Origin of the sequence: Akkermansia sp. RCC_12PD (genome assembly GCF_036417355.1) — a bacterium.
Taxonomy (GTDB): Bacteria; Verrucomicrobiota; Verrucomicrobiia; order Verrucomicrobiales; family Akkermansiaceae; genus Akkermansia.
On record NZ_CP143889.1, the window covers coordinates 1,151,569 to 1,208,454 of the forward strand.

Here is a 56,886-nt window from a genome sequence, read left to right on the forward strand (position 1 = left end):
GGTCACGGTTGTGTTCCAGCACATCCCGGTGGGTGAAACGAATCAGATGTTTGCGGGTGGGGGTGCCGTCCGGTTTCCGGGTACGCTGTTCCTGGGCTCCGACGACGAGAAACCCGGCTTCTTCCATCTGGTCGAGCAGGGAGTCGGAGGAGACGAAGCGGTATTTCTCCGAGCGGCTCTCGTCCTCGCGGTCGGCGAAGACGGAGGGTGCGACACGTCGGATCTGGACTCTGTCCAGCGGGCTGTTGTCGCGGTTGCGATAGAGTTCGCGTGTGGATGTATGAGTATTCATGTTCATTGATGGTTGGTTTGTTGCAACAAAAAGCCCGCCTCCCGGAACAAAGCCGGGAGGCGGGCACTGGCAGGAAGCAGAGAATCTACTTCCTCATGGATATATGACGCGGGGAGAGAGGGTTTTTCAGATGAGTGTATTCAAAAATGGATACTTATTTTATTGTGCAATAACGGCGTAATGCATCAAAATAACCGTTAAGTGCCCTTAACGAGGTGATCGTTCCATTAGACTGAGTTCTGGATGTCGATGTTTTGCAGGGTTTGAGAACTCTATCCATGAACTGCTGGCTTTAAGTAGCTTGTATCGGAAGACAGGTTCAATCGGTTTTTCCTGATTTTTCCAAGCATCGATCCACTCTGGCAGCATGGCTTTGAGTCTTTTTCTGCAGGGTGGGTCCATGGCAAACAAGAGTTTTTTTGAGAATTTTGGGCTCTCTTGTTTTCAGAAAATAATTTCTGCTGCGTTTCTCTTTGACGGGCTTTTCTTTTGTCGTGGAGAGAGCTCTGATAATTGTCTTAGTGACTTATGCTAGCCCTTGTCTCCCGCTAATGCTCGTCATTTTTGAACGACATGCTATTGATTTTATTTAACCCACTCAGAAGACAAGGCTTCTGCCTGCTGAAGTACCGTTTGTACCGCAGAATCCTGAAGGTCGGGAGGATAACCATATTTGCGTAATATTCGCCTGACCAAGACACGCATGCGAGCGCGAGCCGATTCACGGTGCGCCCAATCCACTGACACGTTTTCACGTAGACTCGTTAACAATTCTTGAGCGATTAGGCACAGCTTCTCGTCGCCCATCATTTGCACGGCGCTTTCGTTTTGGGCAAGCGCATCGTAAAAGGCGATTTCTTCATCAGACAAACCGGATTCCTCACCTCGCTGACGAGCTTCGCGAATGTCTTTGGCCAATTGGATCAGTTCTTTTAGCACCTCTGCGGTAGTGATCGCGTTGGCATGATAGCGCGCCACAGCGTCTTCCAAACGTTCTGAGAAAGCCTTGGTTTGAACTACGTTGGTCTTGCTGCGAGAGCGAATGCCGTCATTGAGCAATTTGCGTAAAGCTTCCAGCGCAAGGTTCTTTTTCTCCATTTGCTGCACTTCGGCCAGGAATTCGTCAGAGAGGATGGAAATATCCGGACTCTGTATACCAGCTGCAGCCAGAATATCGACAATCTCGGTTGAGACTACTGCTCGGCTGACAATTTGCTGGATGGCCAGCTCGCGCTCTTGATGGCTTATTCCGGAACTGGTGCTGCTCTTGACCAGTGCGGCGCGGATAGCCTGGAAAAAACCGACTTCCTCACGGATTTTCCGGGCTTCATCAGATGCGGATGCCAGGGCGAATGCCTTGGAAAGAGCCAACACGGCATCTTGATACCGACGATGCGCGTTCTTCTTGCCTTCCTCGGTATTTTCCCGTGCGGCCAGTTTTTGTTGCAGGTTTAGTATCCACTCAATAGCTCCAGCCATCATGACTAGTCGCTCCTGAGGGGTTCCATAAAGCGTCGAGAGGTAATCGAAGCCATGATACATATCCCGCAAAATTTCGTACTTCTCCATCATCACTGTGACGGCTTCCGCTTCGTCAACGCCAGTGTTTTCCTGGTCGTTTTTCGAATATTGCTGTAGTGCCGATTTCAGGCTCTGCGCAATGCCGATATAGTCCACAATCAGACCGGCGGGCTTGTCCTTAAACACCCGGTTTACGCGGGCAATGGCTTGCATTAGTCCGTGTCCTTTCATGGGTTTATCCACATACATGGTGTGCATGCTAGGAGCATCAAAGCCGGTAAGCCACATGTCCCGAACAATTACCAGCTTGAGCGGGTCGTTTGGGTCGCGGGCACGTTTGGCTAGGAGGTCACGTCGTGCCTTATTGCCAATGTGCTGTTGCCAGTCCTGCGGGTCACTTGCCGCGCCGGTCATCACAATTTTGACCGAACCTTTTTCATTATCAAGGCTATGCCAGTCGGGACGAAGCTTGATGATTTCCCTATACAGATTCACGCAAATACGGCGACTCATGCAGACCACCATGGCCTTGCCTTCCAAGGCAGCTACACGGTCTTCAAAGTGGGTGACCATATCTTTTGCCACCAGGGCAAGACGTTTGTCGCTACCCACCAACGCTTCTACCGTTGACCATTTCCTTTTCAGCCGTTCTTGCTCAAGTTCTGGGGAATTCTCTGTGAGTTCTTCAACTTCGGCATCGATTTTTGGCCTTTCATCTTCGTCAAGTTCGATCCGCGCCAACCGCGATTCATAATAAATCGGCACGGTAGCACCGTCCTCGACTGCGCGGCTAATGTCGTACACATCGATATAATCACCAAAGACCGCCGGGGTATTCACGTCGTCTTTCTCAATGGGCGTGCCGGTAAAGCCAATAAAGGATGCGTAGGGCAATGCATCTCGCATGTACTTGGCAAAGCCATATACTATTTTGCCGGTCTTCGCGTCTACTTTAGCCTTGAAACCGTACTGGCTGCGATGCGCCTCATCTGCGATGACCACGACGTTATCTCTTGTAGTGAGCGGTTCCGGAATTTCGCCAAATTTCTGCAAGGTCGTAAAAATCACCCCGCCCGATGCCCGATTCAAAAGCTGTTGCAAATTTTCCCGGCTGTCAGCCTGCACGGGCGTTTGCCGGATCAGGTCACGGCACATGCAGAATGTCGAGAAGAGCTGATCGTCCAGATCGTTACGGTCGGTGAGCACAACCAGGGTGGGGTTGGTCATGGCCGGATGTTTGATCAGTTGCCCGGCGTAAAAAGCCATAAGCAAGCTTTTTCCTGAGCCCTGAGTGTGCCAGATCACCCCGACGCGCTTATCGCCTTCTGGCGCGGTAGCCGCCACCGTGCTGTTAATGGCATGTCTTACTGCGTGAAACTGGTGGTAACCCGCAATAATTTTGACCAACCCTGAACCGGTCTCACCAAAAACCGTGAAGTTGCACAGCAGATCAAGGAGGCGTCCTTGCTCAAACACGCCTTCAATCAATGTAGGGAGCTCCGGTACGCCTTTGGGTGTTATGGATTGACCGTCAGTGGTGCGCCAGGGCATGAAGCGTTCAAGGTTGGCGGACAATGACCCCACCCGAGCGGCGGTGCCGTCCGAGATTACCAGTAGAGCGTTGGTGCTAAAGAGCGCCGGGATCTGCTGCTTGTAGGTTTGGAGCTGATTAAAGGCCCCGGCAAGGGTTGCATTGAGGCTGCCCGGCCCTTTCAACTCAATGACGCCGAGGGGAAGACCATTAACGAACACAACAACATCGGGTCGTCGGTTGCACTCTCCGCTGATGACGACAAATTGACTTACAGCCAGCCAGTCGTTTTGTTCCGGGTGTTCAAAGTCAAGAAGCTTAACATTCCCTGAAGTCAGGGTGCCATCCTCCGCGTAGTATTCAACATCCACACCTTCAGTCATCAGTTTGTGAATGCGTCGGTTCTCTTCAAGCAGGGATGGCCGTTCAGATTGGATCACCTTCTTTACAGCATCATAACGGGCCTCTTCGGGCACACCGGGGTTTAGACGGGCAACAGCCTCTTCAAAGCGTTTCTTGAGAATAGTCTCATCATGGCTCTCGCGCTCAGGACTCCTTCCATCAGGGCCGATATTTTCTTCCCTCTCGATACAATATCCTAGGGATTGTAACTGCTCCAACAACACGTGCTCCAATTCAGCTTCCGATAAAAACGTCATTATTCGTCTCCTTTCTCTTGTTCAAACTCCACGTCTACAGGCTTCGCTCCACGTGCGGCATTCAACGCTTCGACATAGGCTTCACGATCCAGTTGGTAAAGCAAGCGGCTTGCCTCAATGTTTAAAGTTATAATATCTGTGGAAGGCAGCATTACTCTTACGATAAGACTTCCTTCCTCGTCAATCTCGCATCCCAATGAAACATGTGAATCAACATGCGCATGCAAATGTTCAAAGCGCTCGTAGGGTTCGCGAGTCCGCACTAAGTCCAATTCAGCTTCCAAATACGCCTGATGCAAAAAGGTGACGATAGCATCAGCGGACAATACAGCCGAGCGACGGTGGTGCACAGACAACCGATTCAGAAAGCCATCGCGTCCATGACTGACTGGGCCAGCTGCATTGCGAAGATCACCAAGAGCAGTAGTCAGTTTGTAGTGCTGCGAAACCAGCTTAAGGAATTTGGTATTCTGGCTCTCGCCAATCTTTAAAACGCGTACCGCTGAAGCCACCCATTCGCCAAAGTCTAAACATGCACCTTTGGGTTTTACAGGATTGAGTGGTGAATCTAATTCATCAATTATGACTCGACAAATCACCTCAACGATAGCCTTGGCACAATCAATAGAGGCATCGTTATTCTCCTCCAAAGAGAGCTCCAGAGCCTCAAAAGTTTGCTGTAACATCGGTGCATCACGCCAATGCGCACAAGCTTCGCGAATACCAGGGCACCAGTCCTGAGTCATAATTCACCTCCCAATATACGTTCGACATCTTTGATGCGCAACTCACCGGAGATTAGCTTAGGCAATAACGTGTCACGGAGCTGGGCGAGAGTGCGGGTTTGGCGTTCGTTGGCTACAAGTTGTCTGTAAAGCGAATTTGCTAATTTTTCAAAACTCACTAGGACAGGACCAGAAGGAACGATAACAGGAATTGGTCGGAAATTGCTTTTACTGATTTCTTGGAATGTCGAACCGTTCGCATTGCCAATAATCGCATCCATATTTTCGCGACACCATAGAAGCACGAAAACATTAGACAGGATAGCATCGCATTTCATAGCAATAAACCCTTGATTGATTGCCGTTGGAACTTCAGTAATTGCTAAATAGCCAATTGGGGCGCGAGAAGAAAGCAACACTGTTCCTATTGGGAGCACTCCTGAGCTTATTTTTGCAAGGCCAGCATCCGTAATCATTCGGTCTGTATCCAGCAAAACCGGAAATTTCAAACTAGACAGGTCTTTAGGTGTAGCCCAGTGATGATGCCCCCCCTTCCAAAAATCAGGTTCCTTTGTGCTAGGTGTTGAACCACCACAAACAGACACTTCTGCACCGATCGTCGAATGATTCCACCCCTCTGGAACTCTCCCCAACTCCGAGTCGACCAAGCGATCGGGGAATAGATCGTAAAGGTGTGCGGGCAGGCCGGGCAGCGATTGGCCACGTTGCCAGCGGCCGTCCAGCTTGGCGCGCACCGGCTCAAAGTCCACAAACCAGGCCTTGAACAAAGCACGAGCCATTGCTTCCAGCGTTTCGTTCATGCGGCGGTTACATTCGATCTTGTCGTCCAGCGTTCCAAGGATATGGGCGATAGCGCGTTGTTCCGGAAACTCAGGAAATGTAATCGTTAGACGCTCTAACATTTCATTGTTAAGACTTGCTCGCGTGGACATAGTCGACATTGAATTGACCTCTGTACGAAATTTCGGGCTACGAAAGAAGTAACGAGCAAATTCTGGCACAATCTGTTTTCCTTTAGGTCGCAACCTCTTAGTAAAACCATTGAATGTCGCATCAGGAACATCCTCAAGGGCGACGCTACTCATAGCTAGCTCATCCAAAGTTTCACTTGTTCGAGTCAGAAAAACATCACCTCGCTCGACGGAACAGCGTAGCCGCTCCTGTTCCGTCGATTGAACAAGCTCAGTAAGCTGCTTTGGTACAGCTGAATTATAAAAAACATCCTTAAACGATAAAAAAGGAAATCCTGAGCCAAACTCAGACCGTGGCTTTGATAAGCCTGAGCAAAAGTCGTAAACCTCTGCTAACTTAAATGTTTGCCACTCACTCCCCATAGCCAAGCTCCTTCAAATTATCCTCTATGACCGCATCCAGCCGGGTTGCCTCTGCCCGCTGCTCCCGCCATAGCGTTGAGAGCCGCAGCATCTTTTCCTCGAAGGGCTCGCGGTCTTCTTCTTGTGCCGCCGCACCCACGTAACGTCCCGGCGTTAGCACATAGCCATGCTTGCGGATATCGTCTAGTGAGGCTGATTTGCAAAAACCCGGCACATCGGCGTATGCATCTGCTTCTTTTTCTCCTCGCCAGGCATGGTAGGTTTCAGCGATTTTTCCAATTTCGACGTCGGTCAGTTCACGCCGGGTGCGGTCAACTAATACGCCCATGTTGCGGGCATCGATAAACAACACTTCGCCGCGCCTGTCGCGCAAGGTGCGGTCGCGGCGTTTGCCGTTGGATTTGTCGCGAGCCAGGAACCACAGGCAGGCAGGAATTTGTGTGGAGTAAAAGAGTTGCCCCGGCAACGCCACCATGCAGTCCAGCACGTCAGCTTCAAGCATGGCTTTGCGGATGTCTCCCTCTCCGGACTGGTTGGAGCTCATGGAGCCATTGGCGAGCACAACGCCTGCCGTGCCAAAGGGCGCAAGATGGTGCACGATGTGCTGAAGCCAGGCGTAGTTGGCGTTACCTACGGGAGGCACGCCAAATTTCCAACGAACGTCTTCGCGTAGGCGTTCACCGCCCCAGTCAGAGATATTGAATGGGGGATTGGCCAGGATGAAGTCCGCCTTAAGGTCACGTAGTTCGTCCTTGTGGAAGCTGCCTTCGTTGTTCCAGCGAATGTCCGAGTCAATGCCGCGTACGGCCAAATTCATCTTTGCCAGTCGCCAGGTCGTGTAGTTGGACTCTTGCCCATAAATGGCAATGTCGCCGATGCGCCCGCCGTGCTCCTGCACGAACTTCTCCGACTGCACGAACATCCCGCCGGAGCCACAGCAGGGATCGTAGACGCGTCCTGAATACGGTTCGAGCATTTCGACCAGCACACGCACCACGGAACGCGGGGTGTAAAACTCGCCGCCACGCTTTCCTTCGGCCCCGGCAAACTGGCTCAGAAAATATTCATACACGCGCCCCAGAATATCTTTGGAACGACCGCTTTCCTCTTGCAACGCTATTCCGGAAATCAAATCAATCAGCTCCCCCAGCATTACCTTGTTCAAAGCGGGGCGGGCGTAGTCTTTGGGGAGTACGCCTTTAAGGGACTCGTTGTCCTTTTCAATAGCTCGCATGGCATCGTCAATGAGCGTGCCAATGGCGGGAAGTTTTGCGCTGGCTCGCAGGTGTGACCAGCGGGCTTCCTTCGGCACCCAGAATATGTTTTCCGCAAGATATTCGTCCTTATCTTCGGCAGCCAGGATATCTTCAGCTAGCAGGGATTTATGCTTGGCTTCGAAGGCATCAGATATGTACTTCAGGAAAATGAGCCCGAGGGCTACATGCTTGTAATCGCTTGGCTCCATGTTGCCGCGCAGTTTATCCGCCGCTTTAAAGAGCTCGGCTTCAAAACCAAGCTGTGCTTCATTTTTTTTGCTATCAAATTTTGCTTTTGCCATGCTTGAATGCGATTCTTGCTAGTTATGCTGGACTGTCTCCCCAAAGAAGTACCAGTTTATGAGTTACTGGTTTGGTGATTATTAATGTTGAGGGTTAATTTTGTCCAGCATAAAGGCTGGGAGGGTTGTTGCCACAGGAGGCGTGAGGTCGCTCTTCGTTGTGTTCCCGTCGCCATTGTTCCAGTCTTGTTTGCAAATGCTCCATGTTGTCAAAGATTTCACGATCCAGCAGTTCTCTACCAAGGCTGGCGTTGAGGTTTTCCACATAGCCGTTTTTCCGCAGTGGCCCATCCAGGCACAACGGATTATAACTGTGAATCGGATCATTCTCGTCAAAATACGGCCAATCTTCTTCCAACGTATCGCCGTTGCGCGTAACGATATTGTCCGGCAAAATGCCGCGCATGACGAGGTTCATGCGGGTAAGGTTGTACGTGTTTTCCTTGAGCTCCTGCATGGGAATAACCTTGATGAGATAGATCAGGTCTCGAATGGTCTTGGCACGCGCGCCGGAAGTGTTCCCCTGCTTGGATAGACCAGTCTCCAGCGTGGTAAAAAGCCCGAGAATATGTTTTTATGTGAAGGGTTGATCAAGCGGTTAAAGGCCAAAAGCGCAGTCATTACATGATCCGCTGAAAAGTCGCTGGCTTTGGCAATCCAGGTAGAGAACAGATGATCATAGGGGATGAAGTAGCCAATATTCTTCCGGACACTCTCGACTGTTTCACTATCCTCTTCCTTCAGATCGGAAAGATATTCATCTGTCCAATCGTTCTCCTTGAGGTGCTTGACCTCCTTGTCTGACAGTAACTTATAGAAGATGAATCCGAGTATGTAATCCTTGTATTCGTTGGCCTCGATCTTGGATTGCCTCTTATTGACGGACTCCCAATTTTTGCAGCGAGTTATTGCTTGTTCATAACGTGTTCCTGATGGATAGGGATACTCCCCATGTTGCTTGATAGCTTTCGATATCGATAGATTATTGCCGACTCAATGTTCGTTGATACGGTGCTGGTTTGCTACCCCCAGATACGACGATCATGAGGGAGCTAAGCCTTCGAATTAGTAGCGTAGACAGGTCATATTATCGAGAACAAAACCCGGAGTCTTCTCTGCAAAACCTCGACCGCATCCGTGACGGTGAGGAGGAAATAAAAGGGATTGCCCGGACAGAGAAGGATGGTAATCTATGACAATTCCTGTTATGAGCCGCCTTCTTGATTCTGTTTATTTACTTCTGCAAAAATCTGTATCTCCCATGCGTCCTAAAGAACTTGCCGCTGCACTCATCCAACGGGGAATGTGGCAATCTCAAGGAAAGACTCCCGACGCTACAGTCGGAGCGCGTATCTATGAGGATATCAAAAAGCATGGAAATCAATCCCGGTTCATCAAGGCCGCAGAAGGGCTCTTTAGTCTTAATCCGAACGTGAAAGTCGAATTGCCGGACCCAGGGGAAAAGGCAGGAAAGGCGGTTAAAAGGAAGCAGCCAGAGAAGTCAGCAGGTTCCTATTCTTTTTCGGACTGTGCGGAAAAAATCCTTCTTCACTTTTCCGGGAATGCGCCCATGCACTACAGAGATATTACCAGCAAAGCCCTGGAGTTGGGGTGGCTCAAGACGGAAGGGCTGACTCCCGAGGCCAGCATGTACGCGCAAATCCTGACAGAAATCCAGCGAAGAGAAAAACAGGGGAAGATCCCCCGCTTCGAAAAGTTGGGCAATGGAATGGTTGGGTTGACCATCTGGAAATCAACCGGCTTGGAACGTCACATTGATTCGTTCAATGATAAACAAAGAAAAGTCCTGATGGAACGGATGATGCAATTAACCCCGCAGGATTTTGAGGAATTGATTACTACTCTGTTGAGTAAAATGGGATTTTCCGAAGTGAGCAGGACTCCCTATGGCGGAGACGGGGGCGTTGATGTGCGAGGCATTATGACGGTACATGATGTCATTCATATCAAGCTGGCCGTACAGGCCAAACGATGGAAAGCCAATGTGCAGTCTCCTGTCGTCCAGCAACTTCGCGGCAGCTTGGGGACGGACGAACGCGGCCTGATTGTGACGACTTCCAATTTTTCCAGAGGCGCCAGGAATGAAGCGAGGCGCACGTCCTCCCATACCCCCATCGATTTGATTGACGGCGACCAATTGGTTTCTCTTCTTGTGGAATACAATCTGGGAGTCAGAAAGAATCGTTACCAGCTTCTGGAACTGACTCCTTCCTTCTTCTCTGATGAGGAAGAAATATAGATGTGACAGCTAAAAAGAAGCCAGCCACACCTGTTGGCAGGCTTCTGAATCGACAGCATCTCCATCCCTTTACTGCCTGCACCACCCGGAACATTCCTTCCTGTACTGGCACCAGGAGCATTGCATCCCGGGCTGGGGATGGAAACGTTCAGTAGTGATGCCTTCACAGGCAATCCTGTACAAGTCGGCGATGCGTTGCTTGCGCTGTTCGTTGGCTGGGTGAATCTTGACCCGGATCACCTGGGGCATCTTCGTCTTGGCCAGGTAGATCAGATCCAGCGACGGAGGCGTGTCTCCCGTGGCTTCTTCGATCATCATCTGGTAAGTGACCAGTTGAAGCTCGTGATCAAAGGCGGCGTGCCCGGCATCAGGTTTGGCGGCAGCGGATTTGTAGTCCACTGCCGTCAGGTCGTGCTGGACGAGGTCGATGACGCCTCGTACGGGAACCGACAGGCCGGGGATGGTAGCCGATAGGCCGACTTCCACTCCCAGGGGCATCTGTGAAGCAACCTCGTCGGAGGCCATGTAGGCCTTGACGGTGTTCCATGCACAGGAACGTATCTTCTTTCTCGTTTCTTCGTCGGCGTAGTCCACCGGGCCTTCCGTCTTCTCCAGCTCCAGAAAGTGGGCGGAGAAGGCTTCTTCCATGGCCGTCTCACTGCTGTCCTCTCCCCGCCACCGGGCGAGGTTGAAGGACTGAAGTGTTGCATGGATGGACTTGCCGACATGCAGGGCGACCGTCGTCGGTTTCTGTATCTGCGCCACCCTCTCGAAGAAAAAGCGCAGGGAACACGACAGGTACGATTTGACCGAGGAGGGAGACAGGTAGTTCGGGCGTACGGCAGAGGGAGAAGGAGTCTCCGGAGGAAACTTCTTCACCACTGCGATAGCCGGGTGCAGGGAGGATGAACGTATGGGACAGGTTACGGGGGCGATCATGGTCAGTACGGGTTGGAGTTGCCGGCATAGGCCGTGGCGGGACGGCGGGTGTAGTTGTTCCTGCCTGATGCCGAGCGTTTGGATGTCGCACCGGAGCGGTTCATCAGCTCGTCGATCAGCCCGGAAGCTTCCATGCGGTTGAGCATGGCAACGACCTTGTTGAATCTCCGGAAAGCCAGTTCGTTCAGGGCAGTGTCATCCAACCCGGCCTTTTCGGCCAGTTCCAGGATGAGAGACTGTTGCTTTTCCGAGCATTTCCATGCGGGAACGGTTGCGATAGAGGTCTCGGGAGCGCTTGCAGGCGGCGTTTGTCTCACGGATGATGTGGATGTCGTCTGTGAGCAGGAATCCCCGAAAACCGGTTTTTGAGCATGTTGTGAGCCGTAATGTTCATCGGGGACGAATCCTACCTGTTGGATCTGGGCATCGACGGCGGACTGAAGGGAGCCGTAGAGGCGTTCTGTTTCCGCAGCCAGTTCGGATGTGTGGGTGATTTCGGTTTCGATGGATACCTCGAACTGGTGGGAGGAATACCCGGGCAGTCCGAGGCGTTTGCTGTAGTTGGCGATGAGTTTGATAGCCATGATGGTGGTTCTTTCGTTGTTGATGGGTGGATATAGTAAAGCCGCCATGCCCCGGTATGGGAACATGGCGACTTTGTGAAGGATGACAGGCAGGTAAGAGCCTGTGTCTGGTATATATGACGGTGAGGGAGGTGTTATTTCATTGCTACTCTTTGGCCCCGGCTTCCCGTAGCAATTTCTCGCATTTCGTACAGTTATATCTGGTAGCCAGCATGAGAGCCGTGTTCCCTTCCTTATCTTCCATATTCACATTTACCCCGGCCGCTAACAACTCTTTCATGCATTCTCCACGGTCATGGCCAGAATAAGGACCAATCGCATACATGAGAGCCGTACGCCCGTCATTATCTTTAACATTCACGTTTGCTCCCGCTCCCAGCAATGCTTTCACACTGTTTGTAAGCTCATTATAAGTAGCCCTCATTAAAGCCGTTTTTCCATCTTTATCCTTCACGTTTACGTCCGCACCAGCTTCTAGTAATGTTTTCACACAGTCCGGATACTTATCCTCAGTAGCCCACATGAGAGCTGTTCTCCCATCCTTATCCTGGGCATCCACATTTGCTCCTGCTTCCAGCAATGCTTTCACACTGTCTGTACGTCCATTATAGGCAGCTTCCGTGAGAGGCATTTCTCCTTTTTTATTCTTTCCGTTTACATCTGCCCCGGCTTTCAGCAATACTTTTACACAATCTGTATATCCTCTATTAGCAGCCAATATGAGCGCCGTATCCCCATTCTTAGCCTCCATGTTGAGGTCTGCCCCAGCGTCTATCAATGCTTTCACGCATTCCGTATGCCTACTATCAACAGCCCATATTAGAGCTGTATCCCCATCTTCTCCCTTCGCATCTACACGCGCTCCGTCCTTGATCAATTCCGTTACCCAATCGATATTCCCCTCTTTGACAGCTTTCATGAGAACCGTATTTCCTTTCGAATCTCTTTTATTGGCTTCGGGATTATCGGTTTTTCCACATGAGGAAAGGAGTAAGGTGGGAATCAACGCAAGAACGGCAACGCGACCGATTCGATATATTTTTGTATTCATATGTTTATGTGTTAGAATCTTTTCTTTCTGGTTACCACTTCATAGGAAAAGGAGACGTTTCGTTATACTTTCTATGATAGTAAACCGGGTTTGCCAGCCACCATATGCCTTGAATGAGAGCAAGGATGAATTCGGAAATCCATAAAATCCCAAGCGCCGGATTAGGATTAATGAATGCAGCAACAATGATCACAATATATATGATCCCCCATCCCCAGCTTCCATTGTAGAATTTATGAGCGCCAACGGGCCACAGGAAAATAGCCAGCAAACCTGCAATGATACTGCTTTTATGTCGCCCATGAGCATGGACGGACCGAACGGGTGCAGCCTGTGTTTCTCCTCCTTTCGCTCTGGAATGCTTCCGGAACGATCCAAAGCTTTTGAATATAAAAACCGCACCTATTAACATCAAAGGACCCAAGAATTTCGCTTTGGGCCATAAGTTGATGCAGATCACGCAAATCACCATTAAACCGGCTCCTATTGCCATATGTAACCATGCATCCTGAAGGAAGGGAGAGGTTTTCCTTTCCTGACCATTGTTTAGTGCAATGGGCAACGGAGGAGGCGTTGCTGTTGGTGGGGGAGAAGGGGGGGCCGCACACCAGGAGAACGCATCTTCGCAAGCTTTCCATGTTGCCCAGCCGGGAGTCCATACCAAGGAATTCGGCGGAAGCTTCCTATCCTGATATAGTTTCTTCAATTCTTCTTCCGAGAACGGTCCTTCCTGCGTGCCATCGGGACGTGTTATATGATAATCGTTCATGATTTTGTCAGAGTTTACCAGCCGCTTCCCTGATAAGTGCCGTCATTGAAACGTCCCGAATTCCGGGATCGTGGTACTTCACCAGCTCCGCCACATTGCGGGCAAGGCATGCGGTATTGATTTGATTCCGTTCGATTCCAGAGAGCCCTTCCGCTGCCCGGCGTTACAACTCCGCTTCCTCCGCATTTTTTGCAGATCTCCATGGCATTGTTTTCGTAAAAGTTATTGGCCGCACGAATCATTTGTTGCAACTGATAGTCCGAATTGTCGCCCCCACCCATACTGTTCTGTATCCACGCATTTGATTCATACTGGGGAACAGCGGGCTTCTTCGCACCAACCGAAAGGATGATGATCACCAGCATCAGTCCAATAACACAGACAGTATAATGGTTTATTCCGTACGTTTGCCCTTTTACCTGTAATGCCCGCAATCCCCATCGATGGATCTGATTCAGAATTTCATGGTTCTGCATCCAATCTGACAAGGACCTGTATTCCTTTGCCGTCGATGCCTTCATTTCATCTGGAGAAAAGGATTTCTCATGTTGTTCCGCATGAGCAGACGATGTGTTCGAATGGGATGCCGTACCTTCTGAACCGGGATGTGGAGGAAGAGGCGGCAGCTTGGCGCTGGAAATAAACCATTCAAAGGCGTCTTCACAGGGGTGCCATTGATCCCATCCTTCTGTCCAGACGTAAGAACCGGGAGGAATAGTCCGCTGATGATAAAGGCCTTTTAGCTCGTCTTCAGAAAAAGGTCCTTCCTGTGTGCTGCCCGGTCGAACAAGGTAATAGGAAATCATAAGAATCAAAGGTGTAGATTCATGAATTAAACGAGAGAAAGCGCTTCAGAGGAATAATGGCAACAGTCCTCCCAAGATAAGTATTGAGACAAGCATGAGGCCCAGGATGGCAAAGGAACGTTTCCATGAGCATTGGAAATTCCGGGCGACTACAAGGATGACCAGGATTTCAACGAAGAGAAAGAGCCATGACTGATTCACCCAGTTGCCAAGCATATCGAAGATGGCCAGACCAACGCACCACGGGATCAATGTTTTCCGGTTTATTGTAGCATCCTTGGGAGAAAGCAGCACAATATACCCGTACAACAATAGACCGGAGATGATGCTGATGAGGAATGGAAACGCCTCCCCAGGAGAAGAACCTTCCACGGTTTTCATGAATGCGTAGTATTCATCCAGTTCTCTCTGTGCTCTCGTATCCCCGACATTAGCTTTCTGCTGTAAATGACCTATCGACCATTCATTGTTGCTCTGAGCCATAGCAAGCTGCTGGCGCAACGCATTAGCCTGGGCCGTATCTCCTTTTCCCTCAGCTTCAGCAATAGCATTTTCCATCCGTAGGACTCCTATAGCACATTCCTTGGCTGTAGTGGCTCCTCCCATGTACTGCTGGTAAAGCTGCTGTCCATATCTCTGATCAGCCTGCGCAATACCTTTCTCCATATCTTCAGCCAAACCAGACTTTTTCGGAGGAGAACCGGGCTCATCTTGAGAAAACGCCTCAGGAGTATAAAAAAGGAAGCAAAACCCCATCAGCAGAGCAGTAAGAATGCTCCTTTTTATCCCAAGTCTTTGTCTTTGGCGTACTGTATTCATTGTTATGTTTGTATTTGTGTTAATTGCCTCCCGGCAGGATTTTGCCTGCATGATAAGATGTGAAAAGAGTTAGAGCCAAAATACTGAAAAGAGTAACGTAAGAACGTCCCCAAGACCATTTAAAGTCGCAAGCAGTCCGAATTTCGACCAGAATTCCAAGGCTTATCATTAAGAATGAATACCACACTCCCCAAGGGAAATTGAGTGATCTGTCAAGGATTCCCCAGAACCTGAATTCATGGATAAAATACGGTATCCAGCCACCAAATGTTAAATTGCAGCACATGTCAGCTACTGCTATCCCGGCACTCCATAGAATAAGTCTTTTGTATCCACCATTTTTCCCGACAGCTGAAAACACGGCAATAACTACAAACATTACCACTCCCAGAATTATGCTGTACAAAAGGCTTATCCATAGCCAGTCTCCTCTGGCGCCTGCTCTTTTCAATATCTTCACGATATTATCGTGATCTTTATCCAAAGCCAATTTGAGGGCAGTCTTGCCAAATTCATTTTGTGCTTCTAGATGAGCTCCCGCATCAATCAGTATTCGGACTACTTGTTCATGGTCGTTGGCCGAAGCTATCATCAGGGGAGTTGTTTCTTCGAATCCTTTGACATTAATGTCGGCTCCTGCATGAATAAGCATCTTTACAATTTCAGCATGACCTTTGGCCGAAGCTGCCAGAAGAGAAGTGATTTCATGTCCGCTACTTGTTGCGTTAACATCTGCCCCTGCCAGAATCAACATCTGAACGATGGTATCATATCCCCATGTGGCGGCCAGCATGAGAGCTGTTGTACCTTTTGCATCTTTCGCATGAACATCTGCCCCGGCATCAATCAGTATCCTGGCAATTCTATCATGTCCTCCCATCGAAGCCCATATAAGGAATGTTCTGCCTCCCTGGTCTCTGGCGTTAATATCAGCGCCTTCCTGTATCAGTCTTAGAACCTCTTTGTCCTGGCCTTTCGATACAGCAAGATACATGAACCTGGACAATTCATCGATCGTGTAGTGAGGGCCCAAAGTGTCTCCCCATCCTTCATTAACTCTTATATCCCCGCCTCCGCTGTATATCTGTGAGGAAGCATTGTAGGTACTGCAGAGACACAACAAGGCTGCCATCAGAATAATGACCCGGGGAAGCCGAATTTTTCGTCTGTGGACTCCTGTTCCCATTATCCTTTATCGCGTTTATATCTCTACACCCAAAATCACTGCTGCCAGAATTCCCCCGACAAGAGAAATCCCCATACTGATGCCTAATACCCCGAATGATTTGCCCAGTGTGAAATTCAGAACTTTATGAGCAACCAGGACAATGGCCGCCAATTCCAGCAAAGCAAGAAAACCGGAGTCTATCACGGCAAGGATGAGATCAACCACGGCGAATACAATGGCAATCGTCTTGAAGTCCTTGATTGCCGCCGGTTCTTTATGCTCGGACAACCAGTAGAGCGCCAGGAAGATCGAATAACCAAACAATCCGGAGCAAATCAACGTAAACAGAATCTCCCTGCCGGGTTCTGTTTTGCTAAGCTCCCGAGCGCTCTTACTGACAAGGATGGCGCAGGAGGACAATAGGGAGGTAGTTACAATGGCCAATCCAGTCGCTAACCCGATTTTATATATTTCATTTCTCTTCATGTGATTATATGTCGTTGGTTATTGATTGCAGAATATGCCTCTTAACCCGCTTCCAGTTGCGGCAGGCCAACGTTCGAATCCCGGAATCCGACTGGCTGATCAGGATGCCATGCACTGCCTGCTCCCGTTCCAGAACGGTGCGGCGTTCCTTCTCGGTGAGAGTACCGGGATGAACGACCTCGACGATCACAGGCGTCATCTTCCCGTCGGGGAAACAAACCATGCACCGGTGCTCTACCGTTTCCATCCCGTCCGGCCAGGTAATGACTCCGGCGCTTTGCACCTCCTTCAGGGAATGCCATTGAAACCCTTCCGATGAATCATTCCCATGGCAATCCGGATGACGGCAGTCCGCGCAGCGGTACCCCAGCGGCTCTCCGCATAAATCGTCCACCAGAACCTTGTGTCCGACAGCCAGCCCGCCCTGCCGGTCGGCCTCCAGATTCTGGACGACATAACGGTGCATGGCCCGTTCGACGAGCATCAGTTGATGGCCTCCGCATCGGGGACAGGTGAACTGGATGATACTTTTCATTGCTGGCATCTCGTTTACATTGCCTGTATATCTCCTTTTTACGATTTTAGTCAACCTGAAAATCTCAATTTAATCTCAAAAATAGGGATGTTATATAACCGTATTGCCATTCCTGAGCGATAGTGCTACATTTCGAAACATGGCGGGAGTGAATCAGGATGAGCTGAAAATGAATGTCAAGCTGTGGCTCAAGGCCAACGGTTTCGACTACGCATGGCTCGCCGAACGATGTTTCGTGACGGAAGCGACCGTCCGCAACTGGATGGCGAAAAAGCCCATTCCCGCCGCCAAGGAACACATCATCCGGGAACTCATCAAGCAGCTCCCGTTGACCCTTCCGAGCCGGGTGCAGGTAGAAGAGGAAACGCTGATTACCCTGAAGCTTGATCCGGATACCCGCAAGGTTCTTGAGAAAAAAGCCTTCTCCCAGGGTAAGACCCTGAAGGAGTTCCTGGCCGACGAAGTGCCGAGGCTCGGCAATCCCCCGCTTGCCTGATTGTATGGATGCCTCCGGCTTCGCATTGCCTCCGGGAACTCTGCTGGGCAATTACAAGTTGCTCAAGGCGCTGGGCCAGGGAGGCTTCGGCATCACCTACATCGCCTGGGACAGCCAGCTCAGGCGCAACATTGTTCTCAAGGAATGCTTTCCTCTGGGATTGTGCAGCCGGGATTCGGATACCAGCGCCATCATCTCCCCTTCCACACGCAAGCAGGATGGAAGCGGGAAAAAAGGAACGATGAAGTCTCTTCGCTCCCTTGGTGAATTGTGAGGCTAAATGATTAGTGTGCCCTTGCGGCGCGGGCTTCCAGTCAATACAATGATGATCATTTTTCCTGCTTTCTTGTTGGGAAGGCCAGCGGCTTCCGCCAAGTCCAGTTTTGACAGGAGTTCTGCCCCGGCGGCCATGTCGGCTGTTTTGATAAAATCTCTTCTGTCCATGGAGTGTTTCAATCCAGCTTTTTCTCGTGGAGCCACTGGGAAAGATGGTCAGCCACTTCCACGTTGTTCAGGTCAGAGAAGGGGAAGTGCGTATTGCCATGCAGTCCTATCTCCGGCAGGTGGATGACCGTCGCGTCACCGCCGTGCTTGTTGATCAGAGCCACCCACTTGCGCATCAAGTGGAGACGGCGCGTCCATTCGTAGAGTTCGGGGCGTTCGTTCGTATAGGGCAGATTATCACCATAATAGATGATGATGGGGATTCGGGTGAACAGCATGAATGTCTCCATCGGCACTTCCATCGCCTCCGTCCTGCCGGAAAGCGTGATGTTCCGGCCTTCCTCCGGTACCATCCCCTTGGGGAACGGCACGTCGCATCCCGGTTCGTAGGCTATGATGGCACGGATGTTCTTCGTCTTCGGCAGCGTCCGCCAGCCCACGCCGCCGCCCTGCGAGTGGGTAACAAACACCGCCGGGCCTATCTTGTCGAACAGTGCGGCGTATGCTTCGGCATACACGTTGAGGTCGGTCGTGCCGATGGTCGGTGTCATCTGACGGAAAAACTGGTCGAGCGTTTCCGGGGTATGGCTGAACTGCACGCCCTCAAAGTAGTCCGGCCAGATGCCGATGCGGAAGCGGTTGAACCATATTTCTTCATCGAAAGCAGGAGTAATAGTGGCGATTTCCGTACTGCGCCCGGCATTGCCACGTCGGGGCTGGTCTACAAGATAAGTGGAAAACCCTCTTCGCAGGAAGATATTCTGGAACCCCTCGCGTCCGTCAGGAGTGGTCTCCCACGTCTTGGAGAACTGCCCCACGCCGTGGGCAAAGACGAGCGGATATTTCCGTGCATTCACGGGTTTCTGGTAGAATACGTAGGCATGGTCTCCATGATAGGTGTGTCCTGCCGAATCTTTCAGTACCGTACCACCTACGGCGAAGCTACCTTGCTCGTCGATGGACAATGCACCGCTGTTCTGCGAACAGGAGGTTGATAGCAACAATACCGCACTTATACAGGTAATGATGATGTTCTTCATGGATGCGATTTATTTCTGTACTTTCGATTCCTGCAAAGCATCGTAACGGCTGCCTACCACGGGGATAGCGGCAACAGCGTTTTCAATTTCCGTCATCTCTTCCGCCGTGAAGCGTATATCGCAGGCCCGCAGGTTTTCTTCGAGGTGCGATAGCTTGGTCGTGCCGGGGATAGGGACGATGAACGGACGCTTGTTCATCAGCCATGCCAATGCAGTTTGTGCTGCGGTGATGCCGCGTGTCCTGCCAAAGGCATTCAGCACCTCTACGATACGCATATTGGCACGGATGGCATCGGGCTGGAAGCGCGGCAAAGTCTGGCGGTTGTCATTCGTCGTATCGAACTGCGTGTATTCGTTGATGTTCCCGCCAAGGAACCCACGGTTTAGCGGACTGTAAGGCACAAAACCGATGCCCAGCTCTTCGCACGCGGCAAGTACGCCGTTCTCCTCTACCATGCGGTGCATGAGGTGGTATTCGCTTTGAATTGCTGTCACGGGGCAGACGCGGTGGGCGCGTCCGATTGTGTCGGCATTCACCTCGCACATGCCCCAGTGCAGGATCTTCCCCTCTTTTATCAGTTCTGCGCATGTCTCCGCCACCGCCTCGATGGGGGTATTCGGGTCGCTGCGGTGCTGGTAGAACATGCCGAGCGTTTCCACACCTAGGTTGCGCAGTGAGTTTTCGCACACGCGGCGGATGTTCTGCGGCGTACTATCTTCTTCGGTCTTTACCTGCACGCCGTTCACGAACTTATGACCGAACTTGGAAGATACGAACACGCGGTTGGTGTAGCCTTTCAACGCCTTGCCTGTTAGGATTTCGTTCTTGTGATAGCCGTAACTTTCAGCCGTATCGAACAGTGTTACCCCCCGTTCGATGGCTTCATGCAGCAACCGGATGCAAGCAGCTTCATCGGGCGATTGGCTGCGGTGGTGGTTCAGTCCCATGCAGCCGAACCCCATCGACGATACACGGAATGCCGCACTGCCGTGACCCAATGTGCGGAAACCGCGGACTGCCGCCATGCCCGCTTCATTTGACGTTTTACTCGCCGCGGCCGATTTGCCCGAGATACCCCTTTCCGAGGCTGTTGCCTTTTCCAGTATAGGCGTCAGGCAAATCGCCGTGCCTGCCAATACGCTTTTTCTCAGGAACCCGCGGCGTCTGATGCCATTATGATTGTGTTCTTGTATCATTGTTTGTTTTTCTTTTATGGTTTACTTATCTTGCTACCGTTTTTGGCCTGTTCTTTCTGTTCGTTGATGGCTGCCATAACTGCGCTTGTTCCTGCTTTGGCGAATGTCTGCGCACATGTCAGTCCGATACCTGCGGCAGAATCCCGTTACCATTACCACTTTTCCCTTCATTGTTTCCATTGTATTTATTTCTAATTAGTTATTTATCTGGTGCAAAGTTACGCAAAGTCTTACAACTGTTGTTTGTTTATATGTTGTACAGTTTACTTTATTTCAGATGTTCATTGAAGAACTCCGTGAGTTTATCAAACGGAATTTTTCCTCTTTGGTCGTACAAGTCCACATGGTTGGCTCCGGACACGATACAGAGTTCCTTTGGTTCGTTTGCCAGTTTGTAAGCATCCTCGCTGAAATAGCGCGAATGGGCATTCTCCCCGGCGATGAAGAGGACGGGGCGCGGAGAAATCTCTTTGATTTGAGCAAACGGGTAAAAGTTGCTCAGTGCCGCCTGGCTCGTGAAACGCGTGCCTTGATAACGGGGATGCTGCCCACGCTGTGGATTGCGGTAATAGTCGAAAAACTCCCGCTGCACGGCGTTGGCGTTCTCCGGCAGTTGCTCCGGCGTGCCGAAACGGATGCGAGGTTCTGTTCCTTCCGCCTCACGCCAACGTTGCGCCGCCACTTCGGCAAACATCGCTTTCCGTTGATCGTCGGTCATGCTGTCGCCAAGCCCCCTGCGCGTGGCGCGTCCCATGTCATACATGCTGACCGTTGCCAACGCCTTGATACGAGGGTCGATGGAAGCGGCGCATACCGAAAAGCCCCCACTGCCACAGATACCGATGACGCCGATACGCCCCCTGTCCACGAAAGGTTGTATGCCGAGCCAGTCCACTGATGCACTGAAGTCCTCCACCAATGCGTCAGGTGATACGGCGTGGCGAGGTTCGCCACCGCTCTCTCCCTGATAGGAAGCATCGAATGCCAACGTGACGAAGCCCCGTGCTGCCATTTCCTGTGCATAGAGACCGGAGCACTGCTCCTTGACCGCCCCATAGGGATGTCCCACGATAATGGCGGGGTATTTTGCGTCCGTATTCATATCAGCCGGCATATAGAGGTCGGCGGCAAGTCGGATTCCGTAGCTGTTCGTATAGAACACCTTACGAACCGTCACGCGACTGTCGGCAGCAAAGGTCTTGGGCGGTTCGGGTTTCCACTCCGAGGCACGAACAAGCGTCACCGCCTCGTCAATCTGCGCTTCGGTCAGACCATTGTGCTTACCGTGGGCGATGTGGGTTTTCAGTTCGTTCCCCACGCCGTCCATCGCGGCAAGCGAGGCGATGGTTGCCAGTTCGCGCGTCTTCCAGTCGAGGTTGTCGCGCCCGAAGATGTCACCGAACAGGTGTGCCTTGAGGTATTGGTCGAGTACGGGGGCAAACGTCAACACGGCTCCCTGCGCATCGCGCCCGAACAGTTTGCGCTGGTTGGCGGCTCCGTAATCCACTCCACGGCTTACTTCCTGCGAGGTGGGCAGAGAGCCCTCGGTATCCTCTATGCCCTGTGTCTTACGCTGCTGCAACACGTCCATGAACGTGACTAACCCTCCCATGCTGCGCGGAAATCCTGCATAGGCATAGAGTTGAACAAGCACTTCCTTGATTTCATTCACGGTCAGCCCTGCATTCAGCCCGGCTGTCAGCGCCACGACCAGTCCCTCTTTGTCGCCTTTGGCGGCGCTACCGCTGATGGCTACTATCTGCCTTTCTTTCAAACTCAACATGTTTTTAGTGTTTTGGGCTAGCACCCCACTCATGCCGAACAACGAGCAAACGAGAGTTATCAATAACGTTTTCATATCCTTTGCCTTTTACTTCATCGTACTCATAATCACGTAACGAAACTGCACCTTGCCCTGCTGCACGTGGTGGCAGACTTTGTCAATAATGGCGCAGTCCACCTCTGGTGCATTAAGTGTGAATCCCTTTGCCGGAATACGCCCGTTCTGTTGTTCCTGTGCGCCAACCATGCAGAACAGGGACTGGGCCATGAATAAAATGCTTTTTGTTCTCATCATGTTTATCTGTTATTTGTAATTGTTTGTCACTGCTTGCAAGGATACGGCGGATTTTCCGTGGTGCCCAGACCTCAACCACAGATAGAATTACCAAATTCATCGATTCTGTCTTCGATGACATCCTTTGCCTGCGGAAATGGTAAAATGGTCTGCGATTCAGGTTATACCGTTCCGCATGGGGCGGTGCAGGAAGTAATGGTTACGGGAAGCATTCCGCCGCATTGCGCAGCGGTGAAATGCCTGCAAAATCATCAATTTGACAAATGAGTATGCCAAAATATAATGATATTTCCTATACACCGCTTAAATGGCATAAATGATGAGAGAAATAACAAGGATTGACACGGTTCAGCAATACTGTGATTTGTTTGGTATCGAGGCGTCGCATCCGCTGATAAGCGTTGTAAACTGCTATGAAATGCCCCCGATAAAACATTCCAAGCGACTGTACAACGTGTACGCCGTGTTGTTGAAAGACACCGACTGTGGCTTGATGCAGTACGGTCGTAGCCTGTACGACTACGAAAAAGGCACGGTGTTGTTTGCCGCTCCCGGTCAGGTAATGGGAGCCGACGATGACGGCAACTTGCATAAGCCTGCCGGGTGGGCGTTGGTGTTCCACCCCCAACTATTGCGAGGTACGCCGCTTGCCCGATTGACGAAGGACTATACCTATTTTTCATATAATGCCAACGAAGCCCTGCATCTGTCCGAACACGAACAGGATATCTTTATCGGCAGCATCAGCAGGCTGCGCGATGAACTTGTCTACCCGATAGACAAATACAGCCGTTCGCTCATCATCGACAACGTGAAGCTATTGCTCGACCAGTGTATCCGCTTCTATGACCGCCAGTTCATTACGCGTGAGAATGTGAATAACGACCTCTTGGCACGCTTTGAGGCTCTTCTCGATGATTATTACAATTCGCGCCAACCTTTGTTCGAGGGCATCCCCACCGTGCAGTGGTGCGCCAGCAAACTCGGCCTTTCTACTAATTATTTCAGTGACTTGGTGAAGAAGGGAACCGGGCAATCCGCCATCAAGCACATTCAGCAAAAGACGTTGGATATTGCCAAGGAGAGCATTGTCGCGACAAACAAGAGTCTCAGCCAGATTTCCGACGAGATGGGCTTCCAATACCCACAGCATTTTACGCGATGGTTCAAGAAGATGGAAGGCTGTACGCCAAATGAATACCGCAACGGCATCGTAGGATAACGTCGGACTGAAAATAAAAAAAGTGGCGTGGAGCAAACGCCTCTCTCATATACTCATTCCTCGCGTACGCTTGGCTTTCATCTTCTGTCGGCAGATGAGTCATACCTTGTCTTCTTTTCGATCAATCCATATTGCAATCCGAATAACGGCAGTCATTCTGGAACAACAAGCCCAATGGAGCATAGCAAAACCGGCATGCATGCAAAGCTCAAAGCTCACATCATCCGACGACTTTCATCAAAAGGCATTGCTCCCATGGGAACATTTTTTGAAATAGCCATTCGTGCCATTTCAAGAAAACGCATAAACTTGAAATAGTGGAGATAACACCATTCATGTTGTGGGCTATCTAAAAGAAAGCCCTCCATTCGGAAGACTTCCTGATGTTGCCAGTCCTACACCTGCCACACATCCTCCGGGAACGGAGTCAACGATACCCCGTCGCCCGGCACGGACATGCTGACCATATGGACGCTACGGCTCAGCCATGCAAACAATTCCGGGAACTTCTGTTCATTGATTTGCATGGGCGGGCGCCCCGGGCTGATGCAGGAGAGTTCCGACAAGTCAGCGCGGCCGATACCGAAGACAAACACACTGAGCTTGCGGGCAGCCGAGAGTTCCTTCAATCGTCCCCCCAGATCCCTGTGCCGGGTGCTGGTAGGCACTCCGTCCGTCATCACGACGAGCCAGGGCTGGTAGTATTCCACCCCGTGTTCCCGGTAGGTACGCTTGCGAATGTCGAGTTCAGTCAAAGCCAGTTCAACGGCTTCGCCAAGGAGAGTTTCATTCTCCTGCGATGTGGTGATTCTAAGATCAACGTCAGATTCCCGGATCGGGCCGAATTCTTTCACCGTGGTCGTTGTCCGGGCGAATGTGATCACTGCTACATCGGCGGCCAGCTTCGCCAGAGGATCGGCGAGAATGTTCCTGACGAACCGCTGAAGCCCGACGTTGAGCTCGTCCATCCGGGTGACGATATTGTCTCCCGTGACGATATTCCAGTTGATCCCGTCAGAATACTCCTGACGGAGGACTTGTTGATGGTCGCCCCGGACAATACCGTTCATACTGCTGCTGGCATCCATCAGAAAGAGAACGGGAAGCCGGGCGTTGGCGTTGTTGCCGAACTCGCGCATGGCGGCGAGCTGTTCCTGTTTGTTTGGTTGTGTCGATGATGATATAGACATGGTTTATTCAAGTTAATGGTTGGTGGTTGGATTCCGGGTTGCCTGATTCAATGCGCTACGACGCCGTATGCAGAGCTTGCATAAAGATTTGGCATGAGATTGCCGTAAACGCCGTGCGGCATCGTCAGGAGTCTCCCGGAAGAGAATCCCGCAGTCTGTACAGATGTTGGATGTCATCTGTACCAGCAGACTTCGGGGTGGGCAGGGACGGTCGTACAGAAGATCCCGGTACATGGGATGATCCCTTCCGCCTCCCGGCTCCATATCCCTGAGGTATTGCAGCAAACAACGCGCCAGATACCCCGGCATGACGCGTGGACGCAAATCGCGACGCTGGACACAGGTAAGATTGTGACCGAGAGCATCGCGGAGCTTGCGGGGGAGATACGACCAGACATAGCGCCCGGGCGTATCGGGCGGATAGAATCCCGCAGGCGGTTTGTACGAAGCAAACGGGTACGGCAGCACGCCCTTCCTGGCGGCTTCCCGCATCTCTCCTTCTCCCCCTTGCCGGGCAAAGGGAGACAGGCCGAGCGTCAGCGTCATGAAGAGCAGGACGGACAGGGCGTAGGCATCGTGACTGCGGGTGCGGAGGAAGTCTCCGTAGTTACCTCTAAGTTCCGGTGCCCGGAACCGTTCCGTGCCGACGGAACAGGGATAGTCCTCGACCTGAAAACTGTCGGCATCCACCCAGCAGATGGAGCCATCGGGAGAAACCAGCACATTGCCGGGATGCAGATCGCCCAGGACGACACCGTAACGGTGCAGAGTATGGATAGCTTCTGATAAGTTCAGGCATAGCCCGGTCAGATCGTAACGGCTCCATGACGGGAGCTGTTTCTTCAACAGTTCTGCATGAAACGCGAACGCCCCGAGCGGAACACCGTCCGCCCGGGGCATCAGCACGCCGACAAAGCGCCGCAGTTCGTCGTACAGGATCTCACGCGGCCACGCCACGCACGGGGAACGAATGGGGCGGGAACACATCAGCCGAAGCTTCTGCTTGCGCCAACGCATCCGTTGGTTCGGATGGTACAGCTTGGCAACGAGTGGCGATCCTAATGCCGAATGGGCAACAAGGACCGATCCTTCACCGCCTTCCGCAATGGGTTTTCCCAGAACGATTCGTTTCCCACGGTCTGAGAACAGAACATCTCCGGTCGAGTACTTCCTGCCATTGCCGCAGAGTTCTTCATCCAGCCGCCTCACCTGATGGTGGAGTGCATAGAATGGAGTCATGAGTACATGACGGCAGGTAATAAGCCGTCATATATAGATGACGCGGTCAACAGCGTTATTTCATCGTTTTCGCAGCCTGAAAAAGGCATCCCAGAAATGCCATATATACTTGTTATGAGTATATTATATCATTCACAACAATGTCCTCCTATTATTGCCTGCATTCTTTCAATTGAATGTTCCGGACTAATAGGAGATGCCCCTTACGCTTATGTGGAAATGCAGAATCTGCATATGGATTCCCTTTCATCCGTCCGATTGAAAGTCATCCTTCTTGATTCTCTTCCACTTTTAAGAGGAAAGAATTCTGGTAGGATACTCCGTAAGCAGGGCAGCCTTCTTCTTGACAGCCCTTTATCAAAACGTGACCTCAAGAAGTTGGTCTCTCCTGGGCAAGTAGAACATGCCGTGCTGAAAGTCAGTCACAAGAAAATCATATTAACGGCACGAAGTGTACGTGGGGATGATTCCTACTGGGGAGACCTCACCTATGCCCTTAGTCAGAAATATTTCCCTGACCACTGATTTCAGGGAATCACATCAACATCATCGCAGGGGTAACTCTACGGTGATGTTTTTTATCTGCTACCAGACTACTGAATAGAAATGGTATCTATTGTCAGAAAATAGTCAGAAAAATATATTCCTTTTTGTACCGTTTTAGGCGTTTTTCAGGGTAGTGAACAGATATGGAAAAAGGCTGAAACAGGCAAAAGAAAAGAGCCTCAATCCTTTCGGAATGAGGCTCTTATTAGTGGCTCCCCCGGTTGGGCTCGAACCAACGACCTAGTGATTAACAGTCACCCGCTCTACCGCTGAGCTACAGGGGAGTTTGCGTTCCGTAGAGCGCGGAGGGGTTTTTAGCGGAGACTCAGGCGTTTGGCAAGTACTTTTTTGTTCCTGCACGCTTTTTGACGCAAAAAGGCCTTCGCACCGCAGGCATGGCAACGGTGCTTCTTGACCTTTGGGGAGAGAACGCTCAGTCTGTCAGCGACATGAGTGAACATCACCATCATATTGCTGTTCTGGCCGGCGACGGCATCGGGCCCGAGGTTATGGCGGAGGCCCTGAAGGTTCTGGACGCCGTGAGCGCCAAGTTTGGATTTACCGTGAGCCGCAAGGAGGCTTTCGTGGGCGGCGCGGGCATCGACCATTGCGGCAAGGCCCTTCCCGAGGAGACCATCCGCGCCTGTGAAGAGGCGGATGCCGTTTTGTTCGGTTCCGTGGGCGGTCCCAAGTGGGAACACCTGCCCGCCAATGAACAGCCGGAACGCGGCGCCCTGCTGCCGCTGAGAAAGCATTTTGGCCTGTATGCCAATTTGCGTCCCGGCGTTTGTCTCCCCGCCCTGACGCATGCTTCTCCTATCAAGAACGAGCTGATTGAAGGCGGCTTTGACATTTTGTGCGTGCGGGAGTTGACGGGAGGACTTTATTTCGGCCAGCCGCGTTTCCGCGAACAGGAAGGAGACGACGAAGTCGTCGTGGATACGATGCGCTACCACAAGAGCGAGATGGTGCGCATTGCCAAAGTGGCCTTCGAGGCAGCCCGCGGCCGCCGCAAGCGCGTCACCAGCGTGGACAAGGCGAACGTCCTGACCAATTCCCTCCTGTGGCGTGAAACGATGACGGAGGTCGCCAGGGATTATCCGGACGTGGAGCTGCTCCACATGTACGTGGATAATGCCGCCATGCAGCTGGTGCGCAATCCCCGCCAGTTCGACGTGCTGGTTACGGAGAATCTGTTCGGTGATATTCTTTCCGACGAGATGGCCATGATTTGCGGCTCCCTGGGGATGCTGCCCAGCGCAAGCCTTTGCCAGGGCGCCGAGGATAACGGGCTGTTTTTCGGCCTGTATGAGCCTTCTGGCGGCTCCGCTCCGGATATTGCCGGCAAGGGCATCGCCAATCCGATCGCCCAGATTCTTTCCCTGTCCATGCTTCTCCGCTATTCCCTCGGAGAAAAGGAGGCGGCGGACGCGATTGATTCCGCCGTCCGCAGCGTGATTGACCAGGGTTACCGCACGGGTGACCTGGCTACGGGCGCCGCCGGGGAAATCCGCGTGAATACCGCGGAGATGGGGAACGCCATCGTGGCGGCCCTGTAAATGCCCCTTTTACCGTTCGCAGGCGCTTCATGCACCTGCGGACCTTTTCCCTTCCCGGAAGAGAATGGAGTACTATCACCTTTCTTTTCCATTTATTCCGGCTTATGTCCGGTTCCTTTTCACAGCAAGTCATGAAAGTTCTTATCATCGGCCAGGGTATTGCCGGCAGTTGCCTGGCATGGGAGCTGAAACGGCGCGGAGCGGATTTTACGATTGCCGACCGTCCCATTGCGGAAACGGCATCCCGCGTAGCCGCCGGACTGGTGAATCCGCTGACAGGCCGCGCCTTCCGGCCCGGGTGGCGGCAGGAGGAGTGTCTTTCCGCCCTTTCCTCCTTTTACCCGGAAACCGAGCGGGAACTGGGAGGTTCATGGTGGCAGAAGACTCCCATTTTCCGGGAGCTGGAAACGGAGGATCAGCTTGAGATATGGCAGGAACGCCAGACGGCCCCGGAGTCCTGCTCTTACGCCGGTCCCCTGTTTCCGTGGCCGGAGCACTGGGAGGGCAAAGGGCAGGCGGCCTACACGCGCGGTTCCGGCGTCCTGCATGTGGAAACGATGGTGAATGCCATGCGCCGCTTTTTCTCGGAAGAGGGCCGGTTTGTAGAAGCGGAGGTGGCTCCCGACGATATTCAGCCGGGTGCAGACGGCTTTTTTCACTGGTGCGGGGACTCTTTTTCACATATTGTGTGGTGCACTGGCTGGGAGGCCGGAATGCATCCGGACATGGCCCCCCTGAAGGGCAGGCCATCCAAGGGAACGATTCTGGATCTGGAGCTGAAGGATCTGGAATGGCACGCCGGCATTCTGCATTTCGGGCACTGGCTGGTTTACAACGGATTTTTCTGGCGGTTCGGCGCCACGTACGCCTGGTCCTGGGATGCCCCGGGCGTTCCGGAAGCGCCAGCCGTCCAGGAACTGATGCTGGACATGGTTAAACGCTATTCCGGGGAAATGAACGTTATCCGCGCCCGTGCCGCTGTTCGTCCCATCATCCGGCGCAGCCAGCCCGTAGCCGGACCCATTCCCGGTTTGGAAAAGCAGTTCGTCTTTTCCGGGCTGGGAAGCAAGGGTGTTACGACATCCCCCTGGACTGCGGCGCAACTGGCGGAACACCTGGTTCACGGAGCGGTACTGCCTCCGGACCTGCTCCCCGCCGCTCTGTGGAAGTAGTATTCCCTCTTTCCGGCCTACCTTGAACGGGACATGCATTTTCCTTGTCAAAGCGCCCTGAACACGTTTACATGCGGTCTTATATGCGAGCAGAGCAGGAAAATTGGGGAAATACGGTGAAGGAGCGCCTGTTCGACCAGCGCGGCGCCGTTGTCGTGCACTGGCTGATCCTGCTCAATGTGGTCATTTTTTTCCTCGGGTTCTTTTTCCAGGTAGAAGTTCCGCGGGATATTTACCCGCCGGGGCGCCTGGACCTTGTGCAGCTGTATGGGGCCTACAGCGAGTACATGTGTTTTCACGAGGGGGAATTGTGGCGCCTGTTCACCTACCAGTTTCTGCACGCCAATCTGGGCCATATCCTGTTCAACATGATCGCCCTGTGGTTTTTCGGCCCCGTGGTGGAAGAACGTTTCGGGCATTTGCGCTTCCTGCTGTATTACCTGTTCTGCGGCGTGGCGGCGGCTCTGTTTTCCTCCCTGCTGGGTTACATGGGCTTTTTTGACCCGGAATGGCGCTTTATCCCGATGGTGGGCGCTTCCGGCTCCATTTACGGCATCATGGCCGCCTGCGCCGTGCTTTTCCCCCATGCCCGGGTCCAGCTTCTGTTCCCCCCCGTGAACCTGAGCGTACGCCAGTTTGCGCTGGTCGTGCTGGGTATTGCCTGTGCCGTGGTAATTTTCCAGTGGAATAATGCAGGCGGCGAAGCCGGCCACCTGGGCGGCATGCTGGCCGGGTTTATTTTAACGCTGCTGATCTTGCTGAAGGAGAAGCTCTCTTCTCCACGCCCCGTTTCCTATAGTCGCCGCCCCGCTCCGTGGTCTTCCCGCTCCGCTGAAAGGGAACCCTACCCTACGGAAGCAGAAGTGAATGAAGTGATGGACAAGATTTCCCGTTCCGGCCTGTCCAGCCTGACGGAGAGAGAAAGGGAAATCCTCAAGCGCGCCTCCCAGCGCTGAAGGTTTTATTGGTTTTATCCATATTTAATTTCATTTTTCTTTCTTTCTTTTCGTTCCTGCCTAAGATGCAGGCATGATGACACGGTTATATTCCTCCACCGTCCTGGGCGTGGAAGGCGTAGAAGTGGAGGTGGAAGTGGATTTCCGCCCCATGGCGGAAAAACGCACATTCATCGTGGGTCTGCCGGATACGGCCGTCAAGGAGAGCGGGCAACGCGTGGAAACGGCCATTCAGAACAGCGGATTGCCTTTTCAGCAGGGGATTTTCGTGGTGAACCTGGCTCCCGCGGATTTGAAGAAACAGGGACCCGGTTTCGATCTTCCCATTGCCCTGGGAATGATCGCCGGAGCGGCGGAGAAGCCTCTTGACGCTTCTCTCTGGTGCATCATCGGAGAGTTGGCTCTGGATGGAACCGTGCGCCCGGTGCAGGGTATCCTGCCGCAGGTGATCGAAGCGCGGCGCATGGGCAGGAAACGCATCATGCTACCCCATGCCAATGCCTATGAGGCAGCACCCGTTCACGGTGTGGAAATTTTTCCCGTTTCCACTTTACAGGAAGCCTGGCAATTACTGACGTCCTCCGCACTGCCTGCACCTTTTACGGCACCACAGAAAGCCGGGGACATCTCCGAAGCCAATGTCGATTTCGACGAGATCAAGGGGCAGGCTTACGCGCGCCGCGCCATGGAGATTGCGGCAGCGGGCGCCCACAATATACTGCTCAGCGGTTCTCCGGGGTCCGGCAAGTCCATGCTGGCTCAAAGGCTCCCGACCATTCTGCCGCCTCTGAACCGGGAAGAAGCTCTGGAAACCAGCAAGGTCCATTCCGTATGCGGCCTGCTGAAACGCGGAAACGGCCTGGTAACACAGCGGCCATTCCGTGCTCCGCACCACACCATTTCCGATGCAGGCCTGATGGGAGGGGGCAACAATATCACGCCCGGAGAGGTGTCTCTCGCCCATAACGGAGTGCTGTTCCTGGACGAGCTGCCAGAGTTCCGTCGTGCGACGCTGGAAACGCTGCGGCAGCCTCTGGAGTCCGGCCACGCCATCATTTCCCGCGCCTCCGGGACCATGACTTTTCCGTGCCGTTTCATGCTGGCGGCAGCCATGAATCCGTGCCCCTGCGGCTATTTGGGCGACCGGCGAAGAACCTGCACCTGTTCCCCGGCCCAAATAGCGCGTTACCGTCAGAAGATTTCAGGCCCCCTTCTCGACCGGTTCGATCTTTTGATGGAGGTTCCCGCCGTAGATCCCGCCATGCTGGCGGCGGCTCCTTCCGGCGAATGCTCCGCCAGCATCCGGGAACGTGTCGTGGCCGCGCGGGAACGCCAGCAGAAAAGATATGCGGGTACCTCAATCCGCAATAACGCCGCTCTTTCCGGAAAAGCCCTGCACAAGCATTGCCGCCTGCGGTCGGAGGGACAGGCCATTCTGCTGCGCGCGGTAGAGGAACTGGCCCTTTCCGCACGGGCGTACGACCGTATTCTGAAAGTGGCCCGCACCATAGCAGATCTGGCGGACAGCTCGGAAATCCAGGATCACCATTTGTATGAAGCCGTCCAGTACCGGGCCTTTGAACGCTCCCTCCGGGAATGACCTCATCCCGGAAAACGCGCGGCCTTTAGAATATCACGTTTCGTTCCATTCCAAAGGATAGCCTCTCCCGGACAGAGAGAGGAAAAAGGGATGGCTTCCAGACAGTTTTCTTCCCGATGGGCACGCTTGCTGCTCACCGGCTCCGATGGCGCCGGATAACCAATGCTCCCAGACCAAGCAGACCTAGAGAGACGGTAGCCGGTTCCGGAACAACTTCATAGGCTACCTGAATGTTGGTGAGCGTGTAGGGGGAGGTAGCGCTACCCGCACCGCCGCGTACCCCGGCAACCAGCTTGTACCCTTCACCCCACGTCAGTGGAGAATCCGCCATGTTCAAGGAAACGGACGTGGTTCTTGACGTGGAATCAAAGGTGAAGCCTTGCACGGTGGAAAGGTTCTGGACAAGCGTTCCGGAAGAGTCATAAACCGCCAAAACCATGGTGTAGCTGGTGATGACGGAGGTAGGCGTATCACAGGAAAAGACGATGGAGGAAACAAGGTCTCCCTGTTGGGGTCCGCCCAACACCATGGCAAAGGAATCGCCCGCCACTCCGCTTCTGCCGCAAAGGATGATGGAGCCGATATTATCATTGTTGATCCAGGTTCCCTCTCCGTTCTGGGGCCAGTTGCCCAAGCTGTTGTTGTTGCCTCCCGCATAGACCCCGATTTCACGGTTTTTTACCTTGTTCAGCAGTTGTTCTCCTGTTTGCGGCGCCATCGTCGCAGTTTGCGACAGATTGGCGGATTCAGGCAGTTCGGCAATGATGGTAGCGGCATTTGCAGTCACCACGCTGGCACAACTCATTAATAAAGCACAATATCTACTTTTCATAAGTCCCACATCGTAATAAATTTATTATGGCATGTCAATTTACAATTGCGAAGAAAAGCAGTTGAAATTTCCACCTTTTCTGAAATCACTCACATCCTGTTGAAACTGAAAAAACGAGCCCTTTCCGAGGAAGCTCCATCTCTGTCTTTCTCTGTACAACGTCATTAAAATCCGTTTTTTACGTAAAAACAAACGTTCCAACAAAGAGAAGATGAAATTATTGCCCCTTCATGACTTTCTGCAAGATTTTACAAGAGGCACCAGCCTTCATTGCCATAGGTCCGTTTCTTGCAGCGGGATGGATGCTCCGGTTATTTTTCCAGGCTCGCCCTTCAACGTTCCTCCGACATCCTGCCCGCCTCATCCATCACAGATGCAAAAACAGCCGTTCCGGACATCTCCACGGAACGGCTGCATGTACAGGAAGGCAAGACAGATTTAACGGATGGCTTCCAGAGCCTGCCTGAGGTCGGCAATAATGTCTTCCACCGCTTCCGTGCCTACGGAGAAACGGATGAGGTCCGGCCTGACTCCTGCTTCCATCAACTGTTCGTCCGTCAACTGGCGGTGCGTGTGGCTGGCGGGATGGAGCACGCAGGTACGGGAGTCCGCCACATGAGTAACAATGGCGGCCAGTTTCAAACTGTCCATGAATTTGATGGCCCGTTCGCGGCCACCCTTGATGCCGAATGTCACCACCCCGCAGGACTGGCCGCCGCGGAACTGTTTTTGGGCCAGGTCATGGTACTTGTTGGAAGGCAGGCCAGGATAGTTGATCCAGGCCACGTCTTCCTGTTTCTGCAGGAATTCGGCCACTTTCTGCGCGTTTTCGCAATGGCGCGGAACGCGCAAGTGGAGGGTTTCCAATCCCAGGTTGAGCAGAAAGGCATTTTGCGGAGACTGGATGGAACCCAGGTCGCGCATGAGCTGGACGGTCGCCTTGGTGATGTAAGCGCCCTTGCCGAAGCTTTTACTGTAGGAAAGACCGTGATAGGACGGGTCCGGGTCCGTCAATCCGGGGAATTTGTCCCTGTGGGCTTCCCAGTCAAAGTTGCCGCTGTCCACGATGGCGCCGCCCACGGCGGCGGCATGGCCATCCATGTATTTGGTGGTGGAATGGGTGACAATGTCCGCACCCCATTCAAAGGGACGGCAGTTGATGGGCGTGGTGAACGTATTGTCCACGATGAGGGGCACGCCGTGGGCATGGGCGATGTCCGCAAATTTACGGATGTCCAGCACGCAGAGCGTCGGGTTGGAGACGGTTTCCGCAAACAGGGCTTTCGTGTTGGGACGGATCGCTTTGCCAATTTCTTCCGCCGGGGCGTCCTGGTCCACGAAGGTGACTTCTATGCCCATTTTCCGGAACGTAACGGCGAAGAGATTGTACGTTCCCCCATAAATGGAAGCGGCGCTGACAATGTGGTCGCCGACCTCGCAGATGTTGAAGACGGCAAAGAAGGAGGCAGCCTGGCCGGAGGAAGTGAGAATGGCAGCCACGCCGCCTTCCAGGTCAGCTATTTTCCTGGCTACTGCCTCGTTGGTGGGGTTTTGCAGTCGCGTGTAGAAGAAACCAGGTTCCTCCAGATCAAACAGCTTGGCCATCTGTTCGCTGGTTTCATATTTGAATGTCGTGCTCTGGTAAATGGGAAGCACGCGGGGTTCGCCTTTTTTCGGCGTCCAGCCCGCCTGCACGCACAGGGTTTCCGGTCTCAATTCCTGATTCATGATGCAGGGATGCTATGCGATGCCCCCATCCTTGTAAAGCAGGGAAAAAAAGGACGGGAAGGCGGTGGTTCCAAATGGGCCGGGGAACAAAATATTGCGATTGCTCAGGAACGTCCCGCGGAGTGTTTTTACTGGAGTTTCCCTCCTCCGCCGGACATTGGGTGCATTTATTGAGAAGAAATTTCCACGGTGAATTGTTACGCCGGCGCCTTCTCCGCCGGAGTGGAGAGAAGTGTTTCATTCATCAGGGACAGAACACCGGATTCCCGGAAAACAGAGCCGCAAGGCCACTTTTGCCTGATTGTCTGTAGTGTTTCACGAAGACTGTCTTTTTGCCGAAAATTGGGACTGGAACGGATCCGCCCGTTCCGGAGGCTTTACACTACGCAACTGTCAACCGGAGAATTCCCGGGTTTCCCTGCCTTCAAGGCCATTTCCTTTTCACAACGGAATATTTTCTTCCATGCAGAACGTTTTCTGCGGTGAAAAATTGTTTTCCGTCCATGTTTCAGGGGGGAAGGAGCATATGCCGCTCCGCCCCTGCCGGAACCAATAGGATTATTTGATTTCCGGAAGCGGAGTGGAGATTTCTTCTTCCGTCAGATAACAGCCGGGGTCGGAACCGTACCAGTGCCCGTTGGCAAAAGCGGCTCGCGTGCGGAATCCGCCGCCGCACAGGGCAAAGTGGACGCAGCGGCCACAACGGCCTTCTATTTTTTTCTGCCGTTCCAGCGGGTCGTCGGAACCGCGCAATTCGGGCAGCATTTCCGCCGCGGCTCCCGCCTTGGCGTCCCACAAGTCGGAGAACAGGTTATTTTTCACGTTGCCGAGCGTCACGGACTGCCAGAACTGGTCCGGATGCACCATGCCCTGCGTGTCGATGTTGGCAATGCCGCGGCCGGAACTGTTCGCTCCGCCGCCGTTCCATTGAAGCAGTTTCAACGTTTCCTCCGCCAGAGGGGAACCTTCCCGGAGCTGGCGCAGCAGCAGATAAATGCCGTCCGCAGGCTGGGTAACGGTAAGCACTTCCCGGTTTTTGCCTTCCGCCTTCCATTCTTCCACTCGGGCAATGAGGGTGTCCATGGCATGGCGGGCTTCCTGCCGGGTAAGCGTTTGCACTTCCACGCCGCGGCCGGTAGGCACCAGATGGTAGAAGCAGACGCGCTGAATGTCGTTGGCGTCAATGAAGTCCAGAATCTGCTCCATGCATTGCACGTTGTTGCGGGTCAGGGTCAGGCGCAGGCCCGTTTTCTGGCCCACGTCGCTGCACAGCTTGAACCCCCGCACCGCCTGGTCAAAGGAGCCTTCCACCCCGCGGAATTGGTCATGAACGGCGCCGATGCCGTCCAGGGAGATGCCCACATACGCCACACCCAGTTCCTTGAACCGCGCGGCAGATTCCGGCGTGATGCGGGTGCCGTTCGTGGAGATGGTGACTTTCAGCCCTTTTCCCGTGGCCCGTTCCAGCAGGTCCATGAAACGGGGATGTACCAGGGGCTCCCCGCCGGAGAACAGGAGGGCGTTTACCTTGTAGTCCGCCAGATCGTCAATGACGGTACAGCATTGGTCCCAGTCCAGTTCTCCGTCAAATTTCCGGGCGGACGCGTCCGCATAGCAATGAACGCATTTGAGGTTGCAGGTACGGGTGATGTTCCATACCACAATGGGCTTGCGGACGCGGGAAGAGGCGGGAGCGCAGGATTCCACGGCTCCCCCGGCGGAACGGCCGTGCCCGTGGCCCTGGCCGTATCTCAAATGGTCCGCGGGCTGTTCCGCCCCTGTCCAAAGTCTGGTGATGTTAATCATGGTGTTGTGAAAGCCTGGGTTGATAGGGGCAGAGGTTGTCCTCCGCCATCATGTCTCCGTACACGGCGTATGCCCGGGAGCGGGAACCGCCGCAAATGGTGCGGTATTCGCAGCGGCCGCATTTGCCCAGCAGCGCGTTGTCATCCCGAAGCTTGAGGAAGAGGGGGTGCGTGCGGTACACTTCGCCCACGTCGTCCGTGCGGACATTGCCCGCCGTGATGGGGAGGAAGCCGGAGGGCTGGATGTCACCGATGTGGGAGATGAACATGATGCCCTTTCCGTCGCGCGTGGGAATGGCGCGCCGCGCCGGCGTGGCTCCCTGAGCACGTGCCTCCTGAAGGGCCACCCGGCGGTAATGGTGCCCTTCCGTGGTCTTGACGCCGAAGGAGACTTCCCGGCTGACCTCGCTGAGTTTTTTCCAGACGGCTTCCACCTGCTCCGCAGCAGGCATTTCATCCATTGCCGCCCGGCCCGTAGGAACAAGCAGGAAGACGCTCCACATGCCCGGCTGCATTTTTTTCATCAGCTCTACAAAGTCGTCGAACTCACCCAGCGTGCTCCTGGTAATGGTGGTGTTGATCTGGAGGTGCATGCCCGCCTCCTTGGCCATTTCCGCCGCGCGGAGGGTCCGTTCATACGTGTGCGGCACGCCCCGGAAGGCGTCATGCGTGGCTTCATGGGCGCCGTCCAGGCTCAGGGACATGCTTTGCACCCCCGCCTCTTTCAACGCATGAAAGTCCGCGTGCACCAGCCTGGCCGTGGCGGCAGGGCTCAAGGCCACATGCAGCCCCTTGTCCGCCGCCGCGCGGATCAGTTCCAGAATATCAGGCCTCATGATGGGGTCCCCTCCCGTCAGCACGAGCATGGGCGGCCGGAGTTCCGCCAGCCGATCAATCAGCCGCAAGGCTTCTTCATGGTCCAGTTCATCAGGATGCGGACGCGGCTGGGCCACGGCCCTGCAATGTTTGCACGCAAGGGCGCAAGCGCGCGTCACCTCCCAGAAAACCAGAAAGGGACGTTCATTGAGATCTGTTTCACTAAAAGTCGGTCGCATTCCTCAGGACTGCCACTTTAGAACAATTATTATCTTTGACCAGCCCAAAAGGAGGCATTTTCCAAAAATGGCTACTTGGCCGCTTCTTCGCGAATTTTCTGGACTTCCTTGGGCAGCTCGGAGAGGGATTTCAGGGATTCCTTCAGGTTCTGCGTGGCATTGGGGGAAAGCATGACAGCTGCCATGTGCTTGATGACGGGCTGCATCATTTCCACAAGCTGCTGCTGTATTCCCGTCAGCTTGGCCTGCTGGTTCCTGGTCAGGGGCGGCAGGGCGGCCTGCTTTTTGGCAATGTCAAGCAAAGCAGTCCGGTAATGCTTGACCTGTTTCTCGGCGGCGGCGCTAGTTTCCACATCCTTTACATTCGCCAGAGCCTCATCCAGCTTCTTTACTTCTTCCACGGTTTTTTCCAGGAGGGTTTCATGCGTATTGCCTTCCGCATCCTTCGGAAACGGTTCCGCCCGGGCAGCCTTGTCTTTGGAAGCCTGCGCCAGTTCCGTCTGAACGGACTGCAAATCTATCAGGGCTTTCTGCAAGTCCGGAGTAAGCAGGTTTTCCTTTTTGAGACGAGCAAGGGACTTCACCAGTTCTCCGGAAACTTTCTGTATTTCCACCATCTGCGCGGCAATCTGGGCCTGCTCCTGGGAAGTGGCGCCGGGCAGTTCCAACTGCCGTTTTCCCAGGTCCACCAGTTTCTCATGCACCTTCTTGACGGTTTCCACTGCGGCGGCAGCTCCAGGCTCGTCCGTCACCTTGTTCATTGCGGCGGTAATCTCCTGCATGCAGGCCACGCTTTGCTTGGTCAGGGAAGTATGGGTGTCTTGGGCAAATGCAGGCGCCGTAATGCAGGCTGCCGCGCCCAGGCCGATGAAAGCAACTGTATTATTCATGGTATTGAAGCCTTTCCGTTGTGAAAAGGTACTTCTTTCCCTGTCTTCCGTCAATCGTGACTGCCGTCACATGATGCAAAACGTTTCCGTGCCTGTTTTCTTTTCTACGGAAACCGCCGTTCCCGGAAAAGCGTTTCTTCCAGGCTTGTTTTTCATTCCGCACACGAGGATGCAACTTCCCTTCCCGGGATAAGAATACCATAAAAAAGGGCTGCCCGCAGTACAGGCAACCCTTTTGAAATTGATCAATCAGTTTCCCGGCTTAGTCGCGCTGCTGGCGGGAATAGTTATAGTAGCTCTGGAAGCTGAGTTCCGCAGGGAATTCGCTCAAGCCGCCGTTGGGATTGTATTCCTTGAGGCCGCTCATGCCGCAACGGCCCTGATAAGGAGGCCTGTAGGTGCACTTGTAGGTAGGCGCCCAGAAAGTGACAAGTTCATAGATGCCGTAGCCCATGCGTTCAAACATGGTGGCGGTGCCATCCACAATGCCGACGGAGAATCCGGCGTAGTCGCCTTCGCGGCTCGTCCAGTTGATAATCCCCAGCGGGATTTCTTCAACGGAGTAAATGAGGTTGGCAAGGGCGCGGCCCAGCTTGCGGGTCGGAGTGTATTCGGAAGCGGGCGGAGCCTGAATGTCCGCACTGGCAACCCCAAGGGCTCCGGCGGCGAAAAGAGCGGAGATGATGGCACGTTTCATACTGATTGTTTATATAGTATAATTTGTCGAGGAAAAGCAACTCAAAAAAACAAAAAAACATCCGCTCTCTGCGCCTGACTCCCTTGAAAAGGAAAAAGCCGGGGACGGCAGCCTGTTCCTCTCCATTTGCGGCACAGACTCGCCGCGGGGGATGCCGCAGAAGGAAGAGCAAGGCTTCCGGGCACAGATTAAGGATGATTCTTGAAAAATGATGACAGAATGAAAAAGGCTTCATCCACATATTCCGGCACGTCATATAACGATATGTGGTCAATGCCTTCCACTCGCGGTAACTTTTGTCCCCGCTTGCCGCGCGGACATATGGATCATCGCTCATCCACTTGCTCCCGGCAGCGCTGCCCGTAACAATCCGCAGGGAATGCGTTCCTGCCGTTATCCACATAGGAAAACGGGGTCAAGTAATCAATTAACACACTGATGCCTTCAGTCCTGACGTAAGGATTTTCCAGATGCCACGGTTCACCCGTTCTTTCACCCTGGCAAGGGGCGCCAAAGGCAATGATCACCTTGTTCTGCCAATTTCCGGGCATGCAGCCCTGCCGTCTGTTCCTTGACGCCGCCCGGATGGGCGACAACGGAGGGATCCTGGAGGGAGGCATCCCATCCGTCCGGGAAATTGATCAAGGCCGCCCCTGTGACTCCTGCCCGTTCCGGTTCGCGGACGTAATTTTTCTGCTTCCTAACAAGGTTACGGTCATTTTGCAGCACGCAGCGCTCATGACGGCGGCACGCCTGTACCGGCCCACCTCGCACAACAGCCACGATCAATGATCGTCCGCATCCATTTCCGGCCTGGGGTCTCTCGTCATCAGTTCCGTCAGGACTTCCATCGGCGCCTTGGACTCATAAAGCACGGCGTAAACAGCGTCTATCAGAGGCGTGCGCACCTTCAATTTCCGGGCGATTTCATACACGGATAGCGTGTTGGGCACTCCTTCCGCCACCATGCCCAGGGTATCCAGGATTTCCTGAAGGCTTTTTCCTTCCGCCAGCCTGCGCCCCACCGTCTGGTTTCGGGAATGGCGGGAATAGCAGGTGACAATGAGGTCTCCCACCCCGGAAAGGCCCATGAAAGTTTCCCTACGGCCTCCACTGGCTACGCCGATGCGTGTCATTTCAGCCAGCCCGCGCGTCAGCAGGGCGGCCTGGGCGTTATCCCCCAGGTTCAGTCCCTCGCATAATCCGGCTCCAATGGCAAAAACGTTCTTGATGGTCCCCCCCAGCTGCATTCCGATGATGTCCGTAGCGGAATAAACCCGGAAGGTCTTGGAGGCAAATATCTGCTGCACCCAATCCGCATATTGCGGATCCTCAAAACCAATCAAGGAGGCGGAGGGAAGACCCAGGCAAATGTCTTCCGCATGGTTGGGACCGGAAAGCACGCCGATGGGATTTGAAGGGAGATATTCCTGGAGAATTTCCGTCATTCTTTTATGGGTTCCCTGTTCAATGCCCTTGGTGCAGGAGACAATAACGGCATCCGACCGCACGGGCAGATCACGCAGCTGCTGCGCCACGGAACGCATGGCTACGGAAGGCACCACCACCACGATCAGTTCCGCATCTTTCACCAGGTTCAGGTCACAAGTGGGATGAATGTTGGGAGCCAGGGGAGCGGCGGTTTCAGATAGAACAGGGTTGCGTCTCGTTTCCGCCAGTTCCCTGGCCTGGGCCTCCACCGGAGTCCACAGCACAACCTCGCATTCCCTGGTTGCCAGCACCATGGACAAAGCCGTGCCCCAGGAACCGGCGCCGATCACCGCTATTTTATGTAACCGATTTATCATCTTACTTGGACTTTTTGGAGTAGAAGGAGTGTTCCGTTCCATTGAACAGTCTTGCCATGTTGGAACGGTGTTTGAAAATGACCAGCAGGCCGATCAACGTAAAAAAGGCAATATAGAGAACCTGGGACGAGATGCTTCCTCCCTCGGCGAGCGGATACATCCACCATCCCGCCACGATCATCGCAACCGCCGCCAGAATGCTGGCCAGGGAGACGATGCCGGATATTCCTACGAGCACCAGCCACGTAGCCAAAGCCGTACAGGCCACTGCCGGATTGAGGGCAAAGAGAACGCCCGCCGTTGTCGCCACGCCCTTTCCCCCCTTGAATCCGAGAAAACAGGTGTACGTATGGCCCAACACCACGGCAAAACATACCAGGACCACCGCCGTGTTGAAGTCCCATCCGGCACTGTCCCCGGTCAGAAACGGCAGCCAGTGCAATGCGCCAAATACGGGAATGAACCCTTTCAGAAAGTCCAGGACAAATACCGGTGCGCCCCACCGCCAGCCCAGCACGCGCCATGCGTTGGTAGCGCCAATGTTGCAAGACCCTTCCTTTCTGAGATCAAGCCCCCTGCACCTGCCGGCAAGGTAGCCGAACGGAACCGCTCCCACCAGATAGGAGGCCGCAATGTAGAGAACTATCCAGGCAGTCATTTCGTGTGGAAAGCATTCTACCCCTGCACCGGGGAAATGACAATTGAGAATTTCCCGGACCCGGACCGCCGGAACGGCCTTCCCTACCTGGCGGGACCTCCGAGGCCTACTTTCAGGTCAAGAGGCACCTGTACTTCCCTGCCTGTCTTTTTGAAAAGCACCACCTTAAGTTCCGCATCCGCGGAAGGGATGGCATATTCGCACTCAACCGTATAGTCCTCCTGTGCCAGATAGATGTGTTTCGTGCCTCCCTTGGCCTCAAGAGCTGTTCCATCCATTTTCTGAAAGAGAATTCTGCCTACTGGAACGTCCTTGTTTTTCCGGGACAATTTCAAGTTCAATTTGATGGAACCGTCTTTGACAACAGCGTTTTCCACCGTGAGCGCCACATGGCCCGCGGAAGCAGTCGCCCCCTTCTTCATTTCAAGCGCAACAGGTTCCATTCGTTCCTCTCCGTCCAGAACTTGTACGGGCAAGGTTCCCTTGACATGAATCCATTGTGCTTCCGGAGCAGGCGCTTCCCGGGCATTCACGGCGCATCCGCATTGCGGAGGTATGACAACCCCCATGGAATAAACCGGAGCAATAGTTACCTTGCCCAGGTCCTTCCCTGTGGAGTCCTTACAAACAAGGCGCCCATTCTCCCTGCCGGCGACCAGCTGCACCTTTTCCTCGGAAGGCGTCAGGAGCAACCCTACTTCCACACCGGGAAAAGGATCGCTTATAAAAATAAAGCCGGGGGAATTCTGCATATCAAACCTTACCACAACGCCGGAAGGCGCCACTCCAATGGAAACAGGCGCAGCAACGGCAACGGAGGAAGCCAACAACAAAGAGCAAAGGATAGTTCTCACAGGATTGTATCATTAGTCCGTTTTTTCGTGATTTCAACCCGAATCCTCATATTCCCGGTTTCCGGAGCGCGAACCGTGCCGTTTCCGCACAGTCCGCAGCATTTTTCTTCACCAGAGGGATTCCCTTGCCGATTTTCCTGAGATTTGCTAGTCTTCACACAAATTCCGTCCTCATAAAAATCCTTATGAAATCCTTTTTTCCGCTGGTATTTGTCTGCGCCGCACTGGCCAGCCTGTTCTGCTCATGTACGGAACATCTGCTTGCCAAAATACCGAAGACGGAGTTTGCCTCCGAAACCCTGCAACCGTGGAACGCCCCGTTTGAAGGCCTTTGGGTGAATCCGAAAGTCCAGGGAAAAGAAAAGCATTATACACGGCTTTACATTGCCCCAACGACCATAGACTACCTGACGCCGGAAGCGGGCCATCACTGGCACCCGGAAGAGTTTAAAGCCCAGGCCGTGAAACTGGCGGGAGAGTTTGACCGGAAACTCCGGGAAGATCTGGCCGCACAACCAGGACTTCCCATCGCCCTGGCGGACAGCCGTCAAAAAGCCGACCTGGTACTGGAGACGGCCTTTGTCAGCATCAACCGCACCCTGGTGGGCGTCAATCTTCTGTCCCTGGGGTCATCCTTTTTTATTCCAGGGGTTTCCTACGGCCTGGGGTTGATCTCCAAAGGGGACATGGCCATGACGGGCCGTGTAACGGATGCGCGCACCGGAGAACGTCTGGCCGTATTCGGCGACTACCGTTCGGATGAACCGACCGTTTTCGGCAGCGTCAGGGATTACACGATGTACGGCAATCACCGAAAGACGATCGACATGTGGAGTTCCAAGCTGGCGGAATTGATAGCCAAGGGACGCAACGGCAAGGTGGCGCCCGCTTTATGGTTCACGCTGAATCCGTTTTAATGGTTCCGTAGGAAGGCTTTCAAGATTTCCTTACCACGGCGGCCCAGACGGAGGCATTGTCCTGCTGGGGCTCCAGCATATCCTTCACCTGCTCCATGATGGTTTCCACCAGATGCCGGCTGGAACGGTCCCGCGCCGCGTTAAGGGCCAGGAATGAAGGCTCTCTCAACAATTCGGACCAAACCTGCAAGCCATCCGAACAGGCCAGAACGGCATCCCCGGGATGGAGCAGCAGGGGCATCGCGCTGATGTCCACCAGTTCCATGGGGCCGCCCATTACGGCGGAGCGGAGCACGCAGCGCTGCCGCAGGGCACGCTGGAGGGACATTTCCCCCTTCCTGTAAAGGCAGTCCGCAATCGGTCTCATGGAATGGTCTTCATTAAGGCGGTCCATCCGGGCTCCATCCGTGCCGCTCCACAAATAAAGGGGGGAATCCCCCACGCTAATCCACCACAGACAACGGTCCCGGATGAACACGGCCAGCAGGGTGGTTCCGGATTCTTCGGGTTCCTTCTGGGTAGCGGCCAGCGCCTCATTGCCCGCGTGCAGCGCTTCCGCCAAGCGGGCGGGGATGTCCTGCCGGCCACTTTCCACAAACGCGGAGGCAAATGCATCCGCCACCACGCAGGAGGCGCAGGCGCCGCGGAGATGGCCGCCCATGCCGTCGCACACGATTCCCAGCATTCCGCCGTCAACGGAAAGGCTTTTTACCACGTCTTCCTGCTCGCGGCGTTTGCCGATCCATTGAGCGGAAGCGCAGTCCAGGGAATCGGGAGTGCGTCGGGCCATGCGGCATGCGGTAAGGTTAACTGTCCTTCCGCTTCAACTGGGGAAAGAGCAGGACGTCACGAATGGAAGAAGCGCCGGTCAGCATCATGATGACCCGGTCAATGCCGATGCCGATGCCGCCCGCGGAGGGCATTCCGTATTCCAGCGTTTCAATAAAGTCGTAATCCACGCGCTGGGTTTCCCCGGCTGCCTGGTGTTCCAGGCGTTCCTTCTGGACGTCCGGGTCATTGAGCTCGGAATAGCCGGGGGAGATTTCCTGGCCGTTGATCACCAGTTCGTACACGTCCACCACGTCCGGATTTTCCCTGTTGAGCTTGGCCAGGGGCACCAGGTCCTTGGCAACGTGGGTGACAAAGCAGGGGTTCATGGTTTTTTCCTCCACCAGCTTTTCATATACCTGCTGGGAAACGTCCACATCCTTCATGTCCGGGCTGATTTCCACACCCAGTTCCGCACAGCGGGCGCGGCGTTCCTCCGGCGTAATGTCAAACCAGTCCTGGCCGGCTGCGCCGCGGATCAGGTCCTGGTAGTCGGCACGTTTCCACGGGCGCGTGAGGTCAATGGTATAAAGAACGTTGCCCTCCGCATCCTTGTGGTCGATCTGAAGACCGCCGCAGAACGTTTCCGCCAGATGGCAGATGAGTTCTTCTACCATGTCCGCCATGGTTTCAAAGTCTCCGCAGGCACAGTAGGCTTCCAGCATCGTGAATTCCGGATTGTGGCGGCGGTCGATGCCTTCGTTGCGGAAACTGCGGTTGAGTTCAAAAATCTTGGTGAACCCGCCTACCATGAGGCGCTTGAGGAAGAGTTCCGGCGCAATGCGCAGCGTCAGCGGCATGTCCAGGGCGTTATGGTACGTTTCAAACGGCTTGGCGGCGGCGCCCCCGGCTACGTCCTGAAGCATGGGGGTTTCCACTTCCAGATAGCCGCGGTCCTGAAGGAAACGGCGGATTTCCGCAATCATCAGGGAACGGGTAACAAACAGGGCGGCGCTTTCCTCATTGGAGATGAGGTCCAGATGCCGCTTGCGGTAGGTAGCTTCCTTGTCCGCCAATCCGTGCCATTTGTCCGGCAGGGGGCGCAGGCTCTTGGAAAGGATGACCAGGCCGGAGACCTTGACGGTAGGCTCTCCGGTACGGGTCAGAAACGTGGTCCCCGTGATGCCGATCCAGTCCCCGCGGTCCAGCAGCTTCCACAGGTTCCAGGTAGTTTCGTCTACTTCATTCCGGTGCAGGAAGCCCTGGATTTTGCCGCGCACGTCTCCAATGACGAAGAACTGGGATTTGCCCATGTCCCGAATGGCCAGCAGGCGCCCCGCCACGGCCACCTGCCTGTCTTCCTGAAAGTCGGCCTTCAACTCGGCGGGCGTGGTGGTCGCATCAAATCTTGCACCATAGGGATCGATTCCCAGCTCGCGGATTTTGGCGAGCTTGTCTCTGCGCACGGCAATGAGTTCGGATTCCGTCGTATTGGGATGTGCCTGCTGTTGTTCGGACATAGTGCGGGGGATTTTAAAGGCTTGGTTCCGTTTTGGCTAGCGGATTGTCAGGCAGAATCCATTTTTGAAGGGTTCTCCTGCGTAAAATGCCGTTCATCCCTTACATTCTGCAGGGAGGATTCCATTTTCCTCCACCATCCTGCGGCAGAAAGAAGAGCCAGCCTTTCCACATGGGCCGGAGTCCCCGCAAATATCCTGAAATTGCATTTCAGTACACTTCCCCGTTTTTTCAAAAGATAATCTTTTTCTAAGAAAACCAATACCATACGCCGCGAACGGCATTTTTCTCTCTGGTCCGTATCTGGTCTTATTATAAAAAATGAACGACAGGAGAGCACATACACATAATTGCTTTTACCTTTGGAGGGGGACATGTTATAATCAATTCCGTTAAGACGCACCATATTTATCAATTATACTATCCGTGCAGACTTATGAGTGATCAAAAAACCGTAACTTACAGCACGATTGACGCTAACGAAGCCGTAGCCTCTGTAGCCTATCGTTTTTCTGAAGTCATTGCCATTTACCCCATTACCCCGTCTTCTCCGATGGGTGAATCCGCCGAAAGCTGGGCGGCCGCCAACCGGAAGAACCTGTGGGGCACCGTTCCCTCCGTCGTGGAAATGCAAAGTGAAGGCGGCGCCGCAGGCACCGTTCACGGCGCCCTCCAGACCGGTTCCCTGGCGACGACCTTCACCGCATCCCAGGGCCTCCTGCTGATGATTCCGAACATGTTCAAGATTGCCGGGGAACTGACTCCGGCCGTGTTCCATGTGGCTGCACGCTCCCTGGCCTACCAAGCCCTGTCCATCTTTGGCGACCACAGCGACGTGATGAGCGCCCGCTCCTGCGGATGGGCCATGCTTTGCGGTTCCTCCACGCAGGAAGCCGCAGACTTTGCCGCCATTTCCCACGCCGCCACGCTGGAATCCCGCATTCCCTTCATGAATTTCTTCGACGGGTTCCGCACGTCCCATGAAATCGGCAAGATCGCCGATATTTCCGACGACACGCTGAACGCCATGGTGAAGACGGAATGGCTGGATTCCTTCCGCGAACGCGCCCTGACACCGGACGCCCCGGTTCTGCGCGGCACCGCCCAGAATCCGGACGTTTACTTCCAGGGCCGTGAAACGGTCAATACGTTCTATGCCGCTACCCCTGCCATCGTGCAGAAGGCCATGGACAAATTCGCGTCCCTGACGGGCCGCTCCTACCACCTGGTGGACTACACCGGCGCCCCGGACGCTGAAAACGTCATCATCCTGATGGGTTCCGGCGCCGAAGCGGTGGAAGAAACGGTGGAAGCCATGACTGCCCGTGAAAACGCCAAGGTAGGCGTGCTGAAAGTGCGCCTGTTCCGCCCCTTCCCCGCCGCGGAACTCATCAAGACCCTTCCCTCCACGGTCAAAAAGATCGCCGTGCTGGACCGCACGAAGGAACCCGGCGCCCAGGGCGAACCGCTCCACCAGGACGTTATCCAGGCTCTCTTTGACGCCCAGGCCAGCGGAGACCTTGCCTTCACCAATGGCATGCCCACGGTGGTCGGCGGCCGCTACGGCCTGTCCTCCAAGGAATTCACTCCCGCCATGGTCAAGGGTGTCTATGACAACCTGGCCCAGGACAAGCCCAAGAACCACTTCACGATCGGTATTAACGACGACGTGCTGGGCACCAGCCTTCCCTACGACGAAGACTATTCCACGGAAGCGGATGACGTGACGCGCGCCATGTTCTTCGGCCTCGGTTCCGACGGCACCGTGGGCGCCAACAAGGATGCGATCAAGATCATCGGCCAGCACACGGACCTGTATGTTCAGGGCTACTTCGTGTACGACTCCAAGAAGTCCGGCTCCTCCACCATCTCCCACCTGCGCTTCGGCCCGCGCCCGATCAAGTCCACGTACCTGATCACCAAGGCGAACTTCCTGGCCCTGCACCAGCCTTCCCTGCTGAATTTGTTTGACTTCCTGAAGAACGCCGCCAACGGGGCCACTTTCCTGATGAACAGCCCTCATCCGGCGGACAAGCTGTGGGATACCTTGCCGGCCCGCATGCAGCAGCAAATCCTGGACAAGAATATCAAGCTCTACACGATCGACGCCTTCTCCGTGGCCCGCAAGACGGGCATGGGCGGCCGCATCAACATGATCATGCAGACCTGCTTCTTCAAGCTGGCCGGCGTGATTCCCGCAGATGAAGCCATCGGCTACATCAAGAAGGCCATTGCCAAGACCTACGCCAAGAAGGGGCAGGAGGTGGTGGACAAGAACATCGCCGCCGTAGACGCAACGCTGGACAACCTGCACCAGGTGGACATCACCGGCAAGACCGTCAACGGCCACGCCATCCCGGCAGTCATGTCCGCGAACGCTCCGGAATACGTCCAGGACGTTCTGGGCAAAATGATGTGCGGTGAAGGGGACAGCATCCCCGTCAGCCAGATGCCCGTGGACGGCACCTTCCCGAACGGCACCTCCCAGTACGAAAAACGCAACCTCGCCCTGGACCTGCCGGAATGGGACCCCACTCTCTGCATCCAGTGCGGCAAATGCACGGCCGTCTGCCCGCACGCCGCCATCCGCAGCAAGTTCTTCTCCCCGGATGCCCTGGCCGGCGCTCCTGAAGGCTTCGAATGCCTGGACGCCAAACATCCGGACTGGAAGGGTGAAAAATTCGTCATCCAGGTCTCCCCGGACGACTGCACGGGCTGCACGCTCTGCTCCGACGTCTGCCCGGCCAAGAGCAAGACGGACCCGACCCACAAGGCCCTGACGATGGTTCCCAACGAGAAGATCCACGACAAGGAGGAAGCCAACTGGGACTTCTTCATGAGCCTGCCGGACGTGGACCGCACCAAGGTGAAGACGGACAACATCCGCTCCATGCAGGTGCTCCGCCCGCTGTTCGAATTCTCCGGCGCCTGCGCCGGTTGCGGTGAAACCCCATACGTGAAGATGCTCTCCCAGCTCTTCGGCAACCGTCTGGTGGTCGCCAACGCCACGGGCTGCTCCTCCATTTACGGCGGCAACCTGCCCACCACTCCGTGGTCCCACGACGCCGAAGGACGCGGTCCCGCCTGGTCCAACTCCCTGTTTGAAGACAACGCCGAATTCGGCCTTGGCTTCCGCGTCTCCCTGGACAAGCAGATGGAACACGCCATCGAACTCCTCCATGACGCCGCCGGCATCATCGGCCAGGAACTGGTGGACAAAATCCTTGCCAACCCGCAGAAGGACGAAGCCGACATCGTCGAACAGCGCGAAAACGTCGCGGAATTGAAGCAGAGAATCACTGGCAAGCCGGAATGTGCGCGCCTCCTCACTCTTGCGGACAAGCTGGTCCGCAAGAGCGTCTGGATTCTCGGCGGCGACGGCTGGGCTTACGACATCGGTTACGGCGGACTGGACCACATCCTGTCCACCGGCAAGAATGTAAAGGTGCTGGTCATGGACACGGAAGTGTATTCCAACACCGGCGGCCAGTGCTCCAAGTCCACCCCGCGCGCAGCCGTGGCCAAATTCGCCACGACCGGCAAGCATGGCGTGAAGAAGGACCTGGGCCTGATGGCCATGACCTACGGCAACGTGTACGTGGCCTCCGTCGCCCTCGGCGCGAAGGACGAACACACGCTGAAAGCCTTCGTGGAAGCGGAAGCCTACGACGGTCCCGCCCTGATCATTGCCTACTCCCACTGCATTTCCCACGGCATCAACATGGCCAAGGGGCTGCAGCAGCAGAAGGCGTGGGTAGACACGGGCCGCATCCTGCTGTACCGCTACAATCCGGATCTTGCCCTGCAGGGCAAGAATCCGCTGATCGTGGAAGGCAAGGGCCCGAAGGGCGACCTGCGCGACGTCCTGCTCAGCGAAAACCGCTTCAAGCTTCTGGCCAAGACCAACAAGGAAGAATTTGAAAACCTCCTTGACCAGGCCCAGAAAGACGTCTGGCGCCGCTGGAAACTGTACCAGAACATGGCCGCGATGCCCGTTGAAAAACCTGCGGACGCGGAATAAGGTTATCTTCCTTAATTTCAACGTCCCTGCGCGGTTCTTCCGCCAGGGGCGTTTTTTATTGATTTACGGCTTGTCCGGATGTGAGTTTTCATCAGGGAGCCTTTCTCTTTTCCTGCAGGCGCCCTCATGAAGTCTGCACGAGTTTAGAACCGCCATGAGTCCCGGCCAATTTTCCGCTCAACGGCTGGCAGGCAAAAGGGAGTGGCGCTCCGGAACAATCCGGAGTGTCATTTTCTTGGTGATTCGCCAGACGGAAGCGTCCCGGCGAAACCCGCTACTGCCACTTCACAGGCTCATCAAGAATATCGCCGTCCAGCGCATCCTCGCTCGTAAACGTATTTCCGCGATACTGCACGCAGAGCATCACGAGCGGCTCCGAACCATTATTGCGCACGGAACGCTTTCCGGGAGGCGCTACGCGGACAACACTGCCTTCAGATACGGGAAAAACTTTGCCGTCCACCTGGAATTCTCCCCTGCCGCTGAGGAAAAAGTAGAGTTCCTCATGATTCTTGTGCGTATGCAGGAATCCCGTTTCCGTGCCCGGCTGAAAAAGCTGGAAGGAAAAATCCCCCCCGCCTGTATGCAGGGCAGCTCCTCCGAATACTTTGCCCGGAATTCTCACTTCCGGAGAAAGTTCCAGAACATAATCGCCCAATTCATTAAATTTGCCGACACTTGCCGCGCTGAAATTTTCACCGCCGGCTATTTTTTCCATTCGTTTCATTTTATTCCCGTGTTTGTGATTTATTCCCTATCATGCTTGCCTGTCCGGCAAACCTTCCCTACAGTAGGCCTGAATATCCCATCTGTAAAGTAGGCAGAAAATTGTGCTTTAGTTACCAAAAGGGAACTATCGTTTAAAACCAATGACTCGCAAAATGACTCCATGTCCCGTCGAGACGACTCTCCAGCTGATTTCCTCCCGATGGAAAGTGCTGATCATCCGGGATTTGCTGGAAGGAACAAAACGATTCGGAGAACTCCGGAAATCCATCGGTCCCGTAACGCAGAAAGTCCTGACAGCCAATCTGCGGGCCATGGAAGAAGATGGCCTGCTCACCCGCAAGGTTTATGCCGAAGTCCCTCCGCGCGTGGAATATACACTTACGGAACTGGGCTACAGCCTGCATCCCATTCTGGCTTCCATGTCCCGCTGGGGAAAGGCCTATCAGCAAATGGACATCCACCAAGCCCGCTAGACAAAGAATATTCCTGTTTTTACGGCTCTTCCCGGTCCACAGCTCCTTCCGGCTTCATTGAACTTCTTTCAAATATAGTTTCAGCCGGAGATGGAAATAAGGGACAGGCTTTTACTTCTCGGAGATTTTTTACGTGAAGAAGCGCATCCATGGCCCGCACGGCTTCTTTATGGTTCCATTGCCGGGATTGTTCAATGGCAGGACCGGAAACTTTCCTCCATTCTTTTTCCGCCTCTTTTAAAGAAACTTCCCTAAAGCATTTCCAATGGGGAATATCCTGCGTAAGAAGCTCAAACAGGGAAACAACCCAAACTGTTTCAGAAGGCTTGTTTTCTTTCAATTTTTCCTGTTCAGGTGATGCAGGCGATTTTGCCTTTTCTTTTACTATTGTTTCAAACGGATCTTCACCTTCGGCTTTCTGGGAAAGAGGGACCCGGCGTCTGCCTGGGGAAAGGGAGCATGTTTCCTTAATGACGCCCGTAGTTACATAAACGCTTTCCGTCTGCTCCACACCGCTTTTCCAATGGGTTCCATCTTTGGGATCAGTCTCTTCACAGCCACTCCATTCCAATATCCTGCCATACTGTTCCGTTAGTTCCCATTGCTTCCATCCATACGTAAAGCGATACCTGTTAACATGCCTGTCAGGACAAAAATAATAGGCTTCTTCACCGCGGAAAACACTGCCGATTTTCTTCCCGCGCAGGCAGAAGGAAGGAACCGTATAAAGATAGATGCCATCTGCATTACAGATGAAACTTACATGTTCATCCTGCCGTGGAAGAGTTCCAGCTACTTCGGGACTTTGATATAAGAAGACTCTTTCTTTCCCCTTGTCCCCCACAAGATCGATTTCCTGCATAAAAACAAGGCCTCCGTGGGGGCCTTCCGAATTCTTTAATCCAGAATTCCAACCCGTCCAGGATTCAATAAGGTCTCCCTGTCCGGAAACCTGTTTCCGTATGTTCCACTGAAGAAAAGAGGGAAGCTCTGAAAAAGAAAGGGAAAAAACAGGGGGTTCGACCGCCTTTAGCAAGGCGGCCGAACAACATAAAAAGCATACCCCTGTGAGCAAGGTGTTCATAATAAATATTCCAGTCAGAACCCTGTCCGCATAGTCCAAACCGTGATTATTATATCTGGAAATGAACCATTGTCGAGAAACGTTCAGTCACGCGCGATAGTGACCGGCTTTACCGGGATCATAAAGAAAAACAGGAAGAGTATTTGGAGTATTGCCCTCTTTCCATCGGTGATAGAACGATAAAAAAGCCTGTCCGTTGTTTCCGGTAACCGGAAAGACAGGAACAGGCTTTCTATCAAATAAAGATGGGGAAATACGGAATCTATGAAATCATCTAGTGGCTTCTGCCGTCTTCCGGATGATTTTACGGGCCTTGCGCACGTCATCCTCATGGGAATCGCCGCGGCTTCTTTCCACTGTGAAGAGTTTGGAAAGCTCCTCATCCATGCGGGCCACGGCGGCTTTCGCCTTCGGATTCTTCGCGGCGCGGGCGCGCAGGATATTAACCTTTTCAAATTCTTCCAGCCCGTCGCGGAGCTTTTCAAACCGCAGGGAACTGAGGTTGCCGGGATAAACCAGGTAGCAGTCTCCCGCAGGCCAGTTGCCGAAGTCGGTTTTTTCAAACGGATTGCGGTTCCAGGAATTGTAGGCCCACCTCAGAAAACCGTCCAGATGGTTGGCGGCGGCGAAGAGAGGCAGCCATTCCGCCTCCGCCAACGGGGAGATGGTAAAGGTATTTGGCTTTTTGGGATAGACGCAAACATAAAATGTCGTCTTTTTCCCCTCTTTCTTGCGCTGCGCCAGCAGATCGCTCGTGACCGTATCCGCATGGTCAAGCACGGGAGAGACGTCATACACGTGCCGGGTCATGGCGGTAGGCCGATTGACGGCGGAAACGATTTTGAATTCCGGAGCATACTTGTCCAGCACGTTCTTGGCCGCCTTCACCATGGCGTCCGGCCGTTCATCCAGCCCGATGCAGGTTTTGTCCAGCCAGCCTTTGCTTTTGACGTGCTTGCGGAAATCCGTCAGGAAAGGTCCCCAGATGGCTTCGTAGGAAGGATCGTTCGGCTTGAGGTCCAGGAACTTGTATTTTCCGGTAGCTTCATCCAGATAACGGATTTTCATGTTCCACGGAATCATGGTATAGCAGGATATCTGCCCCTTGATGCCCACCTCGTTGATCATGAAGGAAACCCATTTGTCAAAGTTGGCATAGTTCCAGCGCATGGTTCCGTTTCTGCCCTTGATCCATTCGATCATGGGGGGGGAACCAGTCGTAAGTCTGGGCGTTCCAGGCTTCATCAATGAGGGAACAGGTAATGGCCTTCTGCCCGGCGTCCGCCAGCCTTTTCATCACCGGCTTCATCAGCGCGAAATGTTCCGGGGACCACGGCTCCACATCATGCCAGCGGGCCACAGCCTGCGGATGCTGCCAAAGGTCCAGATGAACCTGCCAGTTGGAGGGGGCAGGCAGGAATTCCGGAGCCACTTCCAGAATTACGGGAATGCTCACTGGAGAGCCGCTTTCAGCGGAAACCACTACTTTTCCCTTGTACACGCCGGGTTTGGCAGACGGGGGGATATTGACTTCCACCCAGACGGGCCGGACGCCTCCCGCCTGCAGGTCACAGCCGTTTTCACTACCGATAATATCAGAAATGATCCTGTTGCCGCCCTTGGTATAGCGTATCATGGTGGTCCGGACGGGAATAACCTGCCCGGCAGCGTTTTTTACTCCGGCGCAGGAGGCGGACAACTGGGGCTGCGCCTGGGAAGACCAAACGGCAATTTGTCCGGCGGCACGTTCGCCCCTCCATCCGGACAGGCGCACGGCATCCTGAAGCATTTCCTGCCTGGGAGCGCCGCTCCATGGAATACGGTCATAATCCTTCACCGCGGCGGCCTGCAGATTCAGAGCGGCATCGGGACCGTAACCCTTGATTTCCACCAAATGCCCTCCCTTGTCATTGCCGGCGCTGTTGCCCAGGAAGGTGATTTTGACGTACCGGACCGTCTGGGGATTGAATTTGAAGGGGACGCCTTCCGAAGTGGCTGCAATGCTGTTGGATGACTGGTCTGCCAGCATCTTCCAGTTCTTGCCATCCTCCGAACCTTCTATCTTGTACTTGTAAATGCGTCCCCCTTCCCAATATGGCCAGACATGCAGTGCAGAAAGGGAGCGGGGTTTTCCCATATCTACCTGAAGCCAGACGGGAACACCTTCACAGCCCCAGTATTTGCCGGCGTTGTTCGCCTGGCCGTCCACGGCCAGTTCCGGACGGTCATTGCCGTAATGTCCGGAAGCGGTGACTTTGGCCCCGGCAAACAAATTGCCCGCATCACCCGCCGCTCCAGCGGAAACCAGAGCGGGTTCGTACAGGGGATGCCTGTCCGGCGACTGGGCTTGAACAAAAGACGTTAATGCAATAACGGAGCACAGAGGGAAAAAAAAAGTGGCGCATGCGTACATTACGTACCGGAATTCCATTTTCTCTCAAGAAAAAAGAACATCCGCACTATTCCGCCAAGGGTCGCACCGGAATCCCCCTGGAAGCAAAGTAGGTTTTGGCTTCCGGTACCGTATACTCGCCGAAGTGGAAGATGGAGGCCGCCAGCACGGCATCCGCCTTTCCCTCCACCAGCACTTCCACCATGTGGTCCAGATTACCCGCCCCGCCGCTGGCGATTACGGGAATGCGCACCGCCTCGCTGACGGTGCGGGTTAGTTCAATGTCATACCCGGTTTTGGCGCCGTCAGCATCCATGCTGGTAAGCAGGATTTCCCCGGCGCCGCGGCGTTCCGCCTCCATGGCCCATTCCACCGCATCCAGCCCCACGAATCTACGGCCGCCGTGGGTGGAAACGCCCCATTTGCCGGGTGCCTGCCTTTTGGCGTCAATCGCGACGACGATGCACTGGCTGCCGAATGCTGCCGCTCCTTCGTTAATCAAATCCGGACGGTTGATGGCCGCCGTATTCAGGGACACCTTGTCCGCGCCAGCCAGGAGCATTTCCCGCATGTCCTCCACGGAACGGATACCGCCGCCTACCGTCAGCGGCATGAAACAGCATGCAGCCGTGCGGCGCACGACGTCCACCATGGTAGCGCGGCCGTCGGAAGAAGCGGTAATGTCCAGAAAAACGAGCTCGTCCGCCTGCTGGGCGTCGTACGCCCTGGCGCATTCCACCGGGTCCCCGGCATCCCTCAAATTGACGAAATTGGTCCCCTTGACGACCCTGCCGTCCGTCACGTCCAGACACGGAATGATTCTTTTAGCCAGCACGGCCTTATCAAGCCATTCCCGCCAGCAAAGGAAAAGCCTAAAATACGGCTTGATTCAGGATGTTTTCAAAAGGAGGGTATCGTTTTTTCTACCCAAGATCTTTTTCTTCCCTCCATGACAAGTACCTTCATTTTTGTAAAATACACATTGTATTTCAACAAATAATGTTATGTATTGAAGTATTTCCGGATTCTAAATCCGCAAACAATAAGAAAAATTAACAATCAACATATTATATATATTAATCTATTGAAAATAAGATTATTAAATTGTTTCTGGCCTTTTTTAATTTCTCCTTTTTCCAGGATTTCCCGGACTTGTATCAAGTCTAACTCATACTCGTAGGGAACCGAATTTAGAATCCGATAGAGGGATGGGAGCGTTCTCTGCAAACGTTTTTAATTCACACTAGCTTATGCAATGAAGAAAACACTCTCTATGCTGATCATCAGCGCCGCCGCAATTTCCGCCGCACAAGCGGCCGTTACTCTTGTTTCCGGATTTTCCCATTTCGGACAGGGAGAAACCGCAGTTTCCGATCTGGGTTCCAAATCTCTCTCCCTGTCACTTGCCAATGCCACCCGAAACGACGACGGGACTTTTACCACCAACCCTGCGAATAATACGAAAACGATGCTGGACGTATCTTCTCTGGGACTTTCCGGTGCGACCGGAGGCAGCGGGTACACTGTCAACATCAATTTTCAAAAGGCAACGGACCTCAACAATCAGGATTCCCTTTTTTGCGCTTCCATAGGAGAAGCCAACAGCAATTCCCTGATAGGGCGTTACGAAAATGGAGACAAGATTGGCATTGCCAACAACGGCAGCAGTACAGGCCGCCCCGGAAGCGGATTAAGCGGAACAGCCATTGACTTCAACAATCCTTTTTCCCTGACTCTTTCCGTCCAGGCGGAGGGTGCCTACACGCTGTTTATTACACAAAACGGCTTTGCTCAAGCCTTATCCTGGCCCAGCCAAAAACAATCCGGAACTTTGAACACGCTGTACCTCGGCTCCTGGGCTACTCTTCCCGGATACCAGTCTGCCGCAACGATATCCGGCATCAGCTTCTGGGAGGGAGCGGCAACCCAGGACGACCTGGCCGCCATCATCAATGTCCCGGAACCGGCAACCGCCTCCCTGGGCCTTGTGGGACTTGGCGCACTGTTCCTGCACCGCCGGAGGAAATAGGCCACGGCTTTTCCACTCCCTGAAAGCCACTGACCGTGTTGCGCTGCCAACGGATTTCATTTTTACCCTTCTAACTACAACAACAATGAAACCGACTCCCTTTTGCCGCAGCCTGCTGTACGCCTGTCTGGCGGCGGCTTTAATCAGCGCAGCGGAAGCCAAAACGCTCCAATTATATATCCTGACAGGGCAATCCAATTCCCTGGGAGCCGTCAAGGGTTCCCCGGCGTCCGTAGAGATGCTGGAGCAGTACAAGTCCGACGGAAGCACCAAATTCTGGCACAACAATTTCAACAAAAATACTGGCAATTCCGTGGATTACAATCCTCCACCCTCTTCCTCCTGGGGCTCCGTTGCTCCCCAGGTATGCGGAACGGCCGCCAGTTCTTACAACTGCATGGGGCCGGAGTATGGGTTCGCCGCCGTGATGGAGCGCAAGGGATGGTCCCTGGGCGGACCGTCCTCCGGCAATGCGGACATGGGGATCGTGAAAGCCTCCCTGGACGGAGGTGGCAATTCCTATTGGAACAAGGGTACGAACGCCTACAATGCGGTCGTGGAAACCGTCATGAAGGCCTGTGAAAACGCCCTGGCCAACAACTACGACAAGGTGGAGATCATGGGCGTGATGTACCTGCAGGGGGAATCCAACACAGCCGCCGAAAGCAATAATGTAGCCAATTCCTTGTTAACGTTTCTGGACAATTTGCAAAGGGATGTGGCACAGGAAGGGGTGGATGTCTCCCGGTTGACGGAGCACCAGGCCATACTGGGAGAACAAGCCAAGTGGAATACAACGAATGTCACCAATGCCGAAACGGGAGACGTCACC

Annotated in this window: 54 protein-coding genes, 1 tRNA gene and 2 pseudogenes (2 of these 57 cut by a window edge); 15 read left to right on the top strand and 42 right to left on the bottom strand. The window is 53.9% G+C overall.

All coding sequences use genetic code 11. From position 1 onward, the window contains the following. The 7 genes and pseudogenes from V3C20_RS04795 to V3C20_RS04825 all read right to left on the bottom strand — a co-directional run. Positions 1-292: the beginning of a DUF932 domain-containing protein gene (locus V3C20_RS04795; protein ID WP_161981352.1), read on the bottom strand. The gene continues 560 nt to the left of window position 1, outside the view; only the first 292 of its 852 coding nucleotides appear in the window; it begins with the start codon at positions 290-292; its stop codon lies off the left edge, out of view. A 585-nt stretch (positions 293-877) separates the two neighbouring features. Continuing rightward, on the bottom strand, positions 878-4,003 hold the full coding sequence (locus V3C20_RS04800) for a type I restriction endonuclease subunit R (RefSeq protein ID WP_130084080.1): 3,126 nt from the start codon (positions 4,001-4,003) through the stop codon (positions 878-880). Continuing rightward, entirely contained in the window at positions 4,003-4,749 is a 747-nt protein-coding gene (locus V3C20_RS04805; RefSeq protein WP_130084079.1) for an abortive infection family protein, read from the bottom strand. Before V3C20_RS04805 ends, V3C20_RS04800 begins: the two co-directional genes overlap by 1 nt. Next, positions 4,746-6,083 (bottom strand): restriction endonuclease subunit S, encoded by a 1,338-nt coding sequence (locus tag V3C20_RS04810; RefSeq protein WP_130084078.1) that lies wholly within the window; start codon positions 6,081-6,083, stop codon positions 4,746-4,748. The genes V3C20_RS04805 and V3C20_RS04810 overlap by 4 nt, the downstream gene beginning before the upstream one ends. After that, a complete protein-coding gene (locus V3C20_RS04815; protein ID WP_130084077.1) occupies positions 6,073-7,641 on the bottom strand; it encodes a class I SAM-dependent DNA methyltransferase in 1,569 nt (522 codons plus the stop codon). The genes V3C20_RS04810 and V3C20_RS04815 overlap by 11 nt, the downstream gene beginning before the upstream one ends. Before the next feature lie 94 nt (positions 7,642-7,735). Next, positions 7,736-7,906 carry an integrase core domain-containing protein gene (locus tag V3C20_RS13435; RefSeq protein WP_343160560.1) on the bottom strand — a complete coding sequence of 57 codons (171 nt, stop codon included), beginning with the start codon at positions 7,904-7,906 and terminating at the stop codon, positions 7,736-7,738. Between the two features lie 24 nt (positions 7,907-7,930). Then, positions 7,931-8,561, bottom strand: a pseudogene (locus V3C20_RS04825) (type I restriction-modification system subunit M N-terminal domain-containing protein); the annotation flags it as partial. A gap of 287 nt (positions 8,562-8,848) precedes the next feature. On the opposite strand from V3C20_RS04825, the gene V3C20_RS04830 reads away from it, so the two are divergent. Further along, complete coding sequence (locus V3C20_RS04830; RefSeq protein ID WP_130084076.1) at positions 8,849-9,901, top strand: restriction endonuclease; 1,053 nt, start codon at positions 8,849-8,851, stop codon at positions 9,899-9,901. Positions 9,902-9,970: 69 nt separating this feature from the next. Here the strand turns inward: V3C20_RS04830 and V3C20_RS04835 are convergent, their stop codons facing one another. The 9 genes from V3C20_RS04835 to V3C20_RS04875 form a co-directional block, all read right to left on the bottom strand. Beyond that, a complete protein-coding gene (locus tag V3C20_RS04835) occupies positions 9,971-10,840 on the bottom strand; it encodes a PD-(D/E)XK nuclease family protein (protein WP_130084075.1) in 870 nt (289 codons plus the stop codon). Between the two features lie 2 nt (positions 10,841-10,842). After that, positions 10,843-11,490, bottom strand: a complete 648-nt coding sequence (locus V3C20_RS04840; protein ID WP_149873768.1) for a hypothetical protein — start codon at positions 11,488-11,490, stop codon at positions 10,843-10,845. A 79-nt stretch (positions 11,491-11,569) separates the two neighbouring features. After that, positions 11,570-12,475, bottom strand: coding sequence for an ankyrin repeat domain-containing protein (locus tag V3C20_RS04845; protein ID WP_130084073.1), 906 nt, complete (start codon positions 12,473-12,475; stop codon positions 11,570-11,572). A gap of 31 nt (positions 12,476-12,506) precedes the next feature. Beyond that, positions 12,507-13,244, bottom strand: a complete 738-nt coding sequence (locus V3C20_RS04850) for a GYF domain-containing protein (protein WP_130084072.1) — start codon at positions 13,242-13,244, stop codon at positions 12,507-12,509. A gap of 14 nt (positions 13,245-13,258) precedes the next feature. Continuing rightward, positions 13,259-14,050, bottom strand: a complete 792-nt coding sequence (locus V3C20_RS04855) for a GYF domain-containing protein (RefSeq protein ID WP_130084071.1) — start codon at positions 14,048-14,050, stop codon at positions 13,259-13,261. A gap of 45 nt (positions 14,051-14,095) precedes the next feature. Further along, positions 14,096-14,869 (bottom strand): hypothetical protein, encoded by a 774-nt coding sequence (locus V3C20_RS04860; protein ID WP_130084070.1) that lies wholly within the window; start codon positions 14,867-14,869, stop codon positions 14,096-14,098. 19 nt (positions 14,870-14,888) lie between these two features. Beyond that, positions 14,889-16,001 carry an ankyrin repeat domain-containing protein gene (locus V3C20_RS04865; RefSeq protein ID WP_161981351.1) on the bottom strand — a complete coding sequence of 371 codons (1,113 nt, stop codon included), beginning with the start codon at positions 15,999-16,001 and terminating at the stop codon, positions 14,889-14,891. A gap of 69 nt (positions 16,002-16,070) precedes the next feature. Further along, the gene (locus tag V3C20_RS04870) at positions 16,071-16,523 is read right to left on the bottom strand and encodes a hypothetical protein (RefSeq protein ID WP_130084068.1); all 453 of its coding nucleotides are present in this window, start codon (positions 16,521-16,523) and stop codon (positions 16,071-16,073) included. A gap of 4 nt (positions 16,524-16,527) precedes the next feature. Beyond that, positions 16,528-17,058, bottom strand: coding sequence for a hypothetical protein (locus V3C20_RS04875; protein ID WP_130084067.1), 531 nt, complete (start codon positions 17,056-17,058; stop codon positions 16,528-16,530). A 139-nt stretch (positions 17,059-17,197) separates the two neighbouring features. On the opposite strand from V3C20_RS04875, the gene V3C20_RS04880 reads away from it, so the two are divergent. Both V3C20_RS04880 and V3C20_RS04885 read left to right on the top strand, forming a co-directional pair. Continuing rightward, positions 17,198-17,554: a hypothetical protein gene (locus V3C20_RS04880; RefSeq protein ID WP_046437621.1), complete on the top strand. Its 357-nt coding sequence runs from the start codon at positions 17,198-17,200 to the stop codon at positions 17,552-17,554. Then, the gene (locus V3C20_RS04885; protein ID WP_130084066.1) at positions 17,547-17,828 is read left to right on the top strand and encodes a hypothetical protein; all 282 of its coding nucleotides are present in this window, start codon (positions 17,547-17,549) and stop codon (positions 17,826-17,828) included. Before V3C20_RS04880 ends, V3C20_RS04885 begins: the two co-directional genes overlap by 8 nt. Positions 17,829-17,830: 2 nt before the next feature. Here the strand turns inward: V3C20_RS04885 and V3C20_RS04890 are convergent, their stop codons facing one another. The 5 genes from V3C20_RS04890 to V3C20_RS04910 form a co-directional block, all read right to left on the bottom strand. Next, positions 17,831-17,998 (bottom strand): hypothetical protein, encoded by a 168-nt coding sequence (locus tag V3C20_RS04890; RefSeq protein ID WP_153812560.1) that lies wholly within the window; start codon positions 17,996-17,998, stop codon positions 17,831-17,833. Between the two features lie 8 nt (positions 17,999-18,006). Then, entirely contained in the window at positions 18,007-19,038 is a 1,032-nt protein-coding gene (locus V3C20_RS04895; protein ID WP_130084065.1) for an alpha/beta fold hydrolase, read from the bottom strand. Positions 19,039-19,047: 9 nt separating this feature from the next. Then, positions 19,048-20,235: an aldo/keto reductase gene (locus tag V3C20_RS04900; RefSeq protein ID WP_161981350.1), complete on the bottom strand. Its 1,188-nt coding sequence runs from the start codon at positions 20,233-20,235 to the stop codon at positions 19,048-19,050. Between the two features lie 268 nt (positions 20,236-20,503). After that, positions 20,504-22,093 carry a carboxymuconolactone decarboxylase family protein gene (locus V3C20_RS04905; RefSeq protein WP_130084064.1) on the bottom strand — a complete coding sequence of 530 codons (1,590 nt, stop codon included), beginning with the start codon at positions 22,091-22,093 and terminating at the stop codon, positions 20,504-20,506. Between the two features lie 12 nt (positions 22,094-22,105). Continuing rightward, on the bottom strand, positions 22,106-22,312 hold the full coding sequence (locus tag V3C20_RS04910; RefSeq protein WP_130084063.1) for a hypothetical protein: 207 nt from the start codon (positions 22,310-22,312) through the stop codon (positions 22,106-22,108). Between the two features lie 319 nt (positions 22,313-22,631). Between V3C20_RS04910 and V3C20_RS04915 the strand changes: the two genes are divergently transcribed. Beyond that, positions 22,632-23,534, top strand: a complete 903-nt coding sequence (locus tag V3C20_RS04915; RefSeq protein ID WP_161981362.1) for a helix-turn-helix domain-containing protein — start codon at positions 22,632-22,634, stop codon at positions 23,532-23,534. A gap of 395 nt (positions 23,535-23,929) precedes the next feature. Here V3C20_RS04915 and V3C20_RS04920 read toward each other — a convergent pair whose 3' ends face one another. Next, entirely contained in the window at positions 23,930-24,724 is a 795-nt protein-coding gene (locus V3C20_RS04920; RefSeq protein WP_130084061.1) for a VWA domain-containing protein, read from the bottom strand. A gap of 12 nt (positions 24,725-24,736) precedes the next feature. Further along, positions 24,737-25,963, bottom strand: a complete 1,227-nt coding sequence (locus tag V3C20_RS04925) for a hypothetical protein (RefSeq protein ID WP_130084060.1) — start codon at positions 25,961-25,963, stop codon at positions 24,737-24,739. A gap of 6 nt (positions 25,964-25,969) precedes the next feature. Between V3C20_RS04925 and V3C20_RS04930 the strand changes: the two genes are divergently transcribed. Beyond that, complete coding sequence (locus V3C20_RS04930) at positions 25,970-26,488, top strand: hypothetical protein (RefSeq protein WP_130084059.1); 519 nt, start codon at positions 25,970-25,972, stop codon at positions 26,486-26,488. 230 nt (positions 26,489-26,718) lie between these two features. Here the strand turns inward: V3C20_RS04930 and V3C20_RS04935 are convergent. After that, a tRNA-Asn gene (locus tag V3C20_RS04935) sits at positions 26,719-26,793 on the bottom strand. Positions 26,794-26,958: 165 nt separating this feature from the next. On the opposite strand from V3C20_RS04935, the gene leuB reads away from it, so the two are divergent. The 4 genes from leuB to V3C20_RS04955 all read left to right on the top strand — a co-directional run bounded on the left by leuB (position 26,959) and on the right by V3C20_RS04955 (position 31,796). After that, positions 26,959-28,068 (top strand): 3-isopropylmalate dehydrogenase, encoded by a 1,110-nt coding sequence (gene leuB / locus V3C20_RS04940; RefSeq protein WP_130084136.1) that lies wholly within the window; start codon positions 26,959-26,961, stop codon positions 28,066-28,068. Between the two features lie 131 nt (positions 28,069-28,199). After that, entirely contained in the window at positions 28,200-29,240 is a 1,041-nt protein-coding gene (locus V3C20_RS04945; RefSeq protein ID WP_161981349.1) for an FAD-dependent oxidoreductase, read from the top strand. Positions 29,241-29,323: 83 nt separating this feature from the next. Next, positions 29,324-30,196, top strand: a complete 873-nt coding sequence (locus V3C20_RS04950; RefSeq protein WP_161981348.1) for a rhomboid family intramembrane serine protease — start codon at positions 29,324-29,326, stop codon at positions 30,194-30,196. Between the two features lie 73 nt (positions 30,197-30,269). After that, a complete protein-coding gene (locus V3C20_RS04955; RefSeq protein ID WP_130084056.1) occupies positions 30,270-31,796 on the top strand; it encodes a YifB family Mg chelatase-like AAA ATPase in 1,527 nt (508 codons plus the stop codon). A gap of 133 nt (positions 31,797-31,929) precedes the next feature. On the opposite strand, the gene V3C20_RS04960 is transcribed toward V3C20_RS04955, so the two are convergent. The 7 genes and pseudogenes from V3C20_RS04960 to V3C20_RS13440 all read right to left on the bottom strand — a co-directional run bounded on the left by V3C20_RS04960 (position 31,930) and on the right by V3C20_RS13440 (position 39,448). Further along, a complete protein-coding gene (locus V3C20_RS04960) occupies positions 31,930-32,601 on the bottom strand; it encodes a PEP-CTERM sorting domain-containing protein (RefSeq protein WP_161981347.1) in 672 nt (223 codons plus the stop codon). Between the two features lie 465 nt (positions 32,602-33,066). Next, positions 33,067-34,356, bottom strand: coding sequence for an aminotransferase class I/II-fold pyridoxal phosphate-dependent enzyme (locus V3C20_RS04965; RefSeq protein WP_130084054.1), 1,290 nt, complete (start codon positions 34,354-34,356; stop codon positions 33,067-33,069). Between the two features lie 558 nt (positions 34,357-34,914). Next, entirely contained in the window at positions 34,915-36,162 is a 1,248-nt protein-coding gene (locus V3C20_RS04970) for a radical SAM protein (RefSeq protein ID WP_130084053.1), read from the bottom strand. Further along, positions 36,155-37,216 carry a radical SAM protein gene (locus tag V3C20_RS04975; protein WP_130084052.1) on the bottom strand — a complete coding sequence of 354 codons (1,062 nt, stop codon included), beginning with the start codon at positions 37,214-37,216 and terminating at the stop codon, positions 36,155-36,157. Before V3C20_RS04975 ends, V3C20_RS04970 begins: the two co-directional genes overlap by 8 nt. 71 nt (positions 37,217-37,287) lie before the next feature. Continuing rightward, positions 37,288-38,106: a hypothetical protein gene (locus V3C20_RS04980; RefSeq protein ID WP_130084051.1), complete on the bottom strand. Its 819-nt coding sequence runs from the start codon at positions 38,104-38,106 to the stop codon at positions 37,288-37,290. A gap of 262 nt (positions 38,107-38,368) precedes the next feature. Beyond that, entirely contained in the window at positions 38,369-38,803 is a 435-nt protein-coding gene (locus V3C20_RS04985) for an exosortase system-associated protein, TIGR04073 family (RefSeq protein WP_130084050.1), read from the bottom strand. A gap of 188 nt (positions 38,804-38,991) precedes the next feature. Continuing rightward, positions 38,992-39,448 (bottom strand): annotated as a pseudogene (locus V3C20_RS13440) (hypothetical protein). Between V3C20_RS13440 and V3C20_RS04990 the strand changes: the two are divergent. Beyond that, positions 39,353-39,595, top strand: a complete 243-nt coding sequence (locus tag V3C20_RS04990; protein ID WP_153812562.1) for a hypothetical protein — start codon at positions 39,353-39,355, stop codon at positions 39,593-39,595. The pseudogene V3C20_RS13440 and the gene V3C20_RS04990 sit on opposite strands and share 96 nt — an antisense overlap. On the opposite strand, the gene V3C20_RS04995 is transcribed toward V3C20_RS04990, so the two are convergent. The 3 genes from V3C20_RS04995 to V3C20_RS05005 form a co-directional block, all read right to left on the bottom strand. After that, positions 39,589-40,611 (bottom strand): NAD(P)H-dependent glycerol-3-phosphate dehydrogenase, encoded by a 1,023-nt coding sequence (locus V3C20_RS04995; protein ID WP_130084049.1) that lies wholly within the window; start codon positions 40,609-40,611, stop codon positions 39,589-39,591. The two genes, V3C20_RS04990 and V3C20_RS04995, sit on opposite strands and share 7 nt — an antisense overlap. A 1-nt stretch (position 40,612) precedes the next feature. Then, a complete protein-coding gene (plsY, locus tag V3C20_RS05000; protein ID WP_130084048.1) occupies positions 40,613-41,269 on the bottom strand; it encodes a glycerol-3-phosphate 1-O-acyltransferase PlsY in 657 nt (218 codons plus the stop codon). An 83-nt stretch (positions 41,270-41,352) separates the two neighbouring features. Beyond that, positions 41,353-42,021 carry a hypothetical protein gene (locus tag V3C20_RS05005; RefSeq protein WP_130084047.1) on the bottom strand — a complete coding sequence of 223 codons (669 nt, stop codon included), beginning with the start codon at positions 42,019-42,021 and terminating at the stop codon, positions 41,353-41,355. 287 nt (positions 42,022-42,308) lie between these two features. Here V3C20_RS05005 and V3C20_RS05010 point away from each other — a divergent pair, with 287 nt between their 5' ends. After that, the gene (locus V3C20_RS05010) at positions 42,309-43,040 is read left to right on the top strand and encodes a DUF3313 family protein (protein ID WP_130084046.1); all 732 of its coding nucleotides are present in this window, start codon (positions 42,309-42,311) and stop codon (positions 43,038-43,040) included. Between the two features lie 19 nt (positions 43,041-43,059). Here the strand turns inward: V3C20_RS05010 and V3C20_RS05015 are convergent, their stop codons facing one another. The 3 genes from V3C20_RS05015 to V3C20_RS05025 are packed head-to-tail and all read right to left on the bottom strand — an operon-like array spanning position 43,060 to position 45,702. Then, positions 43,060-43,830 (bottom strand): protein phosphatase 2C domain-containing protein, encoded by a 771-nt coding sequence (locus tag V3C20_RS05015; protein WP_130084045.1) that lies wholly within the window; start codon positions 43,828-43,830, stop codon positions 43,060-43,062. Between the two features lie 16 nt (positions 43,831-43,846). Next, positions 43,847-45,328, bottom strand: a complete 1,482-nt coding sequence (gene lysS / locus V3C20_RS05020; protein ID WP_130084044.1) for a lysine--tRNA ligase — start codon at positions 45,326-45,328, stop codon at positions 43,847-43,849. Positions 45,329-45,375: 47 nt separating this feature from the next. After that, a complete protein-coding gene (locus V3C20_RS05025) occupies positions 45,376-45,702 on the bottom strand; it encodes a hypothetical protein (protein ID WP_130084043.1) in 327 nt (108 codons plus the stop codon). Positions 45,703-45,762: 60 nt separating this feature from the next. Here V3C20_RS05025 and nifJ point away from each other — a divergent pair, with 60 nt between their 5' ends. After that, positions 45,763-49,347 carry a pyruvate:ferredoxin (flavodoxin) oxidoreductase gene (nifJ, locus tag V3C20_RS05030; RefSeq protein ID WP_130084042.1) on the top strand — a complete coding sequence of 1,195 codons (3,585 nt, stop codon included), beginning with the start codon at positions 45,763-45,765 and terminating at the stop codon, positions 49,345-49,347. A gap of 274 nt (positions 49,348-49,621) precedes the next feature. On the opposite strand, the gene V3C20_RS05035 is transcribed toward nifJ, so the two are convergent. Then, positions 49,622-50,074 carry a cupin domain-containing protein gene (locus V3C20_RS05035; RefSeq protein WP_130084041.1) on the bottom strand — a complete coding sequence of 151 codons (453 nt, stop codon included), beginning with the start codon at positions 50,072-50,074 and terminating at the stop codon, positions 49,622-49,624. A gap of 142 nt (positions 50,075-50,216) precedes the next feature. On the opposite strand from V3C20_RS05035, the gene V3C20_RS05040 reads away from it, so the two are divergent. Beyond that, positions 50,217-50,549, top strand: coding sequence for a helix-turn-helix domain-containing protein (locus V3C20_RS05040; protein WP_130084040.1), 333 nt, complete (start codon positions 50,217-50,219; stop codon positions 50,547-50,549). A gap of 19 nt (positions 50,550-50,568) precedes the next feature. Here V3C20_RS05040 and V3C20_RS05045 read toward each other — a convergent pair whose 3' ends face one another. From V3C20_RS05045 to hisF, 4 genes are all read right to left on the bottom strand, one after another. Beyond that, the gene (locus V3C20_RS05045) at positions 50,569-51,633 is read right to left on the bottom strand and encodes a hypothetical protein (RefSeq protein WP_130084039.1); all 1,065 of its coding nucleotides are present in this window, start codon (positions 51,631-51,633) and stop codon (positions 50,569-50,571) included. 270 nt (positions 51,634-51,903) lie between these two features. Beyond that, positions 51,904-52,836, bottom strand: a complete 933-nt coding sequence (locus V3C20_RS05050) for a DUF4091 domain-containing protein (RefSeq protein ID WP_330935429.1) — start codon at positions 52,834-52,836, stop codon at positions 51,904-51,906. After that, a complete protein-coding gene (locus tag V3C20_RS05055) occupies positions 52,778-54,046 on the bottom strand; it encodes a glycoside hydrolase domain-containing protein (RefSeq protein ID WP_330935430.1) in 1,269 nt (422 codons plus the stop codon). The genes V3C20_RS05050 and V3C20_RS05055 overlap by 59 nt, the downstream gene beginning before the upstream one ends. Positions 54,047-54,092: 46 nt before the next feature. Continuing rightward, entirely contained in the window at positions 54,093-54,860 is a 768-nt protein-coding gene (hisF, locus tag V3C20_RS05060) for an imidazole glycerol phosphate synthase subunit HisF (RefSeq protein WP_130084037.1), read from the bottom strand. A 420-nt stretch (positions 54,861-55,280) separates the two neighbouring features. Between hisF and V3C20_RS05065 the strand changes: the two genes are divergently transcribed. Together V3C20_RS05065 and V3C20_RS05070 are read left to right on the top strand one after the other, a co-directional pair. Beyond that, entirely contained in the window at positions 55,281-56,054 is a 774-nt protein-coding gene (locus V3C20_RS05065) for a PEP-CTERM sorting domain-containing protein (protein ID WP_130084036.1), read from the top strand. 85 nt (positions 56,055-56,139) lie between these two features. Beyond that, positions 56,140-56,886, top strand: the 5' portion of a protein-coding gene (locus V3C20_RS05070) for a sialate O-acetylesterase (RefSeq protein WP_161981346.1). The gene runs 1,701 nt beyond the window's last position; 747 of the gene's 2,448 nt are visible here — the first part of the coding sequence; it begins with the start codon at positions 56,140-56,142; its stop codon lies beyond the right edge, outside the window.

Bases quoted from the DNA above. Each gene is read 5' to 3' on its own strand.
- V3C20_RS04800 (WP_130084080.1), bottom strand. From the start codon at position 4,003: ATGACGTTTTTATCGGAAGCTGAATTGGAGCACGTGTTGTTGGAGCAG.
- V3C20_RS04805 (WP_130084079.1), bottom strand. From the start codon at position 4,749: ATGACTCAGGACTGGTGCCCTGGTATTCGCGAAGCTTGTGCGCATTGG.
- V3C20_RS04810 (WP_130084078.1), bottom strand. From the start codon at position 6,083: ATGGGGAGTGAGTGGCAAACATTTAAGTTAGCAGAGGTTTACGACTTT.
- V3C20_RS04815 (WP_130084077.1), bottom strand. From the start codon at position 7,641: ATGGCAAAAGCAAAATTTGATAGCAAAAAAAATGAAGCACAGCTTGGT.
- V3C20_RS04830 (WP_130084076.1), top strand. From the start codon at position 8,849: ATGAGCCGCCTTCTTGATTCTGTTTATTTACTTCTGCAAAAATCTGTA.
- V3C20_RS04835 (WP_130084075.1), bottom strand. From the start codon at position 10,840: ATGATCGCCCCCGTAACCTGTCCCATACGTTCATCCTCCCTGCACCCG.
- V3C20_RS04840 (WP_149873768.1), bottom strand. From the start codon at position 11,490: ATGTTCCCATACCGGGGCATGGCGGCTTTACTATATCCACCCATCAAC.
- V3C20_RS04845 (WP_130084073.1), bottom strand. From the start codon at position 12,475: ATGAATACAAAAATATATCGAATCGGTCGCGTTGCCGTTCTTGCGTTG.
- V3C20_RS04850 (WP_130084072.1), bottom strand. From the start codon at position 13,244: ATGAACGATTATCATATAACACGTCCCGATGGCACGCAGGAAGGACCG.
- V3C20_RS04855 (WP_130084071.1), bottom strand. From the start codon at position 14,050: ATGATTTCCTATTACCTTGTTCGACCGGGCAGCACACAGGAAGGACCT.
- V3C20_RS04860 (WP_130084070.1), bottom strand. From the start codon at position 14,869: ATGAATACAGTACGCCAAAGACAAAGACTTGGGATAAAAAGGAGCATT.
- V3C20_RS04865 (WP_161981351.1), bottom strand. From the start codon at position 16,001: ATGGCAGCCTTGTTGTGTCTCTGCAGTACCTACAATGCTTCCTCACAG.
- V3C20_RS04870 (WP_130084068.1), bottom strand. From the start codon at position 16,523: ATGAAGAGAAATGAAATATATAAAATCGGGTTAGCGACTGGATTGGCC.
- V3C20_RS04875 (WP_130084067.1), bottom strand. From the start codon at position 17,058: ATGAAAAGTATCATCCAGTTCACCTGTCCCCGATGCGGAGGCCATCAA.
- V3C20_RS04880 (WP_046437621.1), top strand. From the start codon at position 17,198: ATGGCGGGAGTGAATCAGGATGAGCTGAAAATGAATGTCAAGCTGTGG.
- V3C20_RS04890 (WP_153812560.1), bottom strand. From the start codon at position 17,998: ATGGACAGAAGAGATTTTATCAAAACAGCCGACATGGCCGCCGGGGCA.
- V3C20_RS04895 (WP_130084065.1), bottom strand. From the start codon at position 19,038: ATGAAGAACATCATCATTACCTGTATAAGTGCGGTATTGTTGCTATCA.
- V3C20_RS04900 (WP_161981350.1), bottom strand. From the start codon at position 20,235: ATGATACAAGAACACAATCATAATGGCATCAGACGCCGCGGGTTCCTG.
- V3C20_RS04905 (WP_130084064.1), bottom strand. From the start codon at position 22,093: ATGAAAACGTTATTGATAACTCTCGTTTGCTCGTTGTTCGGCATGAGT.
- V3C20_RS04910 (WP_130084063.1), bottom strand. From the start codon at position 22,312: ATGATGAGAACAAAAAGCATTTTATTCATGGCCCAGTCCCTGTTCTGC.
- V3C20_RS04915 (WP_161981362.1), top strand. From the start codon at position 22,632: ATGAGAGAAATAACAAGGATTGACACGGTTCAGCAATACTGTGATTTG.
- V3C20_RS04920 (WP_130084061.1), bottom strand. From the start codon at position 24,724: ATGTCTATATCATCATCGACACAACCAAACAAACAGGAACAGCTCGCC.
- V3C20_RS04925 (WP_130084060.1), bottom strand. From the start codon at position 25,963: ATGACTCCATTCTATGCACTCCACCATCAGGTGAGGCGGCTGGATGAA.
- V3C20_RS04930 (WP_130084059.1), top strand. From the start codon at position 25,970: ATGACGGCAGGTAATAAGCCGTCATATATAGATGACGCGGTCAACAGC.
- leuB (WP_130084136.1), top strand. From the start codon at position 26,959: ATGAGTGAACATCACCATCATATTGCTGTTCTGGCCGGCGACGGCATC.
- V3C20_RS04945 (WP_161981349.1), top strand. From the start codon at position 28,200: ATGAAAGTTCTTATCATCGGCCAGGGTATTGCCGGCAGTTGCCTGGCA.
- V3C20_RS04950 (WP_161981348.1), top strand. From the start codon at position 29,324: ATGCGAGCAGAGCAGGAAAATTGGGGAAATACGGTGAAGGAGCGCCTG.
- V3C20_RS04955 (WP_130084056.1), top strand. From the start codon at position 30,270: ATGATGACACGGTTATATTCCTCCACCGTCCTGGGCGTGGAAGGCGTA.
- V3C20_RS04960 (WP_161981347.1), bottom strand. From the start codon at position 32,601: ATGAGTTGTGCCAGCGTGGTGACTGCAAATGCCGCTACCATCATTGCC.
- V3C20_RS04965 (WP_130084054.1), bottom strand. From the start codon at position 34,356: ATGAATCAGGAATTGAGACCGGAAACCCTGTGCGTGCAGGCGGGCTGG.
- V3C20_RS04970 (WP_130084053.1), bottom strand. From the start codon at position 36,162: ATGATTAACATCACCAGACTTTGGACAGGGGCGGAACAGCCCGCGGAC.
- V3C20_RS04975 (WP_130084052.1), bottom strand. From the start codon at position 37,216: ATGCGACCGACTTTTAGTGAAACAGATCTCAATGAACGTCCCTTTCTG.
- V3C20_RS04980 (WP_130084051.1), bottom strand. From the start codon at position 38,106: ATGAATAATACAGTTGCTTTCATCGGCCTGGGCGCGGCAGCCTGCATT.
- V3C20_RS04985 (WP_130084050.1), bottom strand. From the start codon at position 38,803: ATGAAACGTGCCATCATCTCCGCTCTTTTCGCCGCCGGAGCCCTTGGG.
- V3C20_RS04990 (WP_153812562.1), top strand. From the start codon at position 39,353: ATGCAGCCCTGCCGTCTGTTCCTTGACGCCGCCCGGATGGGCGACAAC.
- V3C20_RS04995 (WP_130084049.1), bottom strand. From the start codon at position 40,611: ATGATAAATCGGTTACATAAAATAGCGGTGATCGGCGCCGGTTCCTGG.
- plsY (WP_130084048.1), bottom strand. From the start codon at position 41,269: ATGACTGCCTGGATAGTTCTCTACATTGCGGCCTCCTATCTGGTGGGA.
- V3C20_RS05005 (WP_130084047.1), bottom strand. From the start codon at position 42,021: ATGCAGAATTCCCCCGGCTTTATTTTTATAAGCGATCCTTTTCCCGGT.
- V3C20_RS05010 (WP_130084046.1), top strand. From the start codon at position 42,309: ATGAAATCCTTTTTTCCGCTGGTATTTGTCTGCGCCGCACTGGCCAGC.
- V3C20_RS05015 (WP_130084045.1), bottom strand. From the start codon at position 43,830: ATGGCCCGACGCACTCCCGATTCCCTGGACTGCGCTTCCGCTCAATGG.
- lysS (WP_130084044.1), bottom strand. From the start codon at position 45,328: ATGTCCGAACAACAGCAGGCACATCCCAATACGACGGAATCCGAACTC.
- V3C20_RS05025 (WP_130084043.1), bottom strand. From the start codon at position 45,702: ATGTCCCCCTCCAAAGGTAAAAGCAATTATGTGTATGTGCTCTCCTGT.
- nifJ (WP_130084042.1), top strand. From the start codon at position 45,763: ATGAGTGATCAAAAAACCGTAACTTACAGCACGATTGACGCTAACGAA.
- V3C20_RS05035 (WP_130084041.1), bottom strand. From the start codon at position 50,074: ATGAAACGAATGGAAAAAATAGCCGGCGGTGAAAATTTCAGCGCGGCA.
- V3C20_RS05040 (WP_130084040.1), top strand. From the start codon at position 50,217: ATGACTCGCAAAATGACTCCATGTCCCGTCGAGACGACTCTCCAGCTG.
- V3C20_RS05045 (WP_130084039.1), bottom strand. From the start codon at position 51,633: ATGAACACCTTGCTCACAGGGGTATGCTTTTTATGTTGTTCGGCCGCC.
- V3C20_RS05050 (WP_330935429.1), bottom strand. From the start codon at position 52,836: ATGATCGAATGGATCAAGGGCAGAAACGGAACCATGCGCTGGAACTAT.
- V3C20_RS05055 (WP_330935430.1), bottom strand. From the start codon at position 54,046: ATGTACGCATGCGCCACTTTTTTTTTCCCTCTGTGCTCCGTTATTGCA.
- V3C20_RS05065 (WP_130084036.1), top strand. From the start codon at position 55,281: ATGAAGAAAACACTCTCTATGCTGATCATCAGCGCCGCCGCAATTTCC.